49 protein-coding genes, 5 tRNA genes and 2 pseudogenes (2 of these 56 cut by a window edge) are annotated in these 57,671 nt (G+C 35.4%); 35 read left to right on the forward strand and 21 right to left on the reverse strand.

Annotation, left to right across the window (positions count from 1 at the left end; translation table 11 throughout):
• The 3 genes from OOL03_RS00290 to mnmE all read right to left on the reverse strand — a co-directional run.
• Positions 1 to 875, reverse strand: the 5' portion of a protein-coding gene (locus tag OOL03_RS00290) for an NAD(P)/FAD-dependent oxidoreductase (RefSeq protein WP_264707382.1). It extends 142 nt beyond the left edge of the window; the window shows 875 of its 1,017 coding nt (coding positions 1–875); the start codon lies at positions 873 to 875; the stop codon falls past the left edge of the window.
• Between the two features lie 168 nt (positions 876 to 1,043).
• Positions 1,044 to 1,131, reverse strand: a tRNA-Ser gene (locus OOL03_RS00295).
• 47 nt (positions 1,132 to 1,178) lie between these two features.
• Positions 1,179 to 2,723 (reverse strand): tRNA uridine-5-carboxymethylaminomethyl(34) synthesis GTPase MnmE, encoded by a 1,545-nt coding sequence (gene mnmE, locus OOL03_RS00300; RefSeq protein WP_264707383.1) that lies wholly within the window; start codon positions 2,721 to 2,723, stop codon positions 1,179 to 1,181.
• Between the two features lie 131 nt (positions 2,724 to 2,854).
• Between mnmE and nuoI the strand changes: the two genes are divergently transcribed.
• From nuoI to infC, 4 genes are all read left to right on the forward strand, one after another.
• A complete protein-coding gene (gene nuoI, locus OOL03_RS00305; RefSeq protein ID WP_038199316.1) occupies positions 2,855 to 3,337 on the forward strand; it encodes an NADH-quinone oxidoreductase subunit NuoI in 483 nt (160 codons plus the stop codon).
• A 115-nt stretch (positions 3,338 to 3,452) separates the two neighbouring features.
• The gene (locus OOL03_RS00310; RefSeq protein ID WP_155969049.1) at positions 3,453 to 3,668 is read left to right on the forward strand and encodes a hypothetical protein; all 216 of its coding nucleotides are present in this window, start codon (positions 3,453 to 3,455) and stop codon (positions 3,666 to 3,668) included.
• Positions 3,665 to 5,566 (forward strand): threonine--tRNA ligase, encoded by a 1,902-nt coding sequence (gene thrS, locus OOL03_RS00315; protein ID WP_264707384.1) that lies wholly within the window; start codon positions 3,665 to 3,667, stop codon positions 5,564 to 5,566. The genes OOL03_RS00310 and thrS overlap by 4 nt, the downstream gene beginning before the upstream one ends.
• A 12-nt stretch (positions 5,567 to 5,578) precedes the next feature.
• Positions 5,579 to 6,097, forward strand: coding sequence for a translation initiation factor IF-3 (gene infC / locus OOL03_RS00320; protein WP_264707385.1), 519 nt, complete (start codon positions 5,579 to 5,581; stop codon positions 6,095 to 6,097).
• Between the two features lie 28 nt (positions 6,098 to 6,125).
• Here the strand turns inward: infC and nuoF are convergent, their stop codons facing one another.
• Together nuoF and OOL03_RS00330 are read right to left on the reverse strand one after the other, a co-directional pair.
• Complete coding sequence (gene nuoF / locus OOL03_RS00325) at positions 6,126 to 7,379, reverse strand: NADH-quinone oxidoreductase subunit NuoF (protein WP_264707386.1); 1,254 nt, start codon at positions 7,377 to 7,379, stop codon at positions 6,126 to 6,128.
• Between the two features lie 19 nt (positions 7,380 to 7,398).
• Positions 7,399 to 7,471 (reverse strand) — tRNA-Lys (locus OOL03_RS00330).
• A gap of 320 nt (positions 7,472 to 7,791) precedes the next feature.
• On the opposite strand from OOL03_RS00330, the gene OOL03_RS00335 reads away from it, so the two are divergent.
• Positions 7,792 to 7,867 (forward strand) — tRNA-Ala (locus OOL03_RS00335).
• A 349-nt stretch (positions 7,868 to 8,216) separates the two neighbouring features.
• Here the strand turns inward: OOL03_RS00335 and OOL03_RS00340 are convergent.
• Both OOL03_RS00340 and OOL03_RS00345 read right to left on the reverse strand, forming a co-directional pair.
• Positions 8,217 to 8,723, reverse strand: coding sequence for a phage major tail tube protein (locus tag OOL03_RS00340; RefSeq protein WP_319803723.1), 507 nt, complete (start codon positions 8,721 to 8,723; stop codon positions 8,217 to 8,219).
• A gap of 639 nt (positions 8,724 to 9,362) precedes the next feature.
• Complete coding sequence (locus tag OOL03_RS00345; RefSeq protein ID WP_264707142.1) at positions 9,363 to 10,187, reverse strand: IS110 family RNA-guided transposase; 825 nt, start codon at positions 10,185 to 10,187, stop codon at positions 9,363 to 9,365.
• A 128-nt stretch (positions 10,188 to 10,315) separates the two neighbouring features.
• On the opposite strand from OOL03_RS00345, the gene OOL03_RS00350 reads away from it, so the two are divergent.
• The 5 genes from OOL03_RS00350 to OOL03_RS00370 all read left to right on the forward strand — a co-directional run bounded on the left by OOL03_RS00350 (position 10,316) and on the right by OOL03_RS00370 (position 15,329).
• Complete coding sequence (locus OOL03_RS00350) at positions 10,316 to 11,932, forward strand: magnesium transporter MgtE N-terminal domain-containing protein (protein WP_264707387.1); 1,617 nt, start codon at positions 10,316 to 10,318, stop codon at positions 11,930 to 11,932.
• A gap of 157 nt (positions 11,933 to 12,089) precedes the next feature.
• Positions 12,090 to 12,949 (forward strand): IS630 family transposase gene (locus tag OOL03_RS00355; protein WP_264707034.1). Its coding sequence is split into 2 segments (ribosomal slippage): positions 12,090 to 12,414 and positions 12,414 to 12,949, totalling 861 coding nucleotides; the frame shifts between segments, so codons are not numbered across the junction.
• Positions 12,950 to 12,964: 15 nt separating this feature from the next.
• Complete coding sequence (locus tag OOL03_RS00360; RefSeq protein WP_264707388.1) at positions 12,965 to 13,228, forward strand: hypothetical protein; 264 nt, start codon at positions 12,965 to 12,967, stop codon at positions 13,226 to 13,228.
• A gap of 182 nt (positions 13,229 to 13,410) precedes the next feature.
• Positions 13,411 to 13,695: a hypothetical protein gene (locus OOL03_RS00365; RefSeq protein ID WP_259349213.1), complete on the forward strand. Its 285-nt coding sequence runs from the start codon at positions 13,411 to 13,413 to the stop codon at positions 13,693 to 13,695.
• A gap of 107 nt (positions 13,696 to 13,802) precedes the next feature.
• Complete coding sequence (locus OOL03_RS00370) at positions 13,803 to 15,329, forward strand: acyl-CoA carboxylase subunit beta (protein WP_264707389.1); 1,527 nt, start codon at positions 13,803 to 13,805, stop codon at positions 15,327 to 15,329.
• A gap of 53 nt (positions 15,330 to 15,382) precedes the next feature.
• Here the strand turns inward: OOL03_RS00370 and OOL03_RS00375 are convergent.
• Positions 15,383 to 15,455 (reverse strand) — tRNA-Thr (locus OOL03_RS00375).
• 247 nt (positions 15,456 to 15,702) lie between these two features.
• On the opposite strand from OOL03_RS00375, the gene mutM reads away from it, so the two are divergent.
• Both mutM and pdxH read left to right on the forward strand, forming a co-directional pair.
• Positions 15,703 to 16,518: a bifunctional DNA-formamidopyrimidine glycosylase/DNA-(apurinic or apyrimidinic site) lyase gene (gene mutM, locus OOL03_RS00380; RefSeq protein ID WP_010963068.1), complete on the forward strand. Its 816-nt coding sequence runs from the start codon at positions 15,703 to 15,705 to the stop codon at positions 16,516 to 16,518.
• Positions 16,519 to 16,534: 16 nt separating this feature from the next.
• Positions 16,535 to 17,128: a pyridoxamine 5'-phosphate oxidase gene (gene pdxH / locus OOL03_RS00385; protein WP_022626142.1), complete on the forward strand. Its 594-nt coding sequence runs from the start codon at positions 16,535 to 16,537 to the stop codon at positions 17,126 to 17,128.
• A gap of 3 nt (positions 17,129 to 17,131) precedes the next feature.
• Here the strand turns inward: pdxH and OOL03_RS00390 are convergent.
• Positions 17,132 to 17,208 (reverse strand) — tRNA-Met (locus OOL03_RS00390).
• 140 nt (positions 17,209 to 17,348) lie between these two features.
• Positions 17,349 to 18,208, reverse strand: a protein-coding gene (locus OOL03_RS00395) for an IS630 family transposase (protein WP_264707034.1) whose coding sequence is annotated in 2 segments (ribosomal slippage) — positions 17,349 to 17,884 and positions 17,884 to 18,208 — 861 coding nt in all. Because the reading frame shifts where the segments join, the coding sequence is not laid out codon by codon here.
• A 230-nt stretch (positions 18,209 to 18,438) separates the two neighbouring features.
• On the opposite strand from OOL03_RS00395, the pseudogene OOL03_RS00400 reads away from it, so the two are divergent.
• The 3 genes and pseudogenes from OOL03_RS00400 to OOL03_RS00410 all read left to right on the forward strand — a co-directional run.
• Positions 18,439 to 18,831, forward strand: a pseudogene (locus OOL03_RS00400) (ComEC/Rec2 family competence protein); the annotation flags it as partial.
• 61 nt (positions 18,832 to 18,892) lie between these two features.
• Positions 18,893 to 20,578, forward strand: a complete 1,686-nt coding sequence (locus tag OOL03_RS00405) for a hypothetical protein (RefSeq protein ID WP_264707390.1) — start codon at positions 18,893 to 18,895, stop codon at positions 20,576 to 20,578.
• Positions 20,569 to 21,513 carry an RluA family pseudouridine synthase gene (locus OOL03_RS00410; protein WP_264707654.1) on the forward strand — a complete coding sequence of 315 codons (945 nt, stop codon included), beginning with the start codon at positions 20,569 to 20,571 and terminating at the stop codon, positions 21,511 to 21,513. The genes OOL03_RS00405 and OOL03_RS00410 overlap by 10 nt, the downstream gene beginning before the upstream one ends.
• An 11-nt stretch (positions 21,514 to 21,524) precedes the next feature.
• Here OOL03_RS00410 and OOL03_RS00415 read toward each other — a convergent pair whose 3' ends face one another.
• From OOL03_RS00415 to OOL03_RS00435, 3 genes and pseudogenes are all read right to left on the reverse strand, one after another.
• Entirely contained in the window at positions 21,525 to 21,875 is a 351-nt protein-coding gene (locus OOL03_RS00415) for a diacylglycerol kinase (protein ID WP_151807638.1), read from the reverse strand.
• Positions 21,876 to 21,972: 97 nt separating this feature from the next.
• Positions 21,973 to 22,767, reverse strand: a pseudogene (locus OOL03_RS07100) (EndoU domain-containing protein).
• 49 nt (positions 22,768 to 22,816) lie between these two features.
• Positions 22,817 to 24,013, reverse strand: coding sequence for a phosphoglycerate kinase (locus tag OOL03_RS00435; RefSeq protein WP_264707391.1), 1,197 nt, complete (start codon positions 24,011 to 24,013; stop codon positions 22,817 to 22,819).
• Positions 24,014 to 25,149: 1,136 nt separating this feature from the next.
• Between OOL03_RS00435 and OOL03_RS00440 the strand changes: the two genes are divergently transcribed.
• From OOL03_RS00440 to OOL03_RS00470, 7 genes are all read left to right on the forward strand, one after another.
• On the forward strand, positions 25,150 to 25,671 hold the full coding sequence (locus tag OOL03_RS00440; protein WP_065094760.1) for a cytochrome b: 522 nt from the start codon (positions 25,150 to 25,152) through the stop codon (positions 25,669 to 25,671).
• A 5-nt stretch (positions 25,672 to 25,676) separates the two neighbouring features.
• Positions 25,677 to 26,705 (forward strand): NAD(P)H-dependent flavin oxidoreductase, encoded by a 1,029-nt coding sequence (locus tag OOL03_RS00445; protein WP_264707392.1) that lies wholly within the window; start codon positions 25,677 to 25,679, stop codon positions 26,703 to 26,705.
• A gap of 123 nt (positions 26,706 to 26,828) precedes the next feature.
• Positions 26,829 to 28,070 carry a hypothetical protein gene (locus tag OOL03_RS00450; protein ID WP_264707393.1) on the forward strand — a complete coding sequence of 414 codons (1,242 nt, stop codon included), beginning with the start codon at positions 26,829 to 26,831 and terminating at the stop codon, positions 28,068 to 28,070.
• A gap of 94 nt (positions 28,071 to 28,164) precedes the next feature.
• Positions 28,165 to 28,539 carry a hypothetical protein gene (locus OOL03_RS00455; RefSeq protein WP_253303543.1) on the forward strand — a complete coding sequence of 125 codons (375 nt, stop codon included), beginning with the start codon at positions 28,165 to 28,167 and terminating at the stop codon, positions 28,537 to 28,539.
• A 44-nt stretch (positions 28,540 to 28,583) separates the two neighbouring features.
• Positions 28,584 to 30,938 carry a VirB4 family type IV secretion/conjugal transfer ATPase gene (locus tag OOL03_RS00460; RefSeq protein ID WP_264707394.1) on the forward strand — a complete coding sequence of 785 codons (2,355 nt, stop codon included), beginning with the start codon at positions 28,584 to 28,586 and terminating at the stop codon, positions 30,936 to 30,938.
• Positions 30,919 to 33,717 carry a hypothetical protein gene (locus OOL03_RS00465; protein ID WP_264707395.1) on the forward strand — a complete coding sequence of 933 codons (2,799 nt, stop codon included), beginning with the start codon at positions 30,919 to 30,921 and terminating at the stop codon, positions 33,715 to 33,717. Before OOL03_RS00460 ends, OOL03_RS00465 begins: the two co-directional genes overlap by 20 nt.
• Before the next feature lie 121 nt (positions 33,718 to 33,838).
• On the forward strand, positions 33,839 to 34,324 hold the full coding sequence (locus OOL03_RS00470; RefSeq protein ID WP_182321229.1) for a WBM0748 family T4SS-associated protein: 486 nt from the start codon (positions 33,839 to 33,841) through the stop codon (positions 34,322 to 34,324).
• Here OOL03_RS00470 and OOL03_RS00475 read toward each other — a convergent pair.
• Complete coding sequence (locus OOL03_RS00475) at positions 34,321 to 34,812, reverse strand: SH3 domain-containing protein (protein ID WP_007551030.1); 492 nt, start codon at positions 34,810 to 34,812, stop codon at positions 34,321 to 34,323. The two genes, OOL03_RS00470 and OOL03_RS00475, sit on opposite strands and share 4 nt — an antisense overlap.
• Positions 34,813 to 34,882: 70 nt before the next feature.
• Between OOL03_RS00475 and OOL03_RS00480 the strand changes: the two genes are divergently transcribed.
• A complete protein-coding gene (locus tag OOL03_RS00480; protein ID WP_264707396.1) occupies positions 34,883 to 36,247 on the forward strand; it encodes a pyruvate dehydrogenase complex dihydrolipoamide acetyltransferase in 1,365 nt (454 codons plus the stop codon).
• A 69-nt stretch (positions 36,248 to 36,316) separates the two neighbouring features.
• Entirely contained in the window at positions 36,317 to 37,141 is an 825-nt protein-coding gene (locus OOL03_RS00485; RefSeq protein ID WP_264707397.1) for a hypothetical protein, read from the forward strand.
• A gap of 45 nt (positions 37,142 to 37,186) precedes the next feature.
• Here OOL03_RS00485 and OOL03_RS00490 read toward each other — a convergent pair whose 3' ends face one another.
• The 3 genes from OOL03_RS00490 to ndk all read right to left on the reverse strand — a co-directional run bounded on the left by OOL03_RS00490 (position 37,187) and on the right by ndk (position 40,541).
• Positions 37,187 to 38,407: a KAP family P-loop NTPase fold protein gene (locus tag OOL03_RS00490; protein ID WP_264707398.1), complete on the reverse strand. Its 1,221-nt coding sequence runs from the start codon at positions 38,405 to 38,407 to the stop codon at positions 37,187 to 37,189.
• Positions 38,408 to 38,410: 3 nt separating this feature from the next.
• A complete protein-coding gene (gene recR / locus OOL03_RS00495) occupies positions 38,411 to 39,016 on the reverse strand; it encodes a recombination mediator RecR (RefSeq protein WP_010963080.1) in 606 nt (201 codons plus the stop codon).
• Positions 39,017 to 40,121: 1,105 nt separating this feature from the next.
• Positions 40,122 to 40,541 carry a nucleoside-diphosphate kinase gene (ndk, locus tag OOL03_RS00505; protein ID WP_015589428.1) on the reverse strand — a complete coding sequence of 140 codons (420 nt, stop codon included), beginning with the start codon at positions 40,539 to 40,541 and terminating at the stop codon, positions 40,122 to 40,124.
• A gap of 113 nt (positions 40,542 to 40,654) precedes the next feature.
• Here ndk and OOL03_RS00510 point away from each other — a divergent pair, with 113 nt between their 5' ends.
• The 3 genes from OOL03_RS00510 to OOL03_RS00520 all read left to right on the forward strand — a co-directional run bounded on the left by OOL03_RS00510 (position 40,655) and on the right by OOL03_RS00520 (position 43,286).
• Entirely contained in the window at positions 40,655 to 41,452 is a 798-nt protein-coding gene (locus OOL03_RS00510) for a hypothetical protein (RefSeq protein ID WP_006279845.1), read from the forward strand.
• Positions 41,453 to 42,400 (forward strand): ferrochelatase, encoded by a 948-nt coding sequence (hemH, locus tag OOL03_RS00515; protein ID WP_264707399.1) that lies wholly within the window; start codon positions 41,453 to 41,455, stop codon positions 42,398 to 42,400.
• Between the two features lie 70 nt (positions 42,401 to 42,470).
• Positions 42,471 to 43,286, forward strand: a complete 816-nt coding sequence (locus OOL03_RS00520; RefSeq protein ID WP_264707400.1) for a hypothetical protein — start codon at positions 42,471 to 42,473, stop codon at positions 43,284 to 43,286.
• A 3-nt stretch (positions 43,287 to 43,289) separates the two neighbouring features.
• On the opposite strand, the gene gshA is transcribed toward OOL03_RS00520, so the two are convergent.
• Positions 43,290 to 44,450, reverse strand: coding sequence for a glutamate--cysteine ligase (gshA, locus tag OOL03_RS00525; RefSeq protein WP_182321244.1), 1,161 nt, complete (start codon positions 44,448 to 44,450; stop codon positions 43,290 to 43,292).
• A gap of 115 nt (positions 44,451 to 44,565) precedes the next feature.
• On the opposite strand from gshA, the gene hslV reads away from it, so the two are divergent.
• Both hslV and hslU read left to right on the forward strand, forming a co-directional pair.
• Positions 44,566 to 45,120: an ATP-dependent protease subunit HslV gene (gene hslV, locus OOL03_RS00530; RefSeq protein WP_264707401.1), complete on the forward strand. Its 555-nt coding sequence runs from the start codon at positions 44,566 to 44,568 to the stop codon at positions 45,118 to 45,120.
• Position 45,121: 1 nt separating this feature from the next.
• The gene (hslU, locus tag OOL03_RS00535; RefSeq protein ID WP_264705442.1) at positions 45,122 to 46,612 is read left to right on the forward strand and encodes an ATP-dependent protease ATPase subunit HslU; all 1,491 of its coding nucleotides are present in this window, start codon (positions 45,122 to 45,124) and stop codon (positions 46,610 to 46,612) included.
• A 68-nt stretch (positions 46,613 to 46,680) separates the two neighbouring features.
• On the opposite strand, the gene OOL03_RS00540 is transcribed toward hslU, so the two are convergent.
• Both OOL03_RS00540 and OOL03_RS07075 read right to left on the reverse strand, forming a co-directional pair.
• Positions 46,681 to 47,622: an FKBP-type peptidyl-prolyl cis-trans isomerase gene (locus OOL03_RS00540; protein ID WP_253303555.1), complete on the reverse strand. Its 942-nt coding sequence runs from the start codon at positions 47,620 to 47,622 to the stop codon at positions 46,681 to 46,683.
• The gene (locus OOL03_RS07075; RefSeq protein ID WP_264707402.1) at positions 47,615 to 48,622 is read right to left on the reverse strand and encodes a polyprenyl synthetase family protein; all 1,008 of its coding nucleotides are present in this window, start codon (positions 48,620 to 48,622) and stop codon (positions 47,615 to 47,617) included. Before OOL03_RS07075 ends, OOL03_RS00540 begins: the two co-directional genes overlap by 8 nt.
• 145 nt (positions 48,623 to 48,767) lie before the next feature.
• Between OOL03_RS07075 and acpP the strand changes: the two genes are divergently transcribed.
• From acpP to thyX, 5 genes are all read left to right on the forward strand, one after another.
• A complete protein-coding gene (gene acpP, locus OOL03_RS00550; RefSeq protein WP_006279836.1) occupies positions 48,768 to 49,028 on the forward strand; it encodes an acyl carrier protein in 261 nt (86 codons plus the stop codon).
• A gap of 13 nt (positions 49,029 to 49,041) precedes the next feature.
• Positions 49,042 to 50,313 carry a beta-ketoacyl-ACP synthase II gene (gene fabF / locus OOL03_RS00555; RefSeq protein ID WP_264707403.1) on the forward strand — a complete coding sequence of 424 codons (1,272 nt, stop codon included), beginning with the start codon at positions 49,042 to 49,044 and terminating at the stop codon, positions 50,311 to 50,313.
• A gap of 229 nt (positions 50,314 to 50,542) precedes the next feature.
• The gene (locus OOL03_RS00565) at positions 50,543 to 51,367 is read left to right on the forward strand and encodes a CPBP family intramembrane glutamic endopeptidase (protein WP_265014112.1); all 825 of its coding nucleotides are present in this window, start codon (positions 50,543 to 50,545) and stop codon (positions 51,365 to 51,367) included.
• A gap of 155 nt (positions 51,368 to 51,522) precedes the next feature.
• Positions 51,523 to 52,800 (forward strand): UDP-N-acetylglucosamine 1-carboxyvinyltransferase, encoded by a 1,278-nt coding sequence (murA, locus tag OOL03_RS00570; RefSeq protein WP_006279833.1) that lies wholly within the window; start codon positions 51,523 to 51,525, stop codon positions 52,798 to 52,800.
• Between the two features lie 9 nt (positions 52,801 to 52,809).
• The gene (gene thyX / locus OOL03_RS00575) at positions 52,810 to 53,664 is read left to right on the forward strand and encodes an FAD-dependent thymidylate synthase (protein WP_015589436.1); all 855 of its coding nucleotides are present in this window, start codon (positions 52,810 to 52,812) and stop codon (positions 53,662 to 53,664) included.
• A gap of 72 nt (positions 53,665 to 53,736) precedes the next feature.
• Here thyX and OOL03_RS00580 read toward each other — a convergent pair whose 3' ends face one another.
• Positions 53,737 to 55,521 carry a hypothetical protein gene (locus tag OOL03_RS00580; RefSeq protein ID WP_264707405.1) on the reverse strand — a complete coding sequence of 595 codons (1,785 nt, stop codon included), beginning with the start codon at positions 55,519 to 55,521 and terminating at the stop codon, positions 53,737 to 53,739.
• A 144-nt stretch (positions 55,522 to 55,665) separates the two neighbouring features.
• Here OOL03_RS00580 and priA point away from each other — a divergent pair, with 144 nt between their 5' ends.
• Positions 55,666 to 57,671, forward strand: partial view of a replication restart helicase PriA gene (gene priA, locus OOL03_RS00585; protein WP_264707406.1) — the 5' portion only. Its footprint extends 337 nt past the window's final position; 2,006 of the gene's 2,343 nt are visible here — the first part of the coding sequence; its start codon is at positions 55,666 to 55,668; the stop codon falls past the right edge of the window.

Here is a 57,671-nt window from a genome sequence, read left to right on the forward strand (position 1 = left end):
GAATAAATAGCTATATCTCCGATTGCATATATCCTATCTCTACTGGTTTTAAGTGTAGCTGGGTCGACAACTATGCGGCTATGTTCTAACTGTATACCCCAATTGTTTATTGGACCAAGATTCATTGACAATCCAAAAAATGGCAGCAAAAAATCAGCGGATATTTCTTTTTCTTCCTTAGAGGCAATGTTTTTTACTATCACTGTGCTCAATTGCCCATTACCTCCTGCTAGTTCGTGTAATTGATATGGCACTACCAGTTCTATTTTTCCATCAATTTCAAGTGATTCTAATTTATTTCTAGTTTCAGGAGTGCAGCGAAATTCCTTTCTCCTATGTATCACATAAATTTTCTTTGCAACTTTAGAAAGTTCTACAGTCCAATCAGCCGCAGAATCACCCCCCCCTGCAATGACTATAGTTTTATCCTGAAAATCAGAAATTTTATTTACACTGTAAAATACAGATTTATTTTCATATTCTAATATACCACTTAAGGGTGGACGGTTAGGTTCAAACATTCCATTACCTGCAGCAACAATAACAGCCTTACATTTTACCTCTGTACCTATGCTCGTTATGATAGTAAAGTTTTCACCTTCGTTATTTGAAATCTTTTCTACTTTTTGACTTAAATGGTAAATAGGCTTAAATGGCGAAGCTTGCTCCATTAGCTGCTCAATTAATTTTTGGGCAGTAATTACAGGATAACCAGGTATATCGTATATTGGCTTTTCTGGGTAAAGAGCTGTGCATTGTCCTCCTGCTTGATCCAAAACATCTATTATATGACATCTCATATCAAGCATTCCCGCTTGAAAAGCAGTGAATATTCCAACAGGTCCTGCACCTATTATTACTATATCGGTTTTCATATTCAGATGGTGATCTATTTATAGATATTAGCTTTCTTTGCTAACAAGGTCAATTTACAAAGGGATGTATTTTTAAAAGATGTGGCTAGATTAGACAAGATTTCCAGCGTTATGAACCACATAGTCCAAATAAGCTCTAAAAATCAGCTAGCATAGCGAGATGCTGTGCGGACGGAATGGGATTCGAACCCATGGTACGCTCATCACGTACGTCAGTTTTCAAGACTGGTGCCTTAAACCGCTCGGCCATCCGTCCATTTCTTTTCTATCACAACATTTGATTTTAAGCAATCTATAAAAGCTTTACTTGCCCACGCAAAAGTTGCTAAACACACTACTCAATATTTCCTCAACATCAATAATTCCAATCACCGCACCAAGTTCAAATGCAGCAAGCCTCAAATCTTCAGATATCAACTCAATTGGATTATCGATATTAAAACGTTGTAAATGTTCCAGTGCTTTCTTCATGTGATTCCTATGTCTTTGCCGAGTGATTACAGGAGTGTCTCTATCATGCCCAAATTTTTCCTCTGCCTTCTCTTTTATGAGAGAGATCAATTTGTTTGTACCTATTTCCTTTAGAATAGAAATGGGTAAAAGATCTATGCCATTAATTTTTATATTGTGATTATTGATAACATCGTCAGCTTTGCTCAATACATAAATGGTGTCATTTTGGTCTGATGTCATGCAAGTAGCTGACACTGGTTTCCAGCTTATCTCATCATGAACATTGTTTTCAGCACATGTTTCTAGAATCCATTGTCTATTGCATAATTTGCAAGTATTTTTATATCTGGATCCCAGTGTCAAGCACTGGGATGACACCGTTTGTTGATTACAATATTTGCATAGTTGTGTGTCAAGCACTGGTACTACAGATGGTATATTGCCTGTGGCTTGATAATTGACATCGTGTCGTTGTTCAAAAGGAAACAGTTCTATTCTTAAATCAGCTTCAAAAGACCTCTTTTTCGCTCGACTTATACCTTCTGATTCTATTGGATCTGAACTTTCACGAATTCCAGCAGTATCAGAGAGAATGATTGGGTATCCGCCAATGTCAATATGAGCTTCAAGTATATCTCTTGTTGTGCCTGCATATTCAGAAACAATAGCAATATCACGCTTGGCTAAGAAATTAAACAGAGTTGATTTACCGACATTTGGTTCACCAGTTATTACAATATGTAAACCCTCACGCAACCTTTCGCCCCGTCTATTATCATTTAAATGCTCTTGTATCAACTGCACGAGAGATTGCACTTCATTATTAATTTTTTCCAATTCACTTTTTTCTGCCCAAATGTCCTCTGGAAAGTCTATATATGCTTCGATTTTGGATTGTATCGTTATTAATCTTTGCCTCCAATTGCTGTATAGTCTCTCCAATTCTCCTGATATCTGCTTAATCGCTTGTTTAGCTTGCATTTTCGTCTCAGCATCAATTAAGTCTGCAATCCCTTCTATTTGCGTTAAGTCAAATTTACCATTTAGAAAAGCCCTAAGTGAGAATTCTCCAGGCCTGGCCATAACGAAAATTTTTGATAATTCCTCCAAGATGATTTTTATGACGGCCTTGCTTCCATGCACTTGTAGCTCTATAACATCCTCGCCAGTGAAACTGTTTGGAGCAGGGAAATAGATGATTATTCCATTATCTATCAATTGACTGGAATCATCATATAGATCAACTAAAGTAGCAAATCTTGGTTTAATTTCTTTCTTAATATGAAAATGATTTAAAGCTTTAAGCGCGTAGTTGCCTGAAATTCTGATTACTGCAACTCCTGACTTACCAAATACGGTCGATAAAGCGAAAATAGTTTCATTTGTGTTTGTCATTATTTATATAAACTACTTAGCAATATTACACTTAAGAAACCAAAATACCTAAAAAGTCACCCAGGTGAAAATATTTATTTTGAAAACTGATAATATGATTTATAATGACTGACACAAGTTTTAAATATTTTATGCTCAAGAAATTAGCTTGGTACTGGTCTTTTGTAGAGTTAATTAAAGGGTTTGTTATTACATTAAAATATATGTTTAAGCCAAAGGTTACTTTGAGGTATCCTATGGAGAAGGGCCCTTTAAGTCCAAGGTTTCGTGGTGAGCATGCGTTGCGTAGGTATCCAAACGGTGAAGAACGATGCATAGCTTGTAAATTATGTGAAGTTATCTGCCCTGCTCAAGCAATAGTTATTGAAGCAGAGGAAAGAGAAGACGGTAGTCGCCGCACCACGCGCTATGATATTGATATGACAAAATGCATATACTGCGGACTTTGCCAAGAGGCATGTCCAGTTGATGCAATTGTTGAAGGTCCTAACTTTGAATTTGCTACTGAAACAAGAGAGGAGCTAATGTACAATAAAGAAAAGTTATTGCGTAATGGTGAAGTTTGGGAAGACGCAATTGCACTCAGGTTAAAGAAGAATAGGCCTTATTATTAATGTTCAGAGCTTATAACCCTGTTATCCATTATGATTTAGGGGCAGTGCCCACTAGGGGTGGTGTCATCCCAGTAGCTGATACACAACTGTACGAACATTTGTTTGCGAGGGCAGTATGTTAAATGTTATAGCCTGTTTTGCCTCAAACACAAAGGTGTCATCCCAGTGCTTGACACTGGGGTCCAGGTATAAAAATATTTGCAAATTGTGCAATGGACAACAGATTTTAGGAGCATACGTTAAACTAATTTCCATTATAAAAATAAGATGGATCCCAGTGTCACGCACTGGGATGACAAAGAGAGGGTTAGACAAAAGGGTCGATAAATGATTAGGATTACTTTTTCAGCCGAACAAAAAGTAAAAGAATACAGTGGTAAAGTTACTGGCTTTGATATATTACAACCGGATGTTTTGAAAGAAGCAATTGCCTTTAAGGTAAATGGTGAGTTGCATGATCTCTCACGTGAAATTGAAGCTGATGCAGAGATAGAGGTGATACAACTGAGTGACGAAGCGGGTTTAGATATAATAAGGCATGATGCTGCTCACATAATGGCACAGGCAGTGAAAGAGCTATTTCCTAATACTCAGATTACTATCGGCCCAACAATTCAGGACGGTTTTTACTATGATTTTGCTACAGGTCGTACCTTCACTACGGACGATCTTACCGCAATAGAAAAGAAAATGAAAGAGATTGTAAAAAGTAACCACAGATTTGTTCGAGAAGTTTGGACTCGCAAGCAGTCAGTTGATTTCTTTAGTGGTATAGGCGAAAAATATAAGGTTGATATTATCTCATCCATACCAGAGGGTGAAAACCTAACTGTTTATAGGCAAGGTGATTTTGTTGACCTATGCCGTGGTCCGCACTCACCATCAACCGGCAGAGTTAAAGCGTTTAAACTTATGAAAGTAGCGGGTGCATACTGGCGAGGTGATGCAAAGGGCCCAATGTTGCAGCGAATATATGGCACAGCATGGAGAAATAAGGATGAATTAAACGCTTATCTTGAGTGTCTCAAAGAAGCAGAGAAACGTGATCACCGCAAAATTGCCAAGGATATGGATTTATTTCACATCCAAGAGGAAGCTGTTGGGCAGGTTTTTTGGCATGAACAAGGATATATTCTATATAATGTTCTTGAGTCTTACATCAGAAAGAAGCTAATAAATAATGGCTATTTTGAGGTAAAAACTCCTATTTTAGTAAGTAAAGAGCTGTGGGAAAGATCTGGACATTGGGATAAGTTTCGTGAAAATATGTTTATTGTTGACGAATCTGAGAATAAAAAGTTAGCAATAAAACCCATGAATTGTCCTTGTCATGTGCAGATTTTTAATTCTCACACCAGGAGCTACCGTGATTTACCAATACGTATGGCAGAGTTTGGCACATGCCATAGAAATGAAAGCTCAGGATCATTGCACGGACTGATGCGAGTGCGTGGTTTTACGCAAGACGATGCACACATTTTTTGTATGGAAGAACAAGTGAATTCTGAGACTATAAAGTTTTGTGACCTTTTAAAAGAAGTATATTCAGAGCTTGGATTTAATGAAATTTCTGTGAAATTTTCAGACCGTCCAGATATTAGAGCAGGTAATGATGAAGTGTGGGATAGAGCTGAAAAAGCGCTGCTTGAAGCCGTTAAAGAAGCAGGCTTGAGTTATAAACTTAACCCTGGTGAAGGTGCGTTTTATGGTCCAAAGTTAGAGTTTGTCTTGAAAGATGCAATAGGCAGAAGCTGGCAATGTGGAACATTACAAGTTGATTTCATTTTACCAGAACGTCTGGGAGCTTTTTATATAGGAGCAGATGGACAAAAGCATCACCCTGTCATGTTACATAGGGCAATTCTTGGAACTTTTGAGCGTTTTATTGGAATTTTGATAGAAAATTATGCAGGAAAATTTCCAGTTTGGCTTGCTCCAACGCAACTTGCTATTCTGACCATTACAAATGAGGCTGACGGTTACGCCACAGAAATTAGCAATATTTTAAAAGAACAAGGTGTGAGAGTCAAGACTGATTTGACCAATGAAAAAATTAGTTATAAGATACGTTTGCATAGTTCAAACAAGGTTCCTATATTGTGGATTGTAGGCAAAAATGAAGTTACAAGTAAAACTGTGTCAGTAAGAAATTTAGGATCGGAAAGACAGGAGTCTTTTTCTTTGGAAAAGGCTAATGAATCGCTGTTAAAAAGTATTAATTTGAATTAAGGGAGTTAAAGTTTGCAAGTTAAAAAGAACAATAAAAACAGAATTAATGGATTTATCACAGCTAAGGAGGTACGCTTAGTTGATCATAGTGGTGAAATGGTCGGAATCGTGACAATAGAACGAGCTTTGGAATTTGCACAGGGTGTTGGTTTAGACTTGGTGGAAATTGCACCTGATTCAACCCCTCCAGTATGTAAAATTCTGGATTATAGCAAGCAAAAGTATGATATAAAAAAGAAAGCAAGTGAAGCAAAAAAGAAACAAAAAACATTAACTATAAAAGAAATTAAACTGGGTCCTAATATTGGTGATCACGACTACGAAACAAAATTGCGTCAAGCAAGAGACTTACTTGTCCACGGACATAAAATTAAAGTCACAATGAGATTTAGAGGGAGAGAGCTTATAAACACTGAAGTTGGACTGGAAAAATTAGAACGGCTAATTCGAGACACTGAAGATATCGCAAAGGTAGAATTGGCACCTAAAAGAGAAGGGAATCAATATTTTTTAGCTCTGGTTGCTAAGTAGCAAAACGGCTTAAGAAGTATAAGTAAAGTTAAATTATCGCTCTCTCTTTGATAACATGGCGAAAATGTCTTATTAATCCTTGAATCGGCCAAGCTGCAGCATCGCCAAGCGCGCAAATTGTATGTCCTTCTATTTGAGTTGTAAGGTCAAGCAGCTTATCTATTTCATCAGGTTTAATATCTCCTGCCACCATCCTCTTCATAATCCTCCACATCCATCCAGTACCTTCACGGCATGGTGTGCATTGTCCACAGGACTCATGCATATAAAAGTGTGATAACCTCTCTATTGCAGCTATTATATCAGTTGATTTATCCATCACTATTACAGCAGCAGTACCAAGCCCTGATTGTGCAGTTCTTAATGAATCAAAATCCATTTCAATAGTATCGCATATAGATTTTGGAATTAATGGCACTGAAGACCCACCAGGTATTACAGCAAGTAAATTATCCCAACCTCCTCGCACTCCACCTGCGTATTTTTCAATTAATTCACGTAATGGAATTCCGAGCTCTTCTTCAACATTACACGGGTTGTTTACATGTCCTGAAATACAAAAGACCTTGGTACCAGTATTATTTGGTTTACCAAGAGATGTAAACCATTCTCCTCCGCGATTCAGAATATCTGGAACCATGGCTATAGTTTCAACGTTGTTTATTGTGGTTGGGCAGCCAAAAAGTCCAACACCTGCGGGAAATGGAGGCTTCATGCGAGGAAAGCCCTTTTTTCCTTCAATTGATTCGAGTTGAGCTGTTTCTTCCCCACATATGTAAGCTCCTGCGCCCCTATGGATAAACACATCAAGATCATAACCTGATTTGCAGGCATTTTTTCCAATTAAACCTTCTTTATAGGCTTCCTCAAGTGCTTTTTTTAGAACTAAATATTCATTATAAAATTCACCCCTGATATAAATATACGCAACTGATGCGCTGATCGCTTTGCCGGCCAGGAGAATTCCCTCAAGTAACTTATGTGGCTCATATCGCAATATATCTCTATCTTTACATGTACCAGGTTCTGACTCATCTGCATTGACTACTAAATATGCTTTTGGAAGATTCTTGGGCATAAAGCTCCACTTAAGGCCGGTGGAAAATCCTGCACCCCCTCGACCTCTCAAACCAGATTTCTTTACTTCATCAATGATCTTTGCTGATCCTAAATCTAGTAACTCCTTTGTCTTTTGCCAGCTACCACGTTTTTTTGCACCCTCAAGTAGTGGAGTTTCTTTACCATTTAGGTTGGTGAATATTTTGTCTTGTTCTTTTAGCATGTTTTTCAAAATTTGTGAGTGATCCCGACGCGATTCGAACGCGTGACCCACTGATTAAAAGTCAGTTGCTCTACCGGCTGAGCTACGGGATCATTTCATTTTTCAGCTATACTAAACATCAATACAGTTTTTATCCGTTTTAATCAAACTAAAATTTTCATGTGTGGTTAAATAAATTATATAATATACTGCGTTAGTGATAATTTAGTTAAAAAATTTTTAAAGGAAAACTTCTTGTTAATTTTCAGTTCACAGATTTATTTGGATGGTGTGACGTATAACGCTAAGGAGACAAAAAAATAGAGAAGTGTGTACACCCTGCAGAATTTGTACACTATTTAGCAATAGCCTAATAGATAAATATTTCTTGCATTTCAGCCTGAGTGATTTATGCTTTAAGCAAGAATTACCTGGGGGTATAGCTCAGCTGGTAGAGCATCTGTTTTGCACGCAGAAGGTCAGCGGTTCGATCCCGCTTGCCTCCACCAATATAGGTTCTAACATATCATAAAGTCAGCCTATTTTAGTCCATGAGTATTTTACACTAGTTCCCTAAAAAATCCCTCTTTCTATAACTTTTCTCTACGCAAGTAATATTTGTTATTATAATTCTGATATATACTAACTTAACAATAAATTAATCAATAAATGTTAGAATACTAACAATGAATTTATAGGTTCTCTAATTGCATGAAAGTCAATAATAATTTTTTATATCATTGAAAATATTTTTTGATGTAAAATTCAACTCTAATACAATTTTTCATTCAAGACTTCTGTGATTAGGCTGTGTAGTGTTATTGCTTGCATGAGTTTCCTTCTATAAGAAATAAAAACTTAAATACCTAAAACTGTCTGCAGTAAGGCCATTTGATCAACACCGTTAATTTTACGAATCATATTCTCAGCATCGATTTCAATAAGCTCATAACCAGATATGGTGAGTTTATAATAGTGAGCTGCAACTGTGCATTTAAGGGTTGCTTTCTCAGCAGGTTTCCAGCTACCAAAATCAAATTCTCTGAATATTCCCCTGAGATTGATTACTACAGCTTCAATATCGTTACTACCACTCCCTTGCATTCCACCTCTGAGTGTCAAAGCTACTGAATTCCCATCTATCAAACCGAAAAGCCTAAATAGCTCTGAATCATACTCTGCAAAAGTAAAATCAGCTTCAAGCTTTTCCATGCCCATATCAATGCTAATTGGTATGTCCATACCCCCTGCACGGTATTCTTCTGTTTTGATAGTGAGCTTCGGCAGAGTTATTTCATCGATTTTCCCAGCATAACCTCTACCATCAACAAATATGTTAAAGTTCTTTAAAATTTTTGGCAACATCTTTCTATACTCTAAAATATAAAATATTTTTATTAACCATCCCAAATCGGATACCGTTACTTCATCCTATTCAGTCAAAGGCTGACAGTTACAATACTGATATTCTATCTTTAAATTGATACAGCTAATGAATATGTGGATAAATACGTCCACACACACTTAAAGTATTTATCCACATATTCATTAAGCTTATAAAAACTAAGGTATCATTCTTTCCCTCCATAATCTTAATGATTTTACATAAGTTAAAACAGCTTGCTTCCATGGTTCTCTCCGCGGTCTGATATGGCTAGTTTAATTTTAGCCAAGCCGCACTATACTTGTTAGGCGGAAGCGGACGGCAAAATGTAACACACGAAGTCTATGCTTCAACCAAAAATCTTGCTTATCCCTTCCATCGGCATTGCTATCTTTACTCCACATAAAATTATATACTTTCTTGCATTTATTTACAACAAAACTCTGTTTTGCTTACCAACATTCTATGCATAATTACAGACAACTTTCGTGCTACAGCAATAATTGCTTTCTTCGTACCCTTCTTTTTTAGAAGCTTTAACCCCCAGCTTCTCAATTTAAATGTCCTTTTACATATTGTCAGTAAGACTTGCGCAGCTTCGTACAACATATTCCTACATTCTACTGGTCCCATTTTGATATACTTCCATGCCTATCAATCTCACCAGAAGCATACTGTCTTGGGCTTAACCCTAAATAGGCTCCAACTGCATAAGATGTTTCAAACCTATATGGATTATCTATTGCAGCTTTGTATGTCATTGCTACTATAATACCAACTCCTGGAACAGTAGTTAATAATTTACAATCCTCATCTTTTTTGCCTTGCTCTAAAATTATTTTGTTAAGCTTTCTCATTGATTCTTCTATTGCTTCTAAGCTATTTACCAATAATTCAATTGAGTTTTTGCTAATCTCATCTAGGTTGTTGATTATTTCTTGCACTTTTAAAGAGAAGCTTACAGAACTAGAACTTTGACTAACTTTTATCCCATGTATTTTTAATAACCCTCTTATTGTCCCAGCAATTTGCTCTCTGCTGCGTTTTAACTGTCTTCTGCTTCCAAGTGCTATTTTAATTTGACAAGACTCATCTGATTTTACTAATACTTCTTTATATAATCCAGCTCTCATCATTTGAGCTATACCCCTTGCGTCATTTTTATCGTTCTTATTGATCCTTGCAGATAATGCTGCTGCCATATGCCTTGCATCTACACAAATTACTGGCAATCCAAAGCCCCTCAACCCTTTGCACATTGATATTGACAGTTGTCCACTTTCTATCCCTATGGATTCGTATTCTTTGCTTTGACTAAGCAGAAACTTAGCTATCACACTGCTTTCACTTGTAACAACTTCTTCTTTAACAATTTTTCCTTTCTCATCAACAATACTTATAAAAGTTTCTTTTAATGAGATATCTAACCCGCTATAATATTTCATGAGACTACTCCTACTGTAAAAGTTTAAATTACTTTTGAAGAACTAATTCTATTGAATTTGTTACTTCGTGCTAAAATAATGGAGTATGTCTCTCCATCATTCAATAGCAATTACAGTATGTAACACCTATGAGTGGAAAAAAACATGTTTTTAAGATGGTGCCTGGAAAAAAGGTGCTTAACGAGACTGGATTGAAGATATTTCAAGATTCTGCAGATAGCGGGGGGTTAATTTTTGATAAACTTATTAAAATTGGGTTTATACCACTTGATGATAAAGACAATATAGCACTAGACTTACCTATAAAATTTTGCGATGCCTGGAATGATGGTCCGTTTAAACCTGTTGTATGTATAAAGGAAAATGGAAAAGATTTGGAGAAAACATCTTACCGTTGTGATAAAGAAGGAGATCTAATCACAAAGTGTAAATTTCCGGTCGTGCCATTTAGAAATGCTGATCTCGATTATGTGAATAACTCGCATTCCTTTGCATATCTCAATGACAAATTAATGAAGATATCAGTTGACTACAAAGTATCAGAATCTTCTCATAGTATATATCGGCACTTTCTTGGGATACAACCAGTGAAATATCAATATGTAACATGGGAAGAGTCAGGTACTAATAAATATTATTTCTCAGATGATCAAGGAAATATTATTGATACACCTGACAATAAGGCACTCCAATATATTAAATTACAGAGCAAGGAACAAACAATAAAAGATATAATATCATCTAATATACCAGAGGAGCTATCAAGCGCGTTTACCAAAGTCTTTATTCAGGACCTAACAGACGACCAACTAAAGACCCTTGCCAATACTCTTAGTAACGAGCAACTGCAAAAAATAATTCCTGAACTGAATTCAAATCAACTGCAGGTTCTTGCACAGAATTTAACGGATGGACAGCTACAAAAAATCATTCCTGAACTGAGCTCAAACCATTTGCAAGCTTTAGCAGAGAACTTAACAGATAACCAACTACGAGCTTTAGTAGATCATCTAACCAATCACCAATTACAAACCCTTGCTCAGGAACTAAATCCAGAAAAATTACAAATAATTGTTCCTATTTTAAATGATGCTCAGCTTGAAACTCTAGTTAGAGACTTAAATCCAGGGCAAGTAAAAGAAATCTTATCTCACTTAAAAGTGGATCAGTTCAAAGCACTTATTAAAATTTTAAATGACGAGCAATTTACAGTGCTTGCAAAAGACTTGGCTGAGCACCACTTGACGATACTTTCCAAAGAATTAGAAGGTGACCAGTTAAAAGCTTTAGTAAATAGTCTGCGAAAAGAACAACTGGAAGACTTAGTTAATAAGCTTGATCATGATAAACTTGGCATAATTGCTCAGGATTTAACTGATTCTAATAGGATCCAGATTATCATTAAGTCTTTAGCTAACAACCCAGAGAAACTTCAAGCTTTTGCTCGCAATATGTCTAATGAGCAGTTTAAGGAACTTTTGGATAACGTGGGTGCAGAAGAGCTTAAAGATATCATTCACAAACTGCCTTATGAGAAAGTGACAGCTGTGATTGGTGATCTCGGCAGTAAGGATCAGTCTAAAGCTATTATTGATGCATTAAAAGAGAAACTTGAAGAGCAGAGTAAACAGAACAAGGAAATGATTGAGATGCTCAAGCAAATCAAGGACGATATGCCAGACATTGGACAGGCTCCAGACTTTACAATAGTAGACATTAATAATGACTCACTGTTATTTGTATAGTAGTGATTTATAAAGATAAGTAGTTTTTTTATAGGAGGTAACTATTATGAATAAAAATATAAAATTATATTCTAGTGAAGAAGTTGAATCAAATATAGCTCTTTCGATAAAAGTCCGGATGTGATAGGATAAGGATAGATGATGATAAGGAGGTTGAATGCCAGCAGCATATAGTTATGATTTAAGAAAAAAAGCAATGGAAGCGCTAGACGAAGGAGAAAGCAGAGAAACAGTGGCAGCAAGATTTAAGATTGGACGAACTACTTTATGGGAGTGGCAGCAAAGAAGAAAAGAAACAGGAGACTTTCAATCAAAAAAACTTGGAAATGGGGGTTACAATCACAAAATTACCGACTGGGATACCTTTGCCAAATTTGCCAGAGAACACGGAGGAAAGACTCTATCGGAAATGGCTAAACTTTGGAACAACGTTAGTATCCAAACGATCTATCGAGCCCTTAAAAAAATTGGATTTACGCGCAAAAAAAGACATATGGATACAAGGAAAGAAACGAAGAAAAACGTGCTGAATTTTTGAAAATTATAGCGACAAAAGAACCTAAAAACTTAGTGTATATAGATGAGTCTGGCATTGATAACACCGAAGACTACCCCTACGGATATTGCCAGAAAGGACAGCGGTTTTATGCCTTAAAATCTGGAAAGAAAACTCAACGAATCAGTATGGTTGCAGCCTTAAGTGGAAGAAAGATAGTTGTTCCGTTAACCTTTGAAGGCCACTGTAATATGGATGTTTTTAATGGATGGTTTGAGCAATTTTTGACACCGATCTTGGAACCTGGACAGACTGTCATTCTTGACAATGCTACTTTTCATAAGTCTGATAAGATTATCGAGCTTGCTAAAGGGGTTGGTGCAGAAATTTTGTATCTGCCGCCTTATTCTCCAGATTTCAACAAAATTGAGCATCATTGGTTTGCTATAAAAAACAGAGCCAGGAAAAACATTCCTCTATTCGAATCCTTTCTTCGTGCTGTTGATTCTGCCTTCCTATGACCTGTTTGGACTATTATGAGAAATGCTATAATAGATTATTCGATACTGATCTTATACCACCTCATGGAGCAAGATAAAAATGTTACTGAGACTGGAAAAGAAAAACTACGGCCTCTTATGTTAGAAATGTTTAATCTAGTTTCAACAGGCACTGATGTGAGCCAAGAAGTTCGGAGATTATTGCCAGAAGATATACTGAAAGAACGCGGCGAATATTTGTCACGTCTAAAACAAATTGTAAGTGATAGTATTGAAAATGACAAAAAAAAGGAATTGTAGTAGAAAGAGATAATAAATTTTATTATGTACAGTGTCCAGAAAAAAGTGTGATCACTCCTGCAAAATTTATGAACTCCCCGGAATTTAAGGACTTAGAATATGGTGCATTGCGAATAGGAGAAGGAGATAATCTAATCTGAATAAAAAGCTGGCAATATCATGATATGCAAGGCAAAGTAAAAATGACCTTTAGGGTAGGCGATGAAAAGATCGAAATGATTTTATCTTCTGAAAAAGCTGAAAGTTTTGGTAAAATAATGGTACATATGGATGACAAAAGTTGTGAAATCTTCTCAAAGTACCTAAAAGAGCTAGAAAAAGAACCTCGTATAAGCAAGGTTGTTGAAGCTGCTAAAAGTTTTGCACAAACGAAAAGCAGTGCAGTTAGTCCACCTCTTTCTAATATGAAAAGTGTTGACAAATCGCAACATTTTCAAAGTAGTGACCATGAATCACCAGAGCATTAACAATTATCATACATACATTGTTGCATATAGCAATAGTGTATGTGTATAGTTAGTAGGGTTTGTAAACTTAATAAAGTCTACAACTAATTTGAAAACTACTTTATTGTATGCAAGACTTTAAAATACTAGAAAATCTAAAAACCAAAGCACTAGAAGCTGAAAAAGGAGGCGGTTCTGACAGGATTACCAAACAACATGAAAAAGGGAAATTAACTGCTAGAGAAAGGCTCAGTATATTGCTCGATGAAAGTTCTTTTGCAGAATACGATAAATTCGTAAAACATCATGCAAATGATTTTGGCATGCAAAATGCTAATTTTTTAGGTGATGGGGTAGTGATTGGTCATGGTACTATTTATGGCAGAAAAGTTTTTGTTTATTCTCAGGATTTTACTGTCTTTGGTGGTTCACTTGGTGCGTCACATGCAAAAAAAATATGCAAAATTATGGATATGGCAATTAATGCCAGAGTTCCAATTATCGGACTAAATGATTCTGGTGGAGCCAGAATTCAGGAAGGAGTAAATTCTCTTGCTGGTTATGGAGAAATTTTTCAAAGAAGCGTAAATGCATCGGGTGTTATACCACAAATTTCTTTAATTATGGGCCCATGTGCAGGAGGTGCAGTTTATTCCCCAGCATTAACTGACTTTACTTTCATGGTGAAAAACAGTTCATATATGTTTATAACCGGGCCAGATGTAGTAAAAAAGGTTACCTACGAAGATGTAAGTTTCGAAGACCTCGGTGGAGCAAAAATTCATACAAGCAAAACAGGAGTAGCGGATTTTGCATTCAATAATGATGTTGAAATGCTGCTAAAAATGCGTGAATTCTTTACTTTCTTACCAGCAAATAATCAAGAATCACCAAAATCTGCACCAATCTGTAATGATGTTGACGACATTGATGAATCCTTAAACACTCTAATTCCTACCAATCCTAATACTCCTTATGATATGTATGAACTCATTGAAAAAGTTTGTGATGAAAGGAATTTCTTTGAACTGAAACCTGATTTTGCTCGTAATATCATAACTGGTTTTGGTAGAATTGGAGGAAATACTGTCGGTATTGTTGCAAATCAACCTATGCACCTTGCAGGATGTTTGGATATTGATTCTTCAAGAAAAGCTGCGAGGTTTGTAAGGTTTTGTGACGCATTTAACATTCCGATCATCACACTTATTGATGTTCCAGGATTTTTGCCGGGTACAAATCAAGAATACAATAATATAATACAACACGGAGCGAAACTGCTTTACGCTTACGCTGAAGCGACCGTGCCGAAAATTAGCCTTATCACTAGAAAAGCGTATGGTGGTGCATACATTGTTATGAATTCGAAACATCTAAAAGGTGATATAAATTATGCCTGGCCAACTGCTGAAATAGCTGTGATGGGCCCTGAAAGTGCAGTTGAGATTATATTTCGACACGAAAAAGATCAGCAAACGTTAATTAAAGAATATAAAGAAAAATTTGCTAACCCATTTTTTGCTGCATCATATGGATACATTGATGACATTATAGTGCCAAGTAAAACAAGGTATCACTTTTGTAAAGCATTAGAGCTACTCAAAAACAAGAAGGTAGAAAGGATATGGAAAAAGCATGACAACTTACCTCTGTAACTTTCTTCTAAGCCTTGCTTACAAGTTATGCAATATTATAAGTATAATCAGTGTGCCGTTACCAAGACTCGAACTTGGGACCTCGTCATTACCAATGACGTACTCTACCACCTGAGCTACAACGGCAAGTTTATATATTATGATAATGAATAACACAAAAAAGAATAAGGAAAAAGAAGAAGAGAGAAAAAGATTGGCAAAAGCTTTAAAGCAAAATATTTTGAAAAGAAAAAAGCAGCAACAGAGTAGACAGAGAACCCTTTCAAAACTCGTTTGTGGTGAGGAATTTTTAGGAGAAAGCACCGCAGAATACTCGAATGTATTTGAGAACGACAAAATTACCATCAGAAACTTAAGTTTTGAAGGAGGTATCATGCCAGAACTACCGGAAGTGGAAGTAATCTCTAATTTTTTGCTTGATAAAATTAAAAACAAGCAAATCAGTAATGTTATAGTGAATAATTGGAATTTACGTGCCCCAATAACAAAAAATATTGATGATATGCTAAAGGGCAAAGTCATACGCAACATCAAGCGTAGAGGTAAGTATACCATCTGGAATACAGATGGTAGTGTGGCTGTAATCATACATCTTGGCATGAGCGGAAAGCTTATATATGCTGACCACGATCAAATGCGGAATAAGCATGATCACGTGGTATTTTTATTTTCTGACAATACTTCAATAATTTTTAATGACCCAAGAAGATTTGGATTAGTTATCGTTTTAAATAAAGAACAAGAAACGGATTTTTTTAGCGATTTTGGAATAGAGCCCCTCACGGATGAATTCAGTGGAGACTATTTACAGGAGTTGCTGAAAAACAAAAAAGTGAATATCAAATCAGCGTTAATGGACAATAAATCAATAGTTGGCGTAGGCAACATATATGCTTCTGAGAGCTTGTTTAGAGCCCGTATATCACCACTCAGGTCAGCAAAAAACTTGACCTATAGAGAGTGCGAAAAACTTGCTGCTGAAATAAAAAATACTCTGAGTGATGCAATTGCTGCAGGTGGTTCAACACTGAAAGATTATGCACAGCCATCTGGATCTGCTGGATACTTTCAAAATAACTTTTACGTATATGGTAAAGTTCAAAAACCTTGCAAGATTTGCAATAATATCATAACACTTATACGACAAAATGGCCGTAGCACTTATTTTTGCAACGCGTGCCAGAATTAAGATTTTATTTTTTGATATGATATTTTCACTTGAAAAAGATCCATTTGATTTGTTTTCAAAGTGGTACAAAGCAGTACTTAATTCTCCGTGTGAACAACCAACTGCAATGACGCTAGCAACTTGTAGCAAAGACTGTATTCCATCTGCAAGAGTGGTATTACTAAAGGAATATAGCAAAGAAGGTTTTGTGTTTTTCACTAACGTAAACAGTAAAAAAGGGAAAGAATTGACTGAGAACCCCAAAGCTGCATTAGTGTTTCATTGGATAGAATTTGCTAGGCAGGTAAGAATTGAAGGAGAGGTTAAACTTCTAAACGATGAAAGAACTGACAAATACTTCTCTTCTCGAGCGCTGGGTAGTCAAATTAGCGCATGGTGCTCAAAACAATCGAGCATTCTGAAAGATTGGCAAGATTTTGAGCAAGCTATAAAATTGAAGGAAAAAGAATTTCACAATACACAAGTTTCTCGTCCTGATTTTTGGGTGGGATTTTGCGTAATCCCAAAAGTAATTGAATTTTGGCAAGAAGGTGAATATAGGAAGCATATTAGATTTAGATACACTCTTGTTGAGGGAAGCGATTGGAAAGTGGAACAACTATATCCTTAAAAATGGTTGCGGGAGTAGGATTTGAACCTACGACCTTCAGGTTATGAGCCTGACGAGCTACCGAGCTGCTCCATCCCGCGTCGTTGCTTATTTAGTTATTATATATACAAATAATGAAAAAAGAAAAATAAAATTTCACCACATGCAAATATCGACACACTTATTAACTTTTCTTGACATAATAGTTAGTTATAGCATTTCTCATAATAGTCCAAACAGGTCATAGGAAGGCAGAATCAACAGCACGAAGAAAGGATTCGAATAGAGGAATGTTTTTCCTGGCTCTGTTTTTTATAGCAAACCAATGATGCTCAATTTTGTTGAAATCTGGAGAATAAGGCGGCAGATACAAAATTTCTGCACCAACCCCTTTAGCAAGCTCGATAATCTTATCAGACTTATGAAAAGTAGCATTGTCAAGAATGACAGTCTGTCCAGGTTCCAAGATCGGTGTCAAAAATTGCTCAAACCATCCATTAAAAACATCCATATTACAGTGGCCTTCAAAGGTTAACGGAACAACTATCTTTCTTCCACTTAAGGCTGCAACCATACTGATTCGTTGAGTTTTCTTTCCAGATTTTAAGGCATAAAACCGCTGTCCTTTCTGGCAATATCCGTAGGGGTAGTCTTCGGTGTTATCAATGCCAGACTCATCTATATACACTAAGTTTTTAGGTTCTTTTGTCGCTATAATTTTCAAAAATTCAGCACGTTTTTCTTCGTTTCTTTCCTTGTATCCATATGTCTTTTTTTGCGCGTAAATCCAATTTTTTTAAGGGCTCGATAGATCGTTTGGATACTAACGTTGTTCCAAAGTTTAGCCATTTCCGATAGAGTCTTTCCTCCGTGTTCTCTGGCAAATTTGGCAAAGGTATCCCAGTCGGTAATTTTGTGATTGTAACCCCCATTTCCAAGTTTTTTTGATTGAAAGTCTCCTGTTTCTTTTCTTCTTTGCTGCCACTCCCATAAAGTAGTTCGTCCAATCTTAAATCTTGCTGCCACTGTTTCTCTGCTTTCTCCTTCGTCTAGCGCTTCCATTGCTTTTTTTCTTAAATCATAACTATATGCTGCTGGCATTCAACCTCCTTATCATCATCTATCCTTATCCTATCACATCCGGACTTTTATCGAAAGAGCTATATATTACGTAACAATCTGCGCAATGAACAATATAACTTGATACTGTGGTTTCCTGTTTTTCAGTGTGTAGGAATTCTAACCTATTTTTCCCTAAGTTTTGAACCAAGCTGCATATCTATTTTTCTTTTGCTTTTACCCACACTAATTTTGATTGCAATATTGTATAAAGTGATAACTTACTATATTCTCTCACCAGGAAAAATAGGAACTTTGTTGTCAAAACATGGGCGAAGCAAAATGGGCAGAACCAAATTTTGAATCATAAAAAATACAATAACTCAGATAAAAGGCTAAAGTGTAACGATTATGGCTGCATATATAATAAAGGAAATAATAAATTAGTGCTGCTAGCTTATAAAAAAGAAGATATTTCAGAAAATTGTGATAAAGTTGATTTAACAATTCAATTAAGTGAATTCGACTATTCAGCTTGCAACGCTAAAATTATTAAACATGCTGATCTAGAAACGTATGGCACACATTCTGTTTGGTTAACAAATCGTTACGTAAAGATTAATACAGTGCGCTCCAATAGGCCTTGGCACATGTTGAAAAATTAAGAAACTTGATTTTAAGGTTTGGTTAATGTATACCTAAATAAGTTTAAACTAGAAAAATGTTATGGTTACAGACACTCAAGATCCTTTCAAAGACTATTTTGATTTTTTAGGATTTAGAAAACTTTCTGACCAGACCAGTAGAATTTTGAGCTCTATAAGAAAGTATTCTGGTACTATATCGATAGCAAGTACCATTGCTACTCTTATAGCATTTACTGCCTTTTCTATTCAGCCTGTTACAGTAAGTATTGCTGGGTTTGCGTTCACGCCAGCACCTCTTGCCTTTATTCCTCTTATAGTTCTCTTATTTACTGCTGTTATAAACTTTATAAATACACAAAAAATAAAAGAGAATGAAATAGATAAAAAAATAGGAAACTATCAAGTTGATGAACAGTACAGCCAGATTGTTCAAGAAGCCGAAAAAATTGAAATTGTAACAAATTTAGATCGTAAGAGGAAAAAGCTTTCAATAGTTTTACCAAATTCTAAGACGCAGAGAGAAATACTAGAAGATATAGAAGCAGAAAATAGAAATAGGATTCTCTTGTTTACTGGATCATATGTATTTGGTACTATTATAGTAGTTTCAGCAATATCACAATCCATTAATGCTCCAATAATATTAATAGCTTTATTAGTCGCTATTCTTTTATGCATCATATCAACACTTAGCAATCTAATAAGTAATAGCGTGGATCATGAAAATCATACTATTAGAAAACACAGTTCTTTAGGTCTTCTATTTCCATACTGGTCTGGAAAGGGCATGGTTGTATCAGTAGTAGAAAATAAGCTTGGTAAAAGGGAAAATGAACTAATATCTCTAATGAAAAAACTACTTAGTCCGCTTTGCAACTCATTTGACAGTAACCTTAAAAAAGCTTGCGATTTACTTGATAATAGTCTTTTAAAGCCTGCAAATATTAACATTAAAGAAACGCTTGATCACCTAAAAAAAATCAGAGAAGACATCAAAAAAGATTTAGATTGGCTACATGCAGAAATTTCAGAAGTTTTAAACAACACTAAAGAATTGACAAAAAAAGCACATTCACTAGATATTGAAGGTACTTTTTCTAGGTTAGAGAATGCTATTAAAATTGCTGAAGATAAGATTGAACGATTTGAACCAAGCCCCTTTGTAGGCTGGCTTCAATCAACTACGCAGTCTAATAATAACGAGTTCCTTAGCATGCTAAAAAAGTTAAAAGAGGAAAAAACGGAATTGAAGGAGCAATTAAACGTAGTAAGGAATGAATTAGAAGAAATAAAAAAGAAGCAAGCTCAACCAAGTACGCCTGATTTAGAAGCTAACAATGGAAATAATACTAATAAATTATTAGTATTAGAAAATAAAGTCAAAGAACTACGTGACACAGTTAGAAAGTTAGAGCTGGAAGCAGAACAAAATAAGCTGCAGCAAAAGAAGGAAAAGTTAGAGCAAAAAAAATCTGAACAAGAAAAAACAGATGAATGGAAAGAAAAAATCAACGGCAAACCAAGTGACTTTCTATATTATTTATTAGAATCTATTAAGCTGGAAGAAAAAGATAATAAAGAAAAAAAGGTTGAGGCAACATTACGAGATTTTGATAATAAAGTTACAATCTACTGGAAAGATGGCTCTCAAACAATTTGCCATATTAAAAAACAAGGTGATCTGCAAATTGAGTCTAGTGCAACAATGTTTACAGACCCAAATGTTCAAGCAGCATGGGAAATGGCGCGGGGTAAATCACTATAGATCACTCAATAATAACCTTAAGTGTTAATAATGATAAAGAGAAATTAAGGTTAGACACCTATATAGCTGAAAAATGCAACATATCACGCAGTAAAGCTCAAAGATTGATACAAAATGGGCAGGTGAAATTACTTGGCATACCGATAATTAATAATGATCACATAGTAAAACCAGGTGAAGAGTATATAGTACATCTCGTTCAACCTGACATATCCACATCAATTGAGCCTAATTATGACATAAAACTTGATATCGTCTATGAAGATGAGGACATTATAGTTCTGAGTAAACAAAGTGGATTAACAGTGCACCCAGGTGCTGGGACAAACAATGATACGCTTTTGAACGCAGTTATCGCTCACCTTAATGTAAGACCAGGAATTGTTCATAGACTCGATAAAGATACTAGTGGGCTAATGGTAATTGCAAAAAATGAAGCAGCCCATAGTTTTTTGTCTGAATTGTTATCGAATCGCAAAATAAAGCGGGAATACTTAGCAGTAGTTTGGGGAACATTATCTTCTCAGCAAGGCACGATAAAAACTAACATTGCTCCCAAACGCGGTAATAAAGAAATGATGTGTGTAACAAAAATCACAGGCAAATTAGCAATCACTCACTATTTAGTGCAAAAAGTTATAGGACAAGTAAGCCTGGTTAAATGCACTTTAGAGACAGGCAGAACACACCAAATTCGAGTCCACATGAGCCACATAGGGCATTCCATAGTTGGTGACCAAGTTTATGGAAAAAATAGTAGTAAAAGTGCAAAATATGCTAAAAACTCTAGTTTTATTCGTAATTTCAATAGACAAGCACTACATGCTTATACACTGGGCTTATATCACCCAAAAAGTAAGGAATACATGGAATTTGTCTCTGATTTACCGCAAGATATAAAAACTTTAATTGGTGAGTTTGACAACATATCTTAATAACATTCGTATTAACCTGTCAATATTATCATCCATGTTATCAGGAAGTTAATTAATGAAAGAAAAACTGCTGCACTGCCTAGATCTTTCACCTTTTTTGAAAGTATGTGTTGTTCACTGGAAATACGCTCAATTGTCGTTTCAAAAGCAGTGTTAACAATTTCCACAATTAACACCAGGAATAGACTGCTTATCATTACTGCACGTTCTAGATTACTTACATCCAAAACAAACAAAATTGAGACACATACTATAAAAAGCAGTAACTCCTGTCTGAACGCAATTTCTGATATAAAAGCTGATTTTATTCCTTCACAAGAGTATTGAATTGCTTTTATTAGACGAATAATGCCCTTCTTCATTATTATTCACAAAACCCTTTAATCAAAATTTTAACTCATTTGGATTTGCTACACCCTATAGCATTTTTATCATTTGTTCACCCTATTGGTTTTGAAATTAAGATTTACCGCAACTACAATAAGTACTCTTATCATCACATTTTGGTGTTAAGTCAGGATAGAACGTGAGTATAGCATCATTCTTTCTTACAAACACTGATTGATAATCGTCATCTTCCATTTCATATAGACACATTCCATCTTTTCCTAATTCCTTAAACGCCTTAGTTGCAGAAATTATCGGCATGAAGGTTATATGCGTATCCATTTGGGCATTTAACTTTCACTTCCCCATCCTTACCTAAATATTTCATTCCAAATGTATAAACTGGCGGCTTAATATCTGATTTATTGCATAGGGACTTATCATTCCAAATTGCACCTGCCCATTTATCTTCTTGAGCTTCAACATATCTACCTACAAAATGCATACCACCTAGTTTATCGTTTGGCTCACCACAAAAAATATGTCCAAACCCTATAGTTTCTTTTTCACTTTCACTATTTGTAAACCAAATGTTAGCCAGTTCATCTTTAAGTAACTCCAAATCCGCATCTGGCGTAATCACTTATATATTCCTTTCACTACTTCTTGATGCTGCGGACAACTAAGTAAAATTTTGAAATCTTCTTTATCTGGATGTGCTCCCCAATCTCCACAAACTTTCAACACTCCTCTATCGAAGTCAGTTAATTCTGAAACGGTGGCTGGTTGTGAACTGAAAAATGGTTCAAAATTGACTTCAACATTTTCTTCTACATAGCCGGTGTGAAAATAATGATCCTTAATATAAAAAATAAATCCTATTATTGGTATTATTAAACACAAAATTAGTTTAACTGTCTTCGACATAATCACGTTCACAAAAAAGCTAGCCTATAAGAAATAATTTAAAAAAGTTTTAATCTAATCGTTTTTGCAGAGCAGCAACTCCCGGCATTTCATCGCCACTTAACCAATCTAAAAATGCTCCTCCACCAGTGGAAACATATGTAAAATCCTTATCGGTAAGGCCTGCAGCGCTTATTGCAGATAGACTATCGCCTCCCCCTATTATGCTGGTTAACTTTCCTTTGTGCGTTAAGTCACTTACGATTTTCATTACCCCTATTGTACCACTTGCAAAAGCTGAATGTTCAAAAACACCAATAGGTCCATTCCACAGCAGAGTCTTACTGCTTGCTATTATACTGCTTATTGTACTCAAAGTTTGTGGTCCGATATCCAAAATTATATCACCGTCCAAAATGGACTCAGTTCTTCTTGAAATACTAGTGCTGTAATCAGAGTTTACTGCAACCAGAACGTCTTCTGGCACAACTATTTTGCAATTGTTTTTATTTGCTGTTTCAACAATATTATGTAGAAGGTCGTCAACACCATTTTGAAAGAAAGATTTCCCTATATTTACTTTGCTAAATGACAAAAAATTATTGGCTATTGCACCACCTAGAACTAGGTAATCAACCTTTTCTGTTAGCTTCATAAGCACTTTTATTTTAGTTGATATTTTAGCTCCCCCAACTATCGCAGTAATAGGTTTAGCTTTAAATGATACAGCTTTTTCAAGATACTTTAGCTCATCTTGCAAGCAAAATCCCGCATAAGAAGGTAAAAATTCTGTAATGCGTGAAATAGAAGCGTGAGCTCTGTGAGAGCAAGAAAATGCATCATTTACATATATATCCGCTAGAGATGCTAGTTGTTTGGCAAAATTTGAGTCACTTTGCTCTTCCTCTTTATAAAATCTTAGATTCTCTAGTAATATTATATCTCCTGCATCCATAACACTTACTGCTCTTTGTACTTTTTCACCAACGCAATCGTCAATGAATTTCACTTTTTTATTTAGTAACTGCGATAAAGTGTCAATTACATTTTTTAGCGACAGATTATTGTCTCTGGCCTTTGGGCGTCCAAAATGTGATATAATAATAATCTTTGCACTCGCATTCACTAAATACTGAATAGTAGGCAATGCTCTCAAAATACGAGTGACATCACGAATTTCTCCATCTTTTATAGGAACATTGAAGTCAACTCTGAGTAAGACGGCTTTATTGTGAAGATCACAATTTTCTATACTAGGTATGTTCATTACAAAATTGAAGCTATAAAGTTACTATACAGCAGTTTGATCTAAAGTAAAGTTTTAAGCTTACGAACGTTTAAGGAAATTTGCATGCCAAACGCTTGACACTGGAACCTTATCGTCATGCCGCTGCGAACCGTCATACCGCTGCGGCGCTAACAAGAGATCCCGCTAACACGTAGCGGGATGACGAATATATCGCCGCGGTATCTCTTAGCAGCTAACAAGTAGCGGGATGACGATTGTCAGGGTGTCATCCCAGCACCCCTATGATGTCATTTAAGTAGCTGACACTGGTTCCTTTATGATGGCAGTGTCCCTATGGTGTCATTCCAGTGCTTGACACTGGAATCCAGCCTTTCCATAATCATCAAAACATTGTATTTTAACGTAAAACAGCTATTTTTATGCTCACCAACTTAATAAAATTCCTGGATTCCAGCGTCACGCGCTGGAATGACATCACAGGAGCACTGAAATGACACCATTTGTTGTGTTTAACAAAGTTCGTACTTAGCTTCATGTTAGCTATAAATATTAAGAAATTTACCAAACGAAAAAAAAGGCAAAAGAAGCCCCGTGGTGGTTGGCTATTCACTATGTACTAAAATATCGGCGTTTTTTTTATTCTAAAACGCTTGATTAAGAGCGATTTAGCTGCTTTTAACTTGCAACTAACCTACACCGCAAGTGTTTAAGAAATTTACTAAGCAGGAAAAAAGGCAAAGAAACCCCGTAGTAGCTAGCATTCAAATTCTCCCTTGTCAATTTGACGTTTTTTGCTGTCTTAAACGCTTTGTAAGCGCGTTTCGGCTTATATAGGTAAAAACCTAAAAATTTTTAAAGACATGCGATGCACGTAGTGCGAAAAATTAAACATGAGACGCCAAATACCCTAAGTTTTTTGTCATTAACCTGCACAGATTGCGAAGATAAATAAATAGCTTCAGTTTCATGATAAGGAGGCTGGCGGAGTTTGTCAAGTAAGTTTTTCGTTTAATCCGTTTCTTGATTTAGGTGCCCTTGACTTCCGGCTGGGTCGAATTTGTATAGCTACATTGTCGGTAAATCTAAATTGCTTTAATGATTTTGATTGAAAAATAGTTTTTCTATTATATAAATGCTACTTTAGGGTAATCAAAATGGAAGACGATAAATATAGCCTAGGTTTAAGGGTTATCCATTGGTTGATGGCTATTTTTATTATCGGTATGCTTTGTTCTGGACTTTATATGAAAAGCCTGCCACTTAGCAATGAAATTAAGTTCAACATATACGCTATTCATAAGGCTTGCGGTATCACTATTCTTGGATTAATCATAGTACGCATATTTTTTCGCGTCTTTACTTATGTTCCACCACTTCCAGCAAATTTTTCTCGGTTTGTAATCAATATAAGTAAAGCAGTACACTTTGGTTTATATTCTTTGATGGTGCTAATGCCACTATCTGGCTATGTCATGTCTTCTGCTTCTGGCAAACAGATCAAATATTTTTTTCATATCCCTTTGTTGATTAATCAAAACAAAGATCTAGCTAACACGGCTAACGAGCTACATTCGATGCTTGCATATTTTATGGTACTCTTTATAATCTTACATATACTTGGCGCCTTAAAACACACATTTATAGATAAACAAAACATTTTTAAACGTATGATATAGGTTATATGTTAAGTAGCCTCTGGAAAAAAGGAACAGATTTTCTTGGCAGTGAGTTTGCTATAATGGGTGGTGCTATGAGCTGGGTTTCAGAGAGAAACTTGGTCTCAGCAATCTCAAACGCTGGTGGTTTTGGTGTGATTGCATGTGGTGCAATGTTCCCAGACTTACTGGAAAAAGAAATCATAGAGACACAGAAGTTAACTAACAAGCCATTTGGTGTAAATCTAATTACTATGCACCCAAAGTTGAGTGAGTTGATAGATGTGTGTATTGAAACGAAAGTGAGCCATATAGTGCTTGCCGGTGGACTGCCAACAAAGCCTAATACAGAAAAAATCAAGGGTGCAGGCATTAAAGTTATGTGCTTTGCACCAGCATTAAGCCTTGCGAAAAGGTTAGTAAAAATGGGAGTAGATGCATTAATAATAGAAGGAATGGAAGCAGGTGGGCATATAGGTCCAGTTAGTACTTCTGTTCTTGCACAAGAGATATTGCCTCATTTTAAAAATGAACAAATACCAGTGTTTGTTGCAGGTGGAATAGGAAGAGGTGAAATGATAGTTAATTACCTGGAAATGGGAGCAAGTGGCTGTCAAATAGGTACATTATTTGTCTGCACTAATGAGTCAATTGCCCACAAAAATTTTAAGGAAGTGTTTATTAAATCGGCCGCACGTAATGCAATACCTTCTGTACAGATAAGTGCTGATTTTCCTGTAATTCCTGTAAGAGCTATAGCCAACAAAGCAAGCGATGACTTCATGAAGCGTCAAAAAGAAGTTATTGATGAATACCAAAAGGGACAGATCTCAAAAGAAGATGGGCAGCTTGAAATAGAAAAGTTCTGGGCTGGAGCTTTAAGAAGGGCAGTGATTGAAGGAGATGTTGAAACAGGATCTTTAATGGCCGGCCAAAGTGTTGGCATGGTTGATAGGGAAAAGCCTGTAAAAGAAGTAGTGGATATGTTAGTTCAACAAGCAAAGAATCATATTAATAGCAAATCTGTAGAAGTAGAAAGCCCAGAAAGCAAATAGTTAAGCGACCTTCCAATAAGCAAGTTGCCGCAATTATTTATAATATGGCATAATTGCCCAGTTTTAATGTAAAATTAACGCTAAAAAGGTATCTATACATTTTATTATGTATGGAGGAATGTTATGCACAGTCCCTTTAAAAAACCTAAGAGTAAGGAAGGAGATATTAACCAACAATTGAGCAACACTATATACAAAAAGGTAACAGCAGAAAATTATCAAGAAAATCAAGATGAGACTTCCAAAGAATGCAAAAGGTTGTTCAAGCAGGGAGCTAGTCCTAAAACATTGGCTGAATTGGAAAAAATACTGAGAGAACGACAAAATGAGCAGGCTATTGCAAAACACTTAGAGTCATCCAAGCAAGGAACTAGTCCTGAAGCATTAGCTGAGTTAGAAAAATCAGTGGGGAAAAAAAGAGAACATTATAATAATTATATCCAACACTTTCTTCCAGCGTTGAAAGCAGAAATAACAGAGTCAAAAAAACTAGACTCAAAAAAAAAGGCAGCAATAGTACAAACAATTTTGGATGTTACTAACAGGAGCAGCAGTGTAAGCTCAATACCAAATGCTGTTGAAGAAAATATTGAAGATCAAATGCAGCTAAAACATATTGAAGAGCAAAACAACACACAAGAAACACCCTTGAATGTAGCTGAGAAAAAAAGTGGTGATAATAAAATACTTAGTAATTCAGATGTTACAGAGGAAGTGTTTGAAAAATGTAGCAAGGTTGTGAAAGAAATAGAGGAGAAGCAAACTTCTAAACTCAGTAGTGGCAATGACTCAGATAGTGGAATAGACTCACCTAGAACGAGTAAAGAAAGTTTGAAATCACCAGTAAGTAGCAGAAGGAGCAGTTTAACTTTAGTAACAAGCACTTCATCTGAGGAAAGTTTAAACTCAACATTGAGCTCTGTTGAAGGAGATAATGGCTTACAACCAGAGGATGAAGGAGAGACAAAATTAGCACACCTAACTAAAACAAGGTCCAAAGGGCCAAGTGGACGAAGATCTCCTTCTAAACATCATGAGAAGAAAGATCCAATGCAACCCGAAGAAAAAGAGGAGAAAGCTGTTTCAAGCAAACAAGAAGCTTCTAAAGATATCCTATCTAAAAAACAATCCAATGATAGAAATCTTCACGTTGCACTTGCAGCAGGTTGTGCTCTTCTAGCAGTGGGATGTCTTGTTGCAGCAGCAATAGCAAAATTAGGAATATTGTGTGTCATAGGAGCAGTATTTGCTATAGAGGCAATAACTACATGGTATTTAACCCCTTCAAGTGAATTAACATCCACCAATTTGAGTCGTCCTGTTGATGATAAGAGCTTACAGCATGTTCGCAGCGGTAAAAATTAAATATGTGTTACTTGTAGTGGATAAGTGAATTCAGTTCTTGCCTATTGATATAAAAGTTGTTATATTTGAGGAATGTTTAAAAGGTGTTTAGTTGATGCGCATTCAATTGAATAAAGTTTTGGTTTTTATAGCCTTATTAAGTTTCATTTTTGCATCATATTCTAGCGAAGCAAGTTCGGCGAGTGATGAATTAAAGGGTATACAAGAAACGGTAAAAAATTTTATTTCTTCATTTTCAGTTAAAGATACTGTAGAAAATATGAGTCCTTCAACAATCATAGGGTTGTGTATAGCTGCAGTGATACTTGCAGTAGTGTTCAGAGGTCTAATCTTTTTTATGATAATGTTTGGTGTACTGGTCCTGATGTTCGGTAGTACAGAAAAGGCAACAGACTACTTAAAAGAAAAATTTAACTTTACAAAAGATATAAAATTACAATCCGATAGCGAAAAAAAAGATAAAAATTAAGATAGTATTTTTATCTTTTTTAATTATCTTTATTGAATACGCATATGCAGTTAAAAGTACCAACAGTTAACTCTAAGCTTAAAAAAAAGAACAACTTAGCATTACTAGAAAGCATTGATTTAGATTTTGTTCCTTATGCTTGTCATTACGATGAAGAAACCATACTCACAAAACAGGGAGAATTGTTAAAAATAATCAAGTTAGAAGATTATTCTTCTGTTGATAACTACAGCGACCTCAGAACTGAAATTAGAAAAAGCATATCAAAAAATATTAATAGCCTGTATTTTACCGTTTGGATTCATACCGTTAGAAAGCGCAATAAACTGAGCTTGAAATGGAATAAAACTGAAGACTTCTCTGACAACCTACATTCAACGTGGTTTAATAAACTAACTGATAGTAAATTACAGTATATAAATGAACTATACATTGTAATATTGTTTAGCGATTTTGGCAAGCATACTAATAATTCGTTTTTTTTCAATAGAATAAAGAATAAGCATAAGTTGTCTTTACAAGAAAGCCATCAGGAGTTGCAAAAGATAACTGACGTAATTCAAAATGATTTAGGACCTTTTGGAGCTAAAAAACTGAGTCTAAGGTTTAGTGAAGGTAAAATATATTCTGAAATGATAGAATTTCTCCACTATATTGTTACATTAACGCACAAAGATTATCCAATACATGAAAGGGACCTGTCGCAATATATTAGAAATTTTAAAATAGCTTTTGGTTTCAATACGTTTCAAACAATATTTGAAAATCAACAGAAATTTGGCTCTATTTTCAGCATAAAAGAATACCGGGAAATCTCTTTAGGTAATATAGATAGATGCTTGCAGCTTGAATCTGAATTTATCATTACAGAAATAATGATATTTACTAGTAATAACAAAGCAATAAAAGAATTTAAAAAACAAATCAACATGCTGCAAATTAGTGAGGATAATACCTTACTTAAAAGCTCAGGAATTGAAGAAATAATAGAGCTTGAAAAGACCTCTAGTATAGACTTCTGCCAACAGAAAATTATTTTTACAATATTTGCAGATGATAGGAATAAGTTAGCTGAAAGTATTAGTGATTTATCTTCTATAATGTCATTAGTTGGCTTCATGATGTTTAGAACTGATTTACATATGGAAAGTCATTTTTGGGCACAACTTCCAGGCAATTTTGCTTTTATTACGCAACCGAAAAATATCTTAACAAAATACGCTTGCAGCTTTGCTATGCTGCACGATTTTACGTCAGGTACATTAAAAGGAAGAAGGTGGAAAGAAGCGGTAATGATTTTTTTCTCAAAAAAAGGAAATCCTTACTTCTTTAATTTTCATGGAAAAAGAAATAATGGCCATACTACGATACTCGGAGCTCCAAATTCAGGCAGAACTTCACTCATTAATTTTCTATTATCAGAATCAAGAAAGTTTAACCCAAGAATTGTCATATTGGATAACACTGGAAAATCAATAATTTTTACTAAAGCAGTGAGTGGTAAATATTACATAATCGATCCAAAATATAAGGACAAAAGCCTAAAATTTAATCCACTAAACATTGAAGATAGTGCTTCCAATCGCAATATGTTGGTTGAACTGATCAGAAGAATGGTAGCCGATACGAGCTTGGTGGACGTAGAAGAAAAGATAAGAAAAATCGTGGATTCTATATTTGCTATACCAAGGGAATCGCGTTCTATTTCACAAATTTCTGAGGTGCTCTTGCTTCTCGAGGGTAAGATAAGTAGATGGTGTGACGATGGTGACTTTGCTTACTTATTTCAAGATGGTAATGAATCAGATATTGACTGGGAAACAAAAATTATATCTCTCAACACCGCAAACCTTACAAAACAAAAGGAATGTATGTCCGTGATACTTTACTATTTTTTATATTCTTTTGAGGCAAAATGTGATGGCTCGCCTGCAATACTTGTTTTGGATGAAGCATGGGAGATAAGTAATATTTTTCCTACAGAGAAAGAGTTTGATAACTGGATGCAAAGAATGACGGAACTAAATGTTGTAGTAATCCTAAGTACTGAGAATTTAAATCTCGCATTTGCTAGCAAATTTACTCAATATTTAGATAAACATGTTGATACAAGAATCTTGATGCCGAACGTCAATGCAAATAGATTATACATGAAGGCATTTTCTCTATCGAAAGAGGAGCTGAATATAATTCTGCAGACGCCAACACAGGAAGGTTTATTTTTGATAAAACAGTACAAAGGATTAGTAACCTTAAATCTGGATTTGAAGGATATGCAAGAAATACATGTACTTTCAGCTAACAAAGAGACTATAAAGTATATGTATGAGGCAATAAAAGAAAAAGGAGAAGAAGTTAATGAGTGGTTACCGGTATTTTATGAGAAGTGTAAAGCTTAATTTCTTATTGATATTTTTTTTGATACTTGGTCTTTCGTATCAAGGATATGCTGATTGTCCAACATTTGTAGAAAGTAATACTTGGTGGGAAGCAATAGTTGGTGAAGATTGGGTAAAGGAAATTAAGGTGCAAGCAATAAAAGATCAAGGAGTTGATGGTTACTTTAATCCCAAAATTAGAGTATGTGCTTATGATGGACAAAGTTATTGTTATGGCTTACAAAGTGGGGAATCCTGCCGCCAGATATATGGAACGCAAGGTACAGGAGCTGGAGTTTCTGCTGCAGCTTTTATCGACTGGGAAGGAGATAAAACAAAAGCTGGAGGAGAAATTGCTCGGGGTCTTAAATGGGAATGGGCAGACGGTGTTACTGATGAGGAAAAAAGAAGATTCGCTAACTCTCCTAAAATATGTGCTTGCAGTCAAAAAGGGGCTTGTATGTCAGGAATTTCTTCATGGGGTTCTAGAGTATTTTCGGGTGAGAATATTTTCCGTTCTGGGGAGATGGAAAAAGTCTGTGATACCTGCTACCAAACGGCAGTAAAATGTGCTCCTGTGCCATTTGCACCTAGCCCCCCTCCATTCTGTGAACAACTTGCGATGTCACCTCCACAAGTTAGAATTGTTCCTATAACAAATGAAGATAATGATTACTTCGATCCAAGAGTTGGGGTGATAATTAGCGGACTGGAGGAAAGAAAAGAGTTAGGTTTTCCACACGTTGTTTCAAATAATGAGAACATTCCAAATCACTCATATACTGTTACAGATAAGGATACTCACTATTACTTCAAAACCTATAGAAAAAAGGGCCAGCTCTGCGCTGAATACCATGGAACTCAAAGTATAGACAAAAAAAATCCACAGTTCGTCCGCTGTTTCCCGGCACCACCTGCTCCAGAGCCTGAGATAGTGAAGGTAGCAAATGAAAACACGCTAGAAATAAAAATGAAGATGAGCGAGAGCACTTGTACTTATAGAGCACATGGAGTCTACAGCAATGGTGTCTGTACTTTCAATGTTATCACTAATTCTACTAAGAACATCGGCCCTCTATCTTTAAAAGTAGTAAAACCAGCAATAGTAGCAAAAACGACTGACAGTAGTAACACAAAAAGTTACATTGATAATATTATAGAAGGTATATTAGAAAGTAATCCGCAACAATTTAAAGTTCTGAAAGAATATGGCTATGTTCCTGATATTGAAACGGAATGTAAAGAGTTTCAGGGGAATAAGTGCAAATTGAACAACTTAGGACAACCAGAAATAGAAGTAAAGTATAAAGGAAATTCTAACAGTAAAATGCTTTGTCTTTCTGGATGGCAGCCAGAACCAGAGGAGTTTGTTCTTGAAAGAGAAAATAAAATAATACCACTAAAATTAATGGGAACAAGATATACTAAATACAATGCTGTTTACTCCAAGGAATCAAATCAGTTCTATTATCTTCCAAGCAAGGAAATAGTTTACCCTTTGAAAGAAACTCAAGAGAGGTTGGATAAAATAATATTTAATAAGCAAGAGTATGGTTTCTTCCCTGATGAAAATGAGCAGAAGAAGGAAGAATGCAGTTATTGTGTGAAGAAAGATAGCAAAATAGACGAAAAATTAAAATCTGGTGAAGGACTGAAAGTAGTATACAAATTGACGGATGTAGAGCATAAAGAAGGATGTGAGCAAGGTGATGATGGTTGCATCTGCTTTGATGGAAAGTGTAGCCGTTCAAAACAATATTTGAATAAAAATGAAGATGATAAGCCATTCTACTTAAGGTATGAGGAAGTGGATTGTAAAGATAAGGATGGTAAAGTATTAAGAGATGAAAAAAATGAAGTACGAAAGTGTACACAATTAAAAGATCAACTGATTAAAGCAAACAGAACAGAGGTTTTTTACGCTGATAAATTGTGTAGGTTCGATTTAGAAGGTCTCAAAGAGAAGTTAAAAGAGATAATCGAGAAACAACTGGAAAAAGAGAAACAAGAACCGGAAAAAAAGAGCGAAAAGTCCCATGTTTTTGGAAGTGGAGATTATGATGTGGATGGCTCACAAATAACATCTAGCCGTGTTGAAATAGAAGTGTGGGGATGTGGTGAAGCAGGTCACATAAAAGATACACCTTACACTTACACACCTAATTCCACTGAAAGTAGAGTAGGAATGCCAGGAGATTATATTAAAGCTGAATTGGAAATTGATCTTGATTATCCTATAATTAACATTAAAGTTGAACAGGGAGGAGGTAACAGGGAAAAGGAATATACAGATAAGGATGGGGGTCCTATTTTTATAAGAAAGTGTCGTTTAGGTAAACAAGAGTGCAAGGATTTAATCACTATGGGAGGCGGAGACATCTATAAAATATATGAGTATAAGGATTATACCGAACCAATAATTGATGATAGTGTAAAATTAAAAGAAAAAACCACAACAACAGGATTGCGGGTTACTGAAGATAATAAAATAATATATATAGAAAATGGTGAAATCAAGCATGAAACAGTAAAGTGTAGCAAGGGTTTTGGAAGCAGTAAACCTGGTGCAGGTGGTTGCATTGATAAAAGCAAAAGAATTTATGGTAAAGGCTCTGCAGGGCAGGTGAAGGTAACGCCTATTATAAAGGGATTTGACATAAACATAATAAATGATGCTATTGAAAAAATGATAGGAAATCGATATGATCCCGGGGAGGTTAGGGATTTTTCGAGGAGTGAGTTTGACACGAGTTTAACTAAGATGATTGAAGAGGAACTCAAAAAAGAATTGTTAAGGTAAAAAGATATAACTCTGAAAATTATGCTCTCGTTTTAATAATTAATTAAAGTAAAGCATGTAGTAAATGGTGTAATTGCTGTATCTTAACAAAAAGGTATAACGAATGTAAGGAGGGTACTTTATGTCTCTAAAGAATAAAATTTCTGAGCTAATAGAACAACAATTTAGCATTAAATACCATGACAATTATTTGGCTTACGCTATACATAAGTGGGCTGCAAGCGAAATATCTAATTCTATTGCTTTTTGCATAATTGGTTGTGGAAATTGCAAGATTGGATATCAAGATGCTGCAAATTCGTTCAACATAACAAAAGAAGAAATTGAACAAGGCAATATTGCAAGCATAGAAAGTAAAATAAAAAATGAAGCTGAAAAATCAGGTAGCGAGTTTTCTGAGTTGATTTCTAGAATGGATCAATCGCTAAAAGAGCAGAGTGAAAAGTCTATTGTACAAATTTTAGATTCATCCGCTGAGGAGATGTTAAGGAGTTTCTGTGATAGCCCTGTACAGTCTCCAGAGCCTCAAGAACCCTCTGCTTCATCTGAAGAGCATGCTACAGAAGGCCCAGAAACTAGTGTTAATTCAGATCTTTTGTCAACCTAATCAACCCCATATATATGTTTTTTTTGTACCCATGCTTTGCGTTTTGGGGTGGAAAGAAAGCACCATTCTTCGTTGCATTTTTCTATCTTCATCACAACAAACTTGTCTATTTTCATAGTAATCTTGCTGTCTACACTCTGTTTTTGATATCCATAAGTATCTTCTTTTACAATCGCGTAGCGCTTATCACTAAGAAGATTGCCTTTTATCCATCCGCAGTCTTCATCTATATCGCAGACCTTTTTCCAACTCTCAAACTCTTCTATCACTTTCAGGGGCAGATTTTTGCAAGTGTATATCCATTTTACAGGATAGTGAAACCCTGGCCCCGTTCTCATGTTGATCTTATTTGATTTGGTTGAAACAAAGTTGTTAGCAAACAAGCTATGGCTAAATAATAAAAACAATAGGATAATAGTACTGAACCAAGATCCCAGTGTCACGCACTGGGATAACGTGAGGGATAGTGTAACAGACTTATTCATCATAATTCACGATTAGGTTGACATAAGATAAAGAGTAAATTAAAAATTGAATAGATCTTTAAATGCAAAATCAATGCCTATAGAAATATTAATGCCTGCTCTTTCACCGACAATGAGCAAAACTGGAGGAAAAATTGTAAAGTGGCATAAAAAAGAACAAGACAAAGTTGAAGTAGGCGACGTAATTGCTGAGATAGAGACTGATAAAGCCATAATGGAGTTTGAATCTATAGATGAAGGAGTCATAGCAAAAATTTTAGTAACAGAAGGAACAAGTGGCGTGTCTGTAAATCAACCAATAGCTTTAATGCTGGAAGAAGGAGAAGATGAAAGTGCACTTAACAACTATACTTCAACTTCCATCAATAGTGCAGTTAAAAAGGAAGTGACAAAAAGTGCTGTTGATAATCAAAAATCAGAACACCAAGATTTAAACGGAAAGCCAATAAGTCATTCTTCGGTGTCATTCCAGCGCGTGACGCTGGAATCCAACCCCTCAATGTCATCCCAGTGCTTGACGCTGGGATCTAGAAAAGAAGAATGGATCCCAGTGTCAGCTACTCAGATGACAGAGGGTTATGCAGAAGGTAGAACAAAAATAAGCCCATTAGCTAAGAAAATAGCTCAAAATGAAGGGGTTAATGTGCAGCAATTAAAAGGTACAGGACCATATGGTCGCATAATTAAGGCTGATGTGTTGGAGTTTTTAGGCAGTGGTATACATACTGAAAGTCCTGAGAAAGATACCATAGTTGAAGTAAGCAACATGCGCCAAGTGATAGCACAGCGCCTGACTGAATCAAAACAGAATGTTCCACATTTTTATTTAACTGTAGATTGCCAGGTTGATAAGTTAATATCGTTAAAAAACGAGATTAACTCAGCAGATGAAAACAATAAAGTAACAATTAATGATCTAATCATAAAAGCTGCAGCTTTCAGCATGAAAAAATTTCCTGATATAAATTCTTCGTGGATAGATAATAAAATACTGAGATATTCAAATATAGATATTTCAATCGCTGTGGCACTTGAAGATGGGCTAATTACTCCTATAGTAAAAAATGCTGATAAAAAGGGTATTTTATCTATATCAAAAGAAGTGAAAGATTTAGTAAGCAGAGCAAGATCTGGAAAATTGAAACCTGAAGAGTTTCAAGGAGGAGGGTTTACTATCTCCAACTTAGGGATGTTTGGTATAAAAGCCTTCAGTGCTATAATCAATCCGCCGCAATCTTGCATTATGGCAGTTGGTGCATCTAAAAAACAACCAATTGTTATGAATGAGAAAATAGAAATAGCAGAAATAATGACAGTAACGCTCTCTGTTGACCATAGAGCAGTTGATGGGGCACTCGGAGCAAAGTTTTTAAATGCCTTTAAGCATTATATAGAGAATCCTCTGGTGATGCTTATTGAAACTGCGGTAATCTATTAGCATTGTTATTACAAAATTAATACCTCTAAGTTTATACTTTTATTAGTTAATAGGTTTAGAGGTAAAAAAATGAATACTACAGTAGAAAAAAATAATCCAAAAATTTTTCCTAAAAATGAAGGAAAGATTAACTCAAAAGGCATGGTTGCCCCACCTGTTCCTCCGAAATCTTCCAAAGCTAAATTTGCTGGAATAAAAGCAATTTTTGAGCGAAATGTACCTCATTCTCAAGCAAATGATAGTAATAAAACAGTGAGTAGCAATCTTGGAAGAACATTTGGCCCAACAATGCAAAAACTCATGGAAGACAACATTCATAGCACTCCTAACAAACAACGCCGCAATTCAGGGGATAGTGGTATCAGTGATATTAGTAGCAGCACTTCTGATGATGAGGATAGAACAATAAAAGATAAAATGATGGAAAATGTTAAGCAGGATAACCATCAAAAAAGCTTTGATTTACATAAAGTACAAGCAACTGATGAATTAGAAACCGTAAAATTTCTCAAAACGCTAAGCAAGAAAGAAAGAGAAAAACTTGGTTTTTCTCCTAAACAGCAAAATAACCAAAAGGTTGAGACTAGCAAAAAAACTTATAATCCACTTGATTGGAATCCAATCTATCAAGGTAAAAAGCTCTTTAGCTTAGGCGATATGTCGAGTAATTCGTCTTCATGTAGTGAAAAAAGCAATATTTCAGATGTAAGCGATAAGTCTAATAATTCAAACATTGTTAGATGTAATATTACTAGGAGTAACAGTAAGGAAGACCTTCGTAAACCTGATGCTTCACATAATGACAAATCTGCAGGTAAAAAATTATCTAATGTCAATGTAAGCGAATTAATCAGAAAGTTTGAACAAGGTAATGACATAGTAAAAGGGCGTTAATCAAATGTTACCCTATCTTTGTATATGTAAAGGTAGGGTATCTTTTCAAAATAGTATATCCTTTATAGCTTTGTTAATTTTTGACTCCCTCTCTGCAAAAGCAGTTTCTAGAGAGGTTTTAAGTTTTTCCCATTCTTCTTGACCATTTAGAACTAAAGATTTATATTCATTTTCAATTTTTTCCAATGCTCTTTGATATGAAAAACCTAATTCCTCATATATATCAATATTTATCGATTGCAGTATTACCAAAAATGAAAACAAATTCGGATCAGGTAATTCTTCTCTTGTGTGATTCAGAAGACACAGCTTTATTTTTTTTACGCAGTATTCTATTGTTTTTAACGATAGTGACAGGCTTTCTGCATAAAATATAAAACTATCTACAATCAAATTTTTTGACTTTTTCGGTAATTTAATATTTTCAAATAGTTCTTTTGTAAATTTTTCTATCGGTTGTTTTGGCAAATGTAAAGAGAGATCAGTAAAAGATTTTAGGTCAAAATTTGGTCCAAGTATTGTGCTGATTGCTCTTTGTACATTACTCTTATCTTTACTTACAGAAATAATGAAAACCAGCCCCTCCACATCAAGCATATACTTTATAGATTCCAAAAAATCGACAACGAATTTAGGACGGCACACATCAAGATTATCCACCATTATATAAATGTTTTTGTCTTTTCTGATTTTATTAACCACATCCGCTAACTGTGTTTTAAAATCTCTAGTACTCTCTTTTCTTCTTTGGAGAAGACTTAATTCACTCAAGACAAAACCTATGTCTTTTTTATCAGCCTCTTTTGCAGCATCAAGAAATACTGAAAGCATAGCAAGTGGAGATTTACTGATCAGCTTTCCTAGTGTGTTTAGAGAAAATAGCTCTTGGTTTATGTTCTTGAACTGTTGTATAACACTTCTTTTTACTTTATACGATACAAATAAATCTTCAAATAGGAAATTTAAAAAAGAAGGCAGTGGTTGGTCCAATGCATTGATATCCCATGCACTATAATAAGCTGCAATTTCATTTTGCTGTTTTAACTCTTTTACCCATTCTTTCAAAAAAAACGTCTTGCCCCATCTATCATATCCTTCCAAAGATATTATTGTAAAAGACTGATCAATTGTTTTAATTATAGTGTTGAATTTACCTGAAAATTGCTTATAGTTTAGGTGGTCATTTTCCCAAGCCACCACTTTAAGTGGTGGCACTATTTTTTTCTTTTTGAATGTTATTAGCGATATAAGTTTTTTTAAGCACATGTCTTATTTTATATTTAACTCATATTCTTGTCTTGAAGTAAGTGCTATCCTCAGCGTTCCTTCATCAAGATAGTCAATTTCTCCGCCCATTGGTATGCCGCAAGCAAGGCGTGATATTTTCACATCCAAATTTTTTAGCAATTCAATTATATATTGTGCAGTAACTTGGCCCTCTAATGTCGGATTAATTGCGATAATTATCTCTTCAATTTTAGACTCTGTCACTCTTTTCAGAATAGTGTCAAGGTTGAGTTCTTTTGGACCTATGCCATTTATTGCAGACAATCTGCCACCCAAAACATGGTATAAACCTGAATATATATTTCCTTTTTCAAACGCCCATAGATCACCTAATTCTTCTACTACACACAGTAACTTAGTGTCACGTTTTGGGTTAGTACAAATAGAACAAGGTGACTTAGTATCTAGATTTCCGCAAACTTCACACTCTATTATAAGATCTGCTAGCTCTTTAATCAAAGATGCAAGTGGTAGCATAACTTTTTCTTTGTTTTGGAGTAAATGTATAACTAACCTGCGTGATGATGATGGCCCTAAACTTGGCAATTTAGAGAAAGCATGAACTAGATTCTTTATGTTAACGTTCATTCAATAAATTCAGAATAGGCAGTCAAATGGTAACATCAAACCCTTTGTAAAGAAAGTGGTAAGTTTCTCTTGATCCCACTTTGATCAGCTATAGAAAAAATTTTTTACTTTAACGAAAAAAATTACTTCCGCACACTTAAAGCCTGATTATAATAGACTTCTTGCATAACCCAAACTAAGTAGAAAAAAGGTATCATCCAAGTAGCTGACACTGGTTCCTTTATGACGGCAGTACCTTCTCCTGTCATCCGAGTAGCCGACTACTTGGATCCAGGAAATTTAACTCTACCAAGTAAATGTACAATAAGAACTAGATTCCAGACTGGAATGACAGCAGTCCTACGTCATACCGCGATTCATTCTCGGTATCTCTAGATCCCGCTAACAAGTAGCGGGATGACGGTTGTCAGGCTAGCTGTCATCCCAGTGCCCAGACACTGGGATCCAGAAATTTTAATTGTAAGTAAGCATACTGGGTTGATAAGTATAAAAGTAGCTAGAAAATAAACATTTTGATGAGATTATATGGAAAACTGGATGCCAGTGTCAAGCACTGGCATGACACCCTTCACGGACTTTTAAATTACTTTAGCTATAAATATTAAGAAATTTACCAAATGAAAAAAAAGGCAAAAGAAGCCCTGGGGTTATTATCCGCTTTAAAATATTGGCGTTTTTTATGTTTTAAACGCTTGACAAGCAAGATTAAGCTGCTTTTAATTGCAACTAACTTACGCTGCAAATGTTTAAGAAATTTACTAAGCAGAAAAAAAGATAAAGAATCCCCGAGTTAGCTAGTCTTTTACTATCTCTGTCGAGTATTGGCATTTTTTGATGTCTTGTAACGCTTTATAAGCGCGTTCAGCTTATTTAGATAAAAATCTAGATGTAGATGAAGTTTTGTAAAGACATACAGTATCTATATACTGCAAAAAATTGAACATAAGACGCCGATACATTAAGTAATCCTTACCTTTTAATCTGCAGATTGGCGAAAGCAAATACAATAGCTTCAGTTTCATGATAAGGGGGCTGGTGAGGTTTGTCAAGGAAGTTTTTTCGTTTCTATGTTGTCAGCTACTTGGATGACGCCAATCTGAGTTGACTACACCAACTCACATTCAGCAAAAAAGAAAGCTATCTCCTTACGAGCATTTTCTAGACTATCTGAGCCGTGAACTCTATTTTCACTAATATCATCAGCAAAATCACCCCTGATTGTGCCTTTATCTGCCTGCTTTGGATCGGTAGCTCCCATGATTTGTCTGTATTTACTTACTGCATTTTCACCAACTAAAACTTGAACTACCACAGAACCAGAGGTCATAAACTCTACTAATTCCCCAAAAAAAGGCCTATCTTTATGAATTTCATAAAACAGCTCTGCTTGTTTTTTTGTTAGTAACATCATTTTTTGTGCTGTGATTTTCAGCCCAGATTGTTCGATGTAGGAATTTATATTGCCTGTAATATTATTTTTTACTGCATCAGGTTTTAAGATTGAAAGTGTCTTCTCAATTGCCATATTATTTCCTTATATAGAATAGTACATTTATAGATTTATTTTATTACAAATTTTAATTTCATAGAAGTGATTTTTTATCTATAATTAAGGACAAATCATCAAGGAGGTATTGTATGGGTAAATGTTGTAAAAATAACACTACTAAACAAGCTGAATCTACTACTAAAAAATTAGTAAGTAACTTTAAGTCATCGCTTTTGTGTGGAACAAAAGGGTTTTTGACTTTTAGTCTGGCATTTTTAAGTTATTTGGAATATAGTTCACATCATAATACAAAATTAAAAGAAGGTGCTGCCTTTGCAATGAAAAGAAACACTATTCCATTTCTTGAAATGACAATCATAGCACCGCTTGTTTGTTTTGCACTGCCAGCTATGCTAGGCAGTATGAGCCTCATGCAATGCGCACTTTTATGTGCTGCCTTAATGATTGCCACATGTTTTATTGTCAGAACTTTTCATCTGCGTGAGAAGTTAATGGAAAAAATCACTAACCATAGTAGAAAAGAAATAGACGCGGAATTTAAGAAAGATACTATAAAATTTCCTATTTTTGATCAAAATAGAAAACACATCGAGTATAATTCGCCCAATTCAGGGCAACCACTGAATGAAACGAGTAGCACCTCTCTTTTCGTTAAAGTTTTACTTTTCCCTCTAAAGGTTCTTTTGAAGGTCCTGCAAAGTTGTATAATGCTATCTTTAGCTGCTGTTGAACTTCTTGAAACCGTGCCAAGTTTTTGTGTTGATCTGTTTTTTGATAGAAGTTTTGAATCCACACAGAGTAACATGCAGAGATTTGGCCACTTATTGTATGCAAATGTGAGAAATTTAGTGCCTATAACTAAATTTGATGAGTGTGTAGCTAATTTTATAGGTACCCCGAAAGTAACTTGTTGTAGTAGTGCGTAGGTGAAAAAGGCAGTTATCTTATTTAATCTTGGCGGGCCTGATTCACTAAATGCGGTCCGTCCTTTTTTATTCAACCTTTTTTATGACAGGAGAATAATCAATCTACCGAATCCCTTTCGGTTTCTTTTAGCAAAGTTTATATCTGCGAAACGAGAAAATACTGCACGAAAAATATACGAGGAAATTGGAGGTAAATCGCCAATTCTAGAGAATACAAAAATGCAAGCTAATGCTTTAGAACTAAAATTAAACGAAAATAGAAACCATGTACACAAGGTATTCATCTGCATGCGCTATTGGCGTCCATTTGCTGACGAAGTTATTGAAAGTGTAAAACAGTTTGATCCTGATGAAGTGATTCTGCTGCCACTATACCCTCAATATTCAACTACCACAACTCTGTCATCCATCGAGAATTGGCAAAAAAATGCTAAACGGTATGGCCTAAAATGCAATACAAAAATGATTCACCGTTATTATGATAACCAAGATTTTATTGAAGCTCACGCTAATCTGATAGCTAAGTACTATAAATTGGCTAGCAAAATCGGTAAACCAAGAGTCCTATTTTCAGCCCATAGCTTACCTCTTAGTATCATTAAAAAGGGCGACCCTTATGCTTCACAGATAGAAGAAACAGTAAAATTAATAGTAAAAAATTTGAATATTAAAGATCTTGATTGGTCAATATGTTATCAGAGTAAGATAGGTCCTGTAAAATGGCTAGAGCCAAGCACTGAAAGTGAGCTATTACGCGCAAAAGCTGATGGTGTACCTGTAGTTCTATCACCTATGTCTTTTGTTTCTGAGCATTCAGAAACTCTAGTTGAACTTGATATAGAATATAAAACAATTATCAAGGATGGATATTACTTTCGCGTGCCAACTCTCAGTACCGATCCCTTGTTTATAAAATGCTTAGCCGATTTGTGCATAAATCTCCCTTAAAGTCCTGATTCATAGGGCTTTTCTTTTAGGATTTTATGTGATAGAATAACAGAAAGTTATTAACTATTTCATGCCAAACAAGCTAAAAAAGAAATCTAACATACTCGCACAAAAGGTGCATGATATTTATGATCATGATTTCAGGAAGGTAATCTGCATCACAACAGGTTTAACAGCCCTATTGTGTAAGATTTCACTGCAATTTTGCTGTGAGTTTATTGACAATAACAGATCCAATATCTCCTTTATAAAGAATGTTGCCCGATGGGTGAAATTTCCGACATCTACCCTATACATTGTCCATTCTGCATTTATCTTACGGGATTTGGTAAAAGATTATAAAGACCCTAAAGGTAAAAAAGAATTAGCAAAAATTTTGGGTAAATCGGCTAGTCTTACAAATAGCACCATAGAAGCGTTGATGATGCTGAAAGTCATACATTTTTTGGCTAGAGGTAATGCAGATGTAATAAGTTATGTTAGCTTAACATCAACGATCCTATTTCTGTTTATTTCGGAACCTATAAGTTACTATTATTCATGGAGAAAATACCTAGATAATAAGGATCCTGAAAAGTCTGCTGAGTGTAAGAAGGACCTCATTATCAGCACATTAACTTTGTCGTTAGGTTTATTAAACTTCATATTAAGAAGGATAGAGACTCCAACTATACCAATAAACTTAGGTAATGGTATAATCTATAATTTCAACTTAAGCGTAACAGTCAGCATAATATATAGTGCAGTATTCTTGGTAGTTCAGTTTGATAAACTGTTTAATCAACCTATCAATGATGATCCTTCCACTGAACTTGATGGCGCTAATCATATTAGGCACGATTATGATGGTAATGGTCTCCCCAATGGCGACGTTGTGGGAATGTAAGGGTTAGAGGTGAAAAGACCTTATTTCTACCGCTAATGCTAACACTGCTAATTTACTAACTATATTCCAAAGTGCTAGAGGTTTCTCTTCCACTATTTTGCTAACGTCATAAAATTCGCAGTCAATGGAGTTTAAGCTGGAATATACATCTTTCCTGCTATTACATCGGTATAAGTAACATGTTGGAGTATCTCCTATATAGTATATTAGCGGTTCTGCAGAACTGCTTTTAAATACGTCAATGGTTGGTACACCTTCTTGTATAATAACACTATTGATTGCTATTCCTTCTTTTATCTTTTTCATTTTATGACGCTTTTTTTTATTGAGGTTTAATATTTCCTCTCCACTTGTTGCTGTTATAATGCCCATCCCATATGTGCCATTGCTTGCTTTGATAAAAACGTAAGGTTGTGTTTTTATTTCATATTCCTCATATTTTTTTTGCACTAGAGATAATATTTGGTCAACTTTAGTTGCTACTGCTCCTAGTGATGAATCATCATCAAAATCAACTCCATCACAGCTCTCTGTAAGCACAGAAATTAGCCATGGGTCCATTTTAAATTCGCTACAAAACTCGGACGCTAATTCTTGATAGATTTCAAAATACTTAAATTTCTGCCTGCTATGCCAACCGTATAGTGGGCTTGGTACTATATCTTGCTTTACGTCTTTTAGCGTGTCTGGAATGTGGCTCGTCATATCACGGTTCAGTATAATAACATCAGGCACAAATCCTGAAGTTGTCTTTAATAGAGAGGTTTCCTTCACAATAGCTTCATACGGTTCTATTAAATTGTACGTTTCATTATGAAAGAGGCCAATCTTAGTTTCAAAACCAGCCAGTTGCAGTATTTTCTCTATAGCAAATACGTTTTCTATATACATTTTATTTCGTGTATAATTTTCCGGTATTATAAGAACCTTTTTGTATTGATGTCTTTTAAAGTAGCTTTCTATCAATCTTGCTGCCATCGTTCTTGATTCTTCACTTAAGTTATTGAACCCCGCAGGAAATAAATTAGCGTCCACTGGGGCAATTTTGTAGCTGGAGTTTCTAAGATCTATAGAGCTATAAAATGGCAATGTAAGGCCGTTAAATTTTGCCTCAAACCAATTATTTATACTTTTTTCCAAATCTGGGTGAATTATGTTTTGCATCTACACTTTAAATGTTATAAGGAAGGTATTATATTATAAGCTATAATTAAACATATTTAGCAAATTTGACTAAAGATTAAAGTATAATGGGATTCTTATTTAAAGTGATAGAAAAATGATTCAACACAACAACAGTAAAATGTATGGCACTACTATACTGTCAATTAGAAAAGATAAAAGTGTAGTAGTAATAGGTGACGGACAAGTTTCACTGGGCCACACTGTTATAAAATCCGGAGCAAAAAAAGTTAGGCGTCTTTCTGGTGATTCTGTAATTGCTGGGTTTGCTGGAGCAACAGCTGATGCATTTACTCTCTTTGAAAGACTAGAATCTAAACTTGATAAGCACCCAGGGCAATTAATGAGAGCATGTGTTGAACTTGCAAAAGACTGGAGAATGGATAAATATCTGAGGAAATTAGAGGCTATGATGATCGTTGCAGATAAATCTATTTCATTAGTAATTACGGGAACAGGTGATGTTCTTGAACCTGAAGATGGAATCGCCGCTATTGGCTCTGGGGGAAATTTTGCTCTATCTGCAGCAAGAGCTTTAATTGATATTAAAGGAATATCAATAGAGGAAATTGCGAAAAAGGCTATGAAGGTAGCTGCCGATATATGTGTTTATACAAATCATAATGTAGTTATTGAAAAGATAGAGGAGTGATATGTCTTCCAAGCAAAAAACTTTATGCACCAATTTTTCCAATCAGCCCATAACCCTTTCAGAAGGGCGGTCTTGTAGTAGTGACACCTACGATGAAAAAGATAACCTCTATAAAGATACTAAGAGTGGTTTTGATTCAAATGACAGCGATGTTCAAGTTAATGACAGCACTCAAGTTTTGTTAGATGACCTGCCACCACAGAAGATAGTTAAAGAATTGGACAGATTCATAATCGGACAGGATGATGCAAAGCGTGCTGTTGCTATTGCGCTCAGAAATCGTTGGCGTCGCAATCAGGTTCCATTTCCATTGCGTGATGAAATCATACCTAAGAATATATTGATGATCGGTCATACAGGGGTTGGTAAAACTGAAATAGCTCGTCGCTTAGCAAAACTTGCCGGTGCACCGTTCATAAAAATTGAGGCAACGAAGTTTACTGAAATAGGGTACGTTGGACGTGACGTTGATTCGATAATACGCGATTTAGTTGATGCAGCAATAGTTTTAGTTAAAGAGAAAGCCCGTAAAGCCTTAGCTAAAAAGGCTTTAATTTTAGCTGAGAAAACAATAGTAAACTCTATGGTAGGCGAAAATGCAACCGAAGAGAGTAAAAAAATTTTTAGAGAAAGGTTGAGGAATAAAGAGTTTGAGGACGGAGAAGTTTCTATTAACGTCAGAGAGAGCAAGAGTATGTTACCTACTTTCGATATACCAGGTATGCCAGGTGGGCAAGTTGGTGTGATGAATGTAACAGAAATAATGGGCAAGATGTTTAACGGGAGCAAAAAAACAAAAACTATTACGGTGAAGGTAAAAGAAGCGCGTGAAATATTAATTAATGAAGAAAGTGAAGGGCTAATGGATGAAGATAAGATAATCAAAGAAGCCATTGATCTTGTTAGTAATGACGGTATAGTATTTTTGGATGAAATAGACAAAATTGCAGCGCGTACAGAAGTAAAAGGTGAAGTAAACAGAGAAGGAGTGCAACGCGATCTGTTACCATTACTTGAAGGAACAACTGTTACAACTAAGTATGGCCATGTAAAAACAGACTATATATTATTTATTGCATCTGGTGCTTTTCATCAGTCTAAACCATCTGACCTCTTACCGGAATTGCAGGGTAGATTACCGATCAGGGTAGAACTTAAGGCACTTACTCAAGAAGATTTAATAAGAATATTAAAGGAACCAGAATCTAGTTTGTTAAAGCAGTACATAGCTTTAATGAAAACAGAAAATGTGACACTTGAGTTCACTGATGATGGTATAAAAACCATAGCTGAAATAGCGTTTACAGTTAATAGGCAAGTGGAAAATATAGGCGCAAGAAGGCTTCACACTGTTATGGAGAAGCTTTTAGATGAGATAAGTTTCATTGCTTCTGAGAAAAATAGCGAAAAATTCATTATAGACAGCAAGTATGTAAAAGATAAACTTGAGTCAATTTCGAAGCAGCTTGATTTATCTAAGTTTATACTTTAGGAAAAACGAAAAGCCTACTTTAAGTAGTATAGAAAGTGTTCAGAAGGTCAGCCAGTAGACCTAAAATTTCAGCTATATTCTTTAGGCTGTTTTTCAACAGTAGAATGGTGTGCTGCAACCTCTTGCTTAACATCTAAGCTTAAGTCAATTATTGAGATATTTTCTTCATCATAATCTATGTCTTTTATTAACATATCGTCAGTAATAGTCAAAAGGTCAGGCGGAGAAAGAATAGTTCTTTTATTACCAGCTCTCATTCCCACAACTCCAAGCTCTATAGCAAGTGGTATTTTTTTATCGCCAACCCTAAATTGCACTGTTTGATCTTTGGCTATATATTCTCCATTATGCTCCTTTACGCTATATTTAACCGATATCTCATCACCGCACCTTACTTGTTTTCCAGTCTTGTTAATTAAGTCATTAAAAACCATCAGATTATTTACTGAGTCGGGATATTTATCCTTTATTTCGATCAGTTTGACGTAATAAGAATTAAAATTCATTTTGTTATCATTGGCAATAGTAACTACACGCTCTCCGCCTTCTTTCATACCTATTACCCCTAAACTCACTTCTTTTAGGTTATCTTGACCTATTTTCAAAGTAACATCAGAAACTTTGCTAGGGAGTGTTGCTAAGTTATTATTAGAAATTTTATATATTTGCAATAGGACTTCCAGGCCACAAAAAGCCTTGCTGCCACTGCCTTCAGTAATTTCATAAAAATTTATTGAATCTTCTTCTTTTTGCTGCGTCATTTCTTCTAAATATTCTGTCAGCCCATGCTTTTCAATATAGCGGTCAAGTGCTGATTCAAGTATTGGCTTCACTAGGTAATATGCTATCGTCTGTATCAAACCACCATGCGTGGCATTTATCTCATAAAGCTTGTCCTTTTTTTCCGGTTTACCTTTGTTTATATAGACAATAGTAAACACAAAAGTAGAAGTTAAAGTGAGAATCGTTACTACGGAAATAAGCATTTGTAATATAATTTTTCTAACCATCTTTCTTTACTTGATTCAATAAATCATATAAATAATTAGTATCCCCTGAAAGCGCACTCAAATTATCCAAGCCTTGTTTAAAGAGGCCGTCTATATAGTCCTCTACTTCACTTTTACCAAGCACAGACATTAGGTTATTTGTTTTATCTTGTTTGTAGTCTTCAATATCATCCTTAGCTTGAAAGATAAGCCCTAGATTTATTCCATAGTTATATAACGCTTTACGTTGCTTGTCTGTAGCATCCCCTATTATAGCACCTATTTCACATGAAGCTGCAAATAGTTTTGCGGTTTTCATCAAATGAATTTCTTTTATTTTATCAGCTTGGCCCGACGTCATTCCAGCGTCATACATACAGCCGTACGAATGTTGTAGTTTTAAGGTAGAAAGGGTGTCATGCAAGTAGCTGACACTGGAATCCATTTCATGTTCAGCTCCACTATCGCATGGCTTTTTGCACGAAATGCTTGTAGGCAAAGCCTTCTGGATCCCAGTGTCCGCTACTTGAATGACAGAGGGTTGGGGGCTAAAATCTATATGCTCACTGTTAATATCTAAAGCCTGTCCTCCCACCATTCCCCTAATTCCTATTGCCTGAGAAAGAACTTTTATGATCTCACAGCGTTTCTCATTTAACGAAGATAATACCTCAAAAGCCAGAGTAAGTAGTGCATCTCCGGCAAGCACTGCTGTTGCTTCATCAAATTTTTTATGGCAGCTTAGCTGGCTTCTGCGAGTATCACTGTTGTCCATGCACGGTAAATCATCGTGAATTAGAGAGTAAGCATGAACAAATTCAATTGCTGCAGCAACTGATATTACTTTTTTAGCTTCCGCGTTAAACACTCGCGATGAAGCTACGACTAAAAAGGAGCGTATATGTTTTGCAGGAGCAAGGAGTATATAACGCATAGCTGATATAAGCTTATTCTCGCTATTTTCGGGTAAGAGTTTATTTACTTCTACAATAAGCAAATTTTTTGTTGTTTCGTCTAGCATTTTTGAATTGTTAATTGTTTAGCACGTAACGCTAGCCAGCTAGGGCAGTAGAAAACTTTACTGTAGTTTACCAGTTATAAAAGATATTGCAAACATAAAAATTTTTTATAACATCAAAGAATAGGTTATTTTTTTGGTAAGAAATGTGAATAGCGAACTAGCAAAGAGCACTAGAGAAGACATAGAAGAAAAAGTGAAAAAGATTATACTAGAGCATATTAGTAAGGATGTAGAGAAATTCAACAGCTCTTCAAAGCTTTCGGAGCATGGTACAGACAGCTTAGATGCAGTTGAAATCATCATGGCAGCAGAAGAAGAGTTTGGAATAGAAATTCCAGATGAAGACGCACAAAAAATGGAAACTATGGAGCAAATAGTTGAGTACATTAATAATAAAAAAGGCTAATAGTTAGTGTTAAATGAGCAGAAGAGTAGTAGTCACTGGTGTTGGTTTAATCACTCCACTAGCGGCAGATGTTGACAACACTTGGTCAAGGCTAATAAAAAGTGAGTCTGGCATAAAAGCAATCAATACGGATAGATTTGACTCTTCTGATCTTGCTTGCAAAATTGCAGGGCAGGTGCCGTTGCAATCAGACAACATTGAGCACCATTTCAATCCACTAGATTATATTTCTGAGAAAGACTCAAAAAGGACAGATCGTTTTATCCATTACGGTATTGCAGCAGCTATTCAGGCAGTAGATGATTCATTAATTTTGGAAAGCCAAAATATCAATCGGGAACGTGTTGGTGTGACTATTGGCTCTGGTATAGGTGGTCTTCCGTCAATTCAGGAAAATGTTATTACCATGCAGGAAAAAGGGCCCAGACGTGTCAGTCCATTTTTTGTCCCTGCAAGTCTAATAAATTTGATATCTGGCCATATTTCTATTAAATACGAATTTACAGGTCCAAACGATTCAGCAGTAACCGCATGTGCAACAGGTGCGCATGCAATCATAAACTCAGCAAAAACTATAAAACTTGGTGAAGCAGATGTTATGATTGCAGGTGGAGCAGAAAGTGCACTGTGTAGAGTTGGAATTGCAGGTTTTGCATCTATGAAAGCGTTATCAACTAAATTCAATGATAAACCCAAAGAAGCTTCAAGACCATGGGATGCAGAACGCGATGGTTTTGTTATGGGTGAAGGAGCAGGTATATTGGTGTTGGAAGAATACGAACATGCAAAAAAAAGGGGGGCAAAAATACATGCTGAACTGGTTGGGTACGGACTCACAGGAGATGCGCACCACATTACAGCACCACATCCAGAAGGAAGAGGCGCATTTAAGGCAATGCAGCTTGCTTTAAAGAGCGCGCAAATTAATCCCAATCAAGTAGGGTATATCAATGCACATGGAACTTCAACGCCACTTGGAGATAAAATTGAAGTAATAGCAATGAAACAGTTATTCGGTGACTACGTTTATAAAATACCTGTTTCTTCAACTAAATCTTCTATAGGACATTTACTTGGTGCTGCAGGGAGCGTTGAAGCAATATTCAGTATTCTTGCGTTAAATAATGGAATTATTCCGCCAACCTTAAATTTACACAAGCCTTCAGAAGGATGTGATTTAAATTTTGTACCGTTTAAAGCTCAGGAGCATAAAATTCAATATGCACTTTCTAATTCGTTTGGTTTTGGTGGCACTAATGCATCGCTCATATTTGGACAAGTTTAGTTGATGTCACCCCAGTGTCTTCCTCTTGTCATGCAAGCAGCTCTCCTACTGTCATCCCAGCACGTGACACTGGGATGACAAACGGTTGTGAAAGGGAATACATATAAAAATTAAACTATCAATAGCAATTCAAAAAGAAAAAATATTCTATTCATCCCTGAAGAAGTATTTTATTGACAATTTATGAATAAAGATCAATAATGCAGAAAAGGAATTGATAGGCGTATGCATGAATTTAACCACTATTAATTATACATTATTTGTTGTAATTACATATTTTTTGACGTGCATTATAGCTTGGTGCTTACCTTTCAAAGACATAACATTATTAACAACATTTGTTCCGGCTTCAGTTGCAATTTTGCTAACCATTTATAATAAACAGAAGGTAAGGGATCTTTTTAAACTTAGTTCGCCAAAAAACTGTCTATTAGGGTTTATACTTATTCTGGTAAGTATGCTAATTTCCAATGGTCTTTTGTCAATTTACTGCGGTTTTTCATTTTTCCGAGAGTCTTTTACGTTAGACCGTGTAAAGGATTTGAGTGCAGTTTTGAGTCCATTAGTGATGTTATTTGTTTTATTATCAACCTTTGTGATGTGGATCATTATGTCTCTTGGTGAAGAGATCGGTTGGCGTGGCTATCTTTTGAAAAATCTTAAAAGCAAAATATCAAATTTTTATATCAGAGCAATTATTGTCGGTATTATTTGGTCAGTATGGCACATACCAACTTATGTGGTTGCTGGCTCAGCTTTGTGGAAGGATGGCTTTACATTCCCGACTATTTGTGCTTATACCCTTTATATTTGTGCAATGTCTATAATGTTTACCTGGTTGTTTGAAAAAGACAACTCGATTTGGCCAGTAACTATTGCTCATGCAACAAATAATCTTGTGTATAGTGTTTTGAGCATTCTAATGCCGTCTCCTCCTCTGTCAACTTTCGATGCAGTAATTCGCCTTACATTAGGAGCAGCTGGTTATTTCATTGTTGCAATTGGTGTTATTTGGTTTGATAAAGCTCGAGAGCGTCATTTGAGTAATTCATAGTATAAAATTTCGGGGGCAATTCGCATCAGGTGTCATGCAGGTAGCATGACACTGGGATGATGAGGAAGAAAAAGCAAATTTTGCCTTTTACGGTCAATCTATTATACTTAGTAAGACTTCAATAAACTAATGAATTATACTTTATATCTAATTAAATGCACAAGATATTAATAAGAAATAACTACAAACCTTTGGTCGGAAAAATCAAGATTAATGGCTCAAAAAATGCTGTTTTACCAATAATGGCAGCAAGTCTATTAAGTAGCTCCCCGGTAATTTTGCATAATGTACCTGATTTAATTGATGTGCATCTAATGTCTAAGTTGCTTGAAAGTCTTGGAGCAGAAGTGAACTTTATGCACAATAAAAATTATAAAGCGAACCATACTTTGAAAATTGACTGCAGCAATATCAACAATCACGTGATGCCATATAAAACCGCAAGTAAGCTAAGAACTTCTTTTCTAATATTGGGTCCAATGCTTAGCAGATTTGGCAAAGCGAGAACAGCATTTCCTGGTGGATGCAACATTGGAAAGCGTCCCGTTGATATGCATATTAAAGCATTAGAAGAAATGGGAGCTAAAATTGAAATTGACGGCTATAATATAATTGCAACAGTGAAAGGAAAGCTACAAGGAAAAGAAATCACATTTGAGAAAATAAGTGTTGGCGCAACAGAAAATGTAATAATGGCAGCAACATTTGCAGAAGGAGTGACAACAATAAACAATGCTGCAACTGAGCCGGAAGTTCTTGATTTAATAGATTTTCTGAAGAAAATGGGTGCTGATATTGAAATTGATAATACAAAGGTCATAATAACAGGAGTTGAAGCACTAAATGGATGTGTTCATAAAATAATACCAGATCGCATAGAAGCAGGCACCTATGCACTAGCTGCTATAATAACCGGTGGTAAGTTGGAGTTGGAAGGAATAAATCTATCTGATATAAGGTGTATTACAAATGAGTTGGAGACTATAGGAGCTATGGTTGAACTGTATGATGGAGGCATTGTTATTTCCAGAAAAAATGGCTCTATTAAGTCTGCTAACGTTGCGACAGATCCATACCCCAATTTTCCCAGTGATATGCAACCACAACTGATGTCTGCAATGTGCATCGCTGATGGGATATCAGTAATTGAAGAGAACATTTTTGAAAACAGATTTACACATGCAGATGAATTGAGAAAGTTAGGTGCTAATATCAGCATCGAGAAAAGCAAAGCTACTATAAGTGGAATAAAAAGCTTATCTGGAGCTAATCTATATGCTACTGACTTAAGATCAACAGCAGCTTTGGTGCTTGCTTCTTTGGTAGCCGGTGGAGAAACTATAATAAACAATTCACATCATTTATGGAGAGGATATGAAGCAATGCATGAAAAACTCAATTCATGTGGAGCTGATATCTCCATTTCGTCTTGAGGATATTTTATGAATGAAGCAACCAAACGAACTATAGTAAAAGAAATAGATGCAATCTTATATGAAGAACATAAGGTATTAGACCATGGATTTATTCGAGTAGTGGATTATATGGGCTCTGATAGCGCTATAGTTCAAGCTGCTCGTGTTTCTTATGGCAAGGGAACAAAACAGATAAGTCAGGATGAAGCACTTATAAAGTATTTAATGAGACATCATCATACAACTCCATTTGAAATGTGTGAAATTAAGTTTCACGTGAAACTTCCAATTTTTGTTGCAAGGCAATGGATAAGGCATAGAACTGCAAATGTGAATGAATATTCAGCAAGGTATTCAATACTTGATAATGAATTTTATACACCTAAACCAGAACAAGTTGCAAAACAATCTGACAATAATAAACAAGGTAGCGGGGAAGCTTTTGATCCAGATACCTCAAAGGAAATAATAGATTCTTTAACAAATGACTCTAATTTAGTATATTCTCATTATGAAAAATTTATTGAGCAGGGGCTTGCAAGAGAAATTGCCAGAACTAACCTAATGCTTAATTACTACACGCAATTTTATTGGAAAATAGATCTGCATAATCTCCTTCATTTTTTGAAGCTTAGAGCTGATAAGCATGCCCAATATGAAATCAGAGTTTATGCAGAAGTTATGCTGGATATAATAAAAAAATGGGTTCCACTGGCCTACAATGCCTTTGTTGAATATTGCCTAGAATCAGCCTGTATTTCAAGAACTGGTCTAGAAATAATTCGCAAATTAATTAAAGGGGAAAACGTTACTAGAGAAGAAAGTAATATTGGTAAAAGAGAATGGGGCGAGCTGATGTCTATACTTGATAAACAATCTTAAAGATAAAGGCATACGTGTCAATCTCCTCTGTCAGTTAACTCTCGTTCACCAGATTGAATCTTGCTTTTTACATCACATTAACTCATTACTTTTATAGAACATCTCATTAAAATCATTTAGAGTTCCAAAATCCTGACCCTTGATAAACAGGTGATCATTAGCAACATGTGCTTCATCAAGAGTAAACAGCTCGTAATGATGATTGTGAGCGGGCCTAACAATTTCATTATATAAAACCATTACTTGTTCGTAGTTATATCCATCGCCAGCATGATATTTACCACGTACGGTATCATAAAAATTCTTTACATCATCATATGTCACTTGCAGCTCCACCTTATACTTTCCCACTTCAAGAGGACTTCCTGTCTTTATTTTTAAGGGATGTTGTGAATTTGCAACACTGTTAGAAGTTTCTGCTTCAATATCAGAATTTTTATCCATATTTTCTATCACACTTGCCATAACAGTTTCTTGTTCATCTTCTGTTGGTTTTGTTTGTTTTTCAGTCTTATTACTGCTACTGTCAGTTTCCACAGTTACTTTTTTTACTTCTATATCTTTTTGAGCTTTCTCATTACTTTGCTTGTGTATTTCATCTCCATGCAATTTTTCCTGCAGAGCTTTTTTCGTATCAGCATAATCATCACGATTGCTTTGCAAAGCTGGTTTATAACTGCTGCTATCATCCGCTTGCATTTGATCTATATAGTTAGATTCTTCTTCCTGTATAGTATTTTTTGCGTTATCCTCACCAACCGTTCCTTTCTCCCCAGACTTGGCTTCACTCTCTACCACAACTTCTTCGTCTACTTGCTCATCATCAATTGTAAATTCAGTACCTATCTGATTGCTATCTTCCTCCAATTCATTAGATAATTTTTCAGATAGCTGGTCACCACTCAAATATGGTTCCTTTGAATATTTAGCATAATTATGGGGATCGGTTCTGTTTTCTGAATAAAACCCACTTTCAAAGTCTGAGTAGGAGCTTTGATTGAGCACAAAAAATAAGTTTTCATAATTAACCAGCATATCACTATCAGGGCTAACAAAATTTAAATATTCATCGCCTTCCCATTCTGGGTGGTGTCTATACTCTGCTATGTAGTATTTACTAGAGTCGAGAGGTATCTTGTCACCTTCTTCCCCATCAAGTTGTAAAACTACTGCTGAATGCCCATTACCTAAATCATTACCTTTTACCACTTTGAATATTTTAATCTCATCCTTTTCTACAAGTTCTTTTAACTCCTCGTTCTTTTCATTTAACTCTTCCTCCCTTTGTCTTTCTGCTTCTCTTTCTCTTGCCAATCTTTCTGCTTCTTCATCAGCTTTCTTCTGCAGTTGTGAGAATACATTTTGTAATATATCTTGTGTGGTTAAGCTATTTGTGTTGCTTAAAAAATTATCTAACACATTTGATGCAATTGGTGACAATTCACCGTGATCATCAAATACTTTTTCCTTTGCTTTATCATAGTGATTTGGGTTATAGATTGCATACAGAGGATAAAAACCATAATCTGCAATTGACGCTCCGTCAGGTGATAGTTCCATTGAGAATCCATAGTAATTAAGTGGAAGATTGGAGGTTAAATATTTACCGTTATCATCCCTAACGTATAGCTCACTTCTACCATTGTGCTCACTATATTTGTTGTAGTAGATATAAAAATTCTCATGGTTAAGATTGAAGTGATCATCTAGATTATCGAATTGAATTGTACTGCCAAGCTTCTCGCGCAAAAGATTTTTGCTTTCATCTGTAAGCTTTATATGTGCAGAAAAGTAGTATCGATCTATAGGTTCGCCTTTTTCTATTTCAAAGTTCAAAGTAATCTTGTCGTTGACCATTGGTAGCCTCCACAAATTCTATAAATCATTTTATTTATCAATCATACGGTCTGTACTATGAAAAATGTGTTAAACGTTAAGATTTTCTCTGTACCGATTCATCTATATTGCCAAGCTTAATAAAGTTACAAGCTCTTTAAAACAATGTTAAACTCAATCACTATGGCAAAAACAGTTGACGTATTACTACCACTTCCAATTGATCAGTTATTTTCATATGCAATTGAGGAAAATACTGAGATTTTACTTGGAGATTACGTAGTGGTGCCATTTGGCAAAAAACGCTTAATCGGAATAGTTTGGAAATACAGTGATAAAAGTAACCGAGAATTAAAATTTATTGAGCAAAAAATCGATTTACCAAATATTAGACCAAAATTGATTGCATTTGCAGAGTGGGTTGCACAATACAATTTAATACCTATTGGTATTCTTGCCAAAGTGATAATGGGAGGAGTGTTAAAAGTAAATCACATAGATAAATTGGTTTGTGTTGAACAAAAGCAGGAAACAAGTGAAATAAGCTGCAAATTGAGTCCTGAACAGCAGGTAGCTAGTGATAAAATAATCAGCAATTTGAACGAATATTCAGTGACTTTGCTTGACGGTGAGACCGGGTCTGGAAAAACCGAAGTTTATCTCTCTGTGATTGCACAATTGATTAAGAATTACACTGCCGTTCCAAATGCTGCTCAGACTTTACCATCCCAGTGCCCAGAGACACAACTGTACGAACATTGTGATTTGGGTCTACCAAGAGGGTGTTATCCGAGTAGCCTGACACTGGGATCCAGTTTTTCATATAACATCATTACAAATGTTTATTTTAACTTAAGACCAATACCTAATTTACAATCAAAATTCCTGGATTCCAGTGTCAAGCACTGGAATGACACCTTTGTACTCAAGGCAAAACCCACTGTAACATTTAGCATACCGTCTTTGCCACGTACTAGTATGACACCAGAATATGTTGAAATGACACCAGGAGAGGGTAATGCACAAATTTTAATCCTCCTACCTGAAATTGTTTTAACTTCACAATTGGTAAATCGTGTTCGCGGTCAGATATCAAAAAACTTAGTTGAATGGCACTCAGGGCTCACTCCAAAAACTCGCCGGAATAATTGGCTCAATATAGCAAATGGAAATGCGCAGATAATTATTGGTGCACGGTCAGCGCTTTTTTTGCCTTATAAAAACCTAAAATTGATTATCGTTGATGAAGAGCACGACTCATCTTTTAAACAAGAACAGGGAATTATATATAATGCTCGAGATATGGCGATAATCTTAGCCAAATTTGAAAATATTCCGATTATTTTATCATCAGCTACTCCACTGCTTGAAACGATTCATCATGTTAAAAACGGGAATTACAATCATGTAAAGCTAACTAAACGATTTGGTGGTGCAGAATTGCCACTCATTAAAGTAGTAGATATGAGGAACAACAAGCAATGGATCTCCTCTGAGCTTTTTGAAAGCATCAAACAAACCATAGAGAAAAAACAGCAGGTTATGCTTTTTCTAAACCGCAGAGGGTATGCACAACTGGCAATTTGTAAAAAGTGTGGATATAAAATTTCCTGCTTAAATTGTGCTGTTTGGCTTACATATCACAAGAAAAAAAATGCTCTTTTGTGCCATCATTGCTCTTATCAATTAAAACTTCCAGAGAAATGCTCTAATTGCCAAAGTGAACAGCCATTGTCCCTCTACGGCATAGGAATTGAAAGGTTGCTTGAAGAAATGGTGAAATTAATACCAAACGCAAAAACTGCGATGATAAGCAGCGATCAGAAGTCGGTTAGTAACATCATTGATTTAGTGTTAAAGGAAGAGGTGAACATTATAATCGGCACACAGATAATTGCTAAGGGGCACAATTTTCCTAAATTAACTTTGGTTGGAGTAATAAATGCAGATTTGAGCCTCGAAAATTCTGATTTGAGAGCAGCGGAAAAGACGTATCAATTATTGCACCAAGTTGCAGGCAGATCAGGAAGGTTTAATGAAAAAGGAATGGTAATAGTGCAAACCAATAACCCTGAAAGTTCAATAATAAAAGCATTGCTGCATCAAAAAAGGGACTCATTTTATGAAATTGAACTTAAGTCAAGACGTGAAGCCAAAATGCCACCATTTAG

It is taken from the genome of Wolbachia endosymbiont (group A) of Acrocera orbiculus, assembly GCF_947250015.1.
GTDB classification, from domain to species: Bacteria; Pseudomonadota; Alphaproteobacteria; order Rickettsiales; family Anaplasmataceae; genus Wolbachia; species Wolbachia pipientis.

Coding starts and splice junctions, on each gene's coding strand:
- nuoI (WP_038199316.1), top strand. CDS start 2,855: ATGCTCAAGAAATTAGCTTGGTACTGGTCTTTTGTAGAGTTAATTAAA.
- OOL03_RS00440 (WP_065094760.1), top strand. CDS start 25,150: ATGGAAGACGATAAATATAGCCTAGGTTTAAGGGTTATCCATTGGTTG.
- hslU (WP_264705442.1), top strand. CDS start 45,122: ATGTCTTCCAAGCAAAAAACTTTATGCACCAATTTTTCCAATCAGCCC.
- OOL03_RS00565 (WP_265014112.1), top strand. CDS start 50,543: ATGAATTTAACCACTATTAATTATACATTATTTGTTGTAATTACATAT.
- OOL03_RS00520 (WP_264707400.1), top strand. CDS start 42,471: ATGCCAAACAAGCTAAAAAAGAAATCTAACATACTCGCACAAAAGGTG.
- murA (WP_006279833.1), top strand. CDS start 51,523: ATGCACAAGATATTAATAAGAAATAACTACAAACCTTTGGTCGGAAAA.
- hslV (WP_264707401.1), top strand. CDS start 44,566: ATGATTCAACACAACAACAGTAAAATGTATGGCACTACTATACTGTCA.
- fabF (WP_264707403.1), top strand. CDS start 49,042: ATGAGCAGAAGAGTAGTAGTCACTGGTGTTGGTTTAATCACTCCACTA.
- thrS (WP_264707384.1), top strand. CDS start 3,665: ATGATTAGGATTACTTTTTCAGCCGAACAAAAAGTAAAAGAATACAGT.
- OOL03_RS00460 (WP_264707394.1), top strand. CDS start 28,584: ATGCAGTTAAAAGTACCAACAGTTAACTCTAAGCTTAAAAAAAAGAAC.
- thyX (WP_015589436.1), top strand. CDS start 52,810: ATGAATGAAGCAACCAAACGAACTATAGTAAAAGAAATAGATGCAATC.
- gshA (WP_182321244.1), bottom strand. CDS start 44,450: ATGCAAAACATAATTCACCCAGATTTGGAAAAAAGTATAAATAATTGG.
- OOL03_RS00490 (WP_264707398.1), bottom strand. CDS start 38,407: ATGTGCTTAAAAAAACTTATATCGCTAATAACATTCAAAAAGAAAAAA.
- OOL03_RS00415 (WP_151807638.1), bottom strand. CDS start 21,875: ATGAAGAAGGGCATTATTCGTCTAATAAAAGCAATTCAATACTCTTGT.
- recR (WP_010963080.1), bottom strand. CDS start 39,016: ATGAACGTTAACATAAAGAATCTAGTTCATGCTTTCTCTAAATTGCCA.
- OOL03_RS00345 (WP_264707142.1), bottom strand. CDS start 10,187: ATGAAATATTATAGCGGGTTAGATATCTCATTAAAAGAAACTTTTATA.
- mutM (WP_010963068.1), top strand. CDS start 15,703: ATGCCAGAACTACCGGAAGTGGAAGTAATCTCTAATTTTTTGCTTGAT.
- OOL03_RS00580 (WP_264707405.1), bottom strand. CDS start 55,521: ATGGTCAACGACAAGATTACTTTGAACTTTGAAATAGAAAAAGGCGAA.
- OOL03_RS00465 (WP_264707395.1), top strand. CDS start 30,919: ATGAGAAGTGTAAAGCTTAATTTCTTATTGATATTTTTTTTGATACTT.
- OOL03_RS00470 (WP_182321229.1), top strand. CDS start 33,839: ATGTCTCTAAAGAATAAAATTTCTGAGCTAATAGAACAACAATTTAGC.
- OOL03_RS00510 (WP_006279845.1), top strand. CDS start 40,655: ATGGGTAAATGTTGTAAAAATAACACTACTAAACAAGCTGAATCTACT.
- OOL03_RS00405 (WP_264707390.1), top strand. CDS start 18,893: ATGGTTACAGACACTCAAGATCCTTTCAAAGACTATTTTGATTTTTTA.
- OOL03_RS07075 (WP_264707402.1), bottom strand. CDS start 48,622: ATGCTAGACGAAACAACAAAAAATTTGCTTATTGTAGAAGTAAATAAA.
- OOL03_RS00445 (WP_264707392.1), top strand. CDS start 25,677: ATGTTAAGTAGCCTCTGGAAAAAAGGAACAGATTTTCTTGGCAGTGAG.
- ndk (WP_015589428.1), bottom strand. CDS start 40,541: ATGGCAATTGAGAAGACACTTTCAATCTTAAAACCTGATGCAGTAAAA.
- OOL03_RS00435 (WP_264707391.1), bottom strand. CDS start 24,013: ATGAACATACCTAGTATAGAAAATTGTGATCTTCACAATAAAGCCGTC.
- pdxH (WP_022626142.1), top strand. CDS start 16,535: ATGATATTTTCACTTGAAAAAGATCCATTTGATTTGTTTTCAAAGTGG.
- OOL03_RS00350 (WP_264707387.1), top strand. CDS start 10,316: ATGAGTGGAAAAAAACATGTTTTTAAGATGGTGCCTGGAAAAAAGGTG.
- OOL03_RS00485 (WP_264707397.1), top strand. CDS start 36,317: ATGAATACTACAGTAGAAAAAAATAATCCAAAAATTTTTCCTAAAAAT.
- OOL03_RS00340 (WP_319803723.1), bottom strand. CDS start 8,723: ATGTTGCCAAAAATTTTAAAGAACTTTAACATATTTGTTGATGGTAGA.
- OOL03_RS00475 (WP_007551030.1), bottom strand. CDS start 34,812: ATGATGAATAAGTCTGTTACACTATCCCTCACGTTATCCCAGTGCGTG.
- OOL03_RS00480 (WP_264707396.1), top strand. CDS start 34,883: ATGCCTATAGAAATATTAATGCCTGCTCTTTCACCGACAATGAGCAAA.
- OOL03_RS00455 (WP_253303543.1), top strand. CDS start 28,165: ATGCGCATTCAATTGAATAAAGTTTTGGTTTTTATAGCCTTATTAAGT.
- mnmE (WP_264707383.1), bottom strand. CDS start 2,723: ATGACAAACACAAATGAAACTATTTTCGCTTTATCGACCGTATTTGGT.
- OOL03_RS00450 (WP_264707393.1), top strand. CDS start 26,829: ATGCACAGTCCCTTTAAAAAACCTAAGAGTAAGGAAGGAGATATTAAC.
- OOL03_RS00365 (WP_259349213.1), top strand. CDS start 13,411: ATGACCTTTAGGGTAGGCGATGAAAAGATCGAAATGATTTTATCTTCT.
- OOL03_RS00310 (WP_155969049.1), top strand. CDS start 3,453: ATGTTAAATGTTATAGCCTGTTTTGCCTCAAACACAAAGGTGTCATCC.
- nuoF (WP_264707386.1), bottom strand. CDS start 7,379: ATGCTAAAAGAACAAGACAAAATATTCACCAACCTAAATGGTAAAGAA.
- OOL03_RS00360 (WP_264707388.1), top strand. CDS start 12,965: ATGAGAAATGCTATAATAGATTATTCGATACTGATCTTATACCACCTC.
- OOL03_RS00540 (WP_253303555.1), bottom strand. CDS start 47,622: ATGGTTAGAAAAATTATATTACAAATGCTTATTTCCGTAGTAACGATT.
- OOL03_RS00370 (WP_264707389.1), top strand. CDS start 13,803: ATGCAAGACTTTAAAATACTAGAAAATCTAAAAACCAAAGCACTAGAA.